The following is a 56768-nucleotide window of genomic DNA, read 5'->3' as shown; positions in this document are numbered from 1 at the left end:
TGGTCAACCACGGCGACGACATGATGGCGGTGCTGGACGAGGCGTCGGGCGGCAAGAAGGTGCAGAGCCTGTGGCGGTTCGACGACGCGTTCAAGCTCGTGTCCAACCGGGGCGGCCGGGTGGTGCTGAGTGACGGCAAGTTCAAGGTGACGCTGGTCCAGCTCTCCTCGTGCAAGCCGGTCGGCGGGCAGAAGGTGCAGCGCGGGGGCAAGCTGGGCTGGATGTCGCCCACCTACCTGGCGAAGCAGCGGACCAACGTGGTGGTGTCGCCGGCGGCCAGGTCGCTGCTGACGATCGTGGTGCCGGGCACCGACTCGCCCAAGGTGTCGTGCTCGGGGGGCAAGGTCACGGTCGACGGGGTGAGCTTCGCCGCCGACCTCTTCTGACGGAACATTGTTTCGTCATTGATTTCATCGCGAATATCCAGGTCACCGACAGTTCCCGGCGTTCTTCGGACGCCGGGAATTGACATTTCAACGACCGCACTACACCCTAATGGGAACTGCGCCAATGGGGTCGCGAAAACTTTACTCACCGGTTTTCCTATTTCCTGCATTCACCCCGCAGGAGCGGCATTCGGAAGGTGATCCCATGCACCCCCTAGACCGGTTCGCCCAGCCCGTGCTCGCCCTCTTCCGCATCGTCACCGGATTCCTCTTCAGCATTCACGGCGTTACATCGCTGTTCGGCGTGATGGGAGGCAATCGCGGAACCGGCCAGGCCGTCGCCTTCATGGCGTGGCCGAGCTGGTGGGCGGCGCTCATCGAGCTCGTCTGCGGCCTGCTGGTGATGAGCGGCCTGTTCAGCCGCGTCGCCGCCACGCTCGCCTCGGGCACGATGGCCTACGCGTACTTCATGGTCCACCAGCCCGCCGACCTGCTGCCGTTGCGCAACGGCGGCGAGCTGGCGGCGATGTACTGCTGGGCGTTCCTGCTCATCGCCGTCCTGGGCCCGGGAGCGTGGGCCCTGGACAACCTGCTCGGACGCCGCCGCCAGCACCTGATCGCGGTGCGGTCCTAGGCGGTCTCGTGGCCGGCCCTGAGCAGGCCGTACGTGACCGCCTGCTCCAGGGCCTGCCAGGAGGCGTCGATGATGTTCTCGGCCACGCCGACGGTCGCCCATTCGGCGGTGTCGTCGCTCGAGGTGATGAGCACCCGGGTGATGGCGCCCGTGCCGTGGGTGCCTTCGAGGATCCGCACCTTGTAGTCGACCAGCTCCAGCCTGGCCAGCTCGGGGTAGAGCTTCTCCAGGGCCTGGCGGACCGCCTTGTCCAGGGCGTTGACCGGGCCGTTGCCCTCGCCGGTGGCGACGATCCGCTCGCCCTTGGCGTGGAGCTTGACCGTGGCCTCGCTGACCAGCTCGCCACCCTTGGTGCGCTCGACGATCACCCGCCACGACTCGACCTCGAAGTGGCGGCGCCGCTCGCCGTGGACGGTGTCGCGCAGCAGCAGCTCGAAGGAGGCGTCGGCCGCCTCGAACGTGAACCCCTTGGACTCCAGGTCCTTGACCCGCTCGACGAGCGTCTTGGTGTCGGCCGCGCCGAGCTCGTAGCCCAGCTCGCGGCCCTTGAGCTCGACCGAGGCCCGCCCGGCCATGTCGGAGACCAGCATCCGCATGTCGTTGCCCACCTGGGCGGGGTCGATGTGCTGGTAGAGGTTGGGGTCGACCTTGATGGCGCTGGCGTGCAGCCCGGCCTTGTGCGCGAAGGCGGAGGCCCCGACGTAGGGGGCGTGGGAGTTGGGCGTGACGTTGGTGACCTCGGTGATCGCGTGGGCGATGCGGGTCATGTCGGCGAGCGCCTCCGGCGGCACCAGGTCGAAGCCGCGCTTGAGCTGGAGGTTGGCCACGACGGTGAACAGGTTGGCGTTGCCGGAGCGCTCGCCGTAGCCGTTGGCGCAGCCCTGCACGTGGGTGGCGCCGGCCCTGACGGCGGCCAGCGTGTTGGCGACGGCGCAGCCGGTGTCGTCGTGGCAGTGGATGCCGACGCGGGCGCTGGTCTGCACGGCGGCGTGCACGACCTCGGCGAGCTCGTCGGGCAGCATGCCGCCGTTGGTGTCGCACAGGGCGATGACGTCGGCGCCCGCCTCGGCGGCGGTGCGGATGACCTCCAGCGCGTAGGCTGGGTTGGACGTGTAGCCGTCGAAGAAGTGCTCGGCGTCGAGGAAGACTCGCTGTCCCTCCGCACGAAGGTGAGAGACCGTGTCGCGGATCATCGCGAGGTTCTCCTGGAGAGTCGTGCGGAGGGCCAGCTCCACGTGCCGGTCGTGACTCTTGGCGACAAGGGTCACGACCGGCGCGCCGGATTCGCGCAGAGCGGCCACCAACGGGTCGTCGGCTGCCTTCACCCCGGCTCGGCGGGTCGCACCGAACGCGGCGAGCTGCGCGTGCTTCAGGTCGAGCTCTGTTTGAGCGCGCCTGAAGAACTCTGTGTCCTTGGGGTTGGCGCCCGGCCAGCCCCCTTCGATGAAGCCGACGCCCAGGCCGTCCAGGTGCCGCGCGATGCTGATCTTGTCGGCGACGGTGAGGTTGAGCCCCTCCTGCTGTGCGCCGTCACGCAGCGTCGTGTCGTAGACGTGGAAGCGGTCGTCGGCCATGGTTCTTCTTTCTGATGGAGGTCTGGAAAACAAAAAGACCCCTCACGGACGTGAGAGGTCTGCGCGCTGGCGTTGTCCCTGTGTCAGCCAGCGCGCCTGCCGATAATGAGCAGACCGTAGAACATGGTGCTTGTGAGTGTGCCACACCCACTCACCATCTGGCACATCGATCTCATCCTGTGGGACGGTGTCGTCAGACGGTCACGCCGGTGCCGCCCGTGATGGCCTGCTCCAGCGCGGCCGGGTCGAACGCCTCGTTGCCCAGCACCCGGCCGTTCAGCACCACGGTGGGCGTGCCCTCGATGCGAATCTTGGCGCTCGCGGCCACGTGGGAGTCCGCGTACGCCTGCGAGGTCACGCACTCGCCGGCGGCCGTCGCCCCGGCCGTGCTCGCGGCCTTGGCCAGCTCCTCCACGGTGAACCCGGACGCGATGCCGTGCGGCGCCGGCTGCATGGCGTAGAGGGCGTCGCGGAAGGCCAGCCAGTTGGCCTCGGGCACGCAGCGGGCGGCCGCGGCGGCCCGGATGGAGTTGGAGCGCATCGGCTCCTGCTGGAAGATCGTCACCGGGTGGAAGACGACCTTGACCCGGCCCTCCCTGGCCAGCCGCTGGATGGTGGCGTCGACCCGGCTGTGCAGCTCCTTGCAGACGGGGCAGTCGAAGTCCTCGTACAGGTCGAGCACGGGGGCGTCGCCGCCCTTGTCGGCCAGCACCATGGAGCCGTCGGGCTGGCGCATCAGCCGCACCTCGCCGGAGGCCGACGACCGGCCGGGCCCCGACACGGTCACCACCGCGATCACGGCCAGCGTCACGCAGGCGACCACCACTGCCGCCACCCTCTTCATCATCCGCCCGACCCTACCTGACCCGGCCGGGAGCCCTGCCGGGTGGTAAACCAGATCCATGAAGGCATACGTCCTGACCTCGCAAGTCGCGCAGTACATCCTCGACCACTCCACCCCGCCCGACCCGCTGCTGCGTGAGCTGGCGGCCGAGACCGCGGAGCTGACGGGCGACGACGCGGGGATGCAGATCTCCGCCGACCAGGGCACGTTCCTGACGATGATCACCCAGCTCGTCGCGCCCCGGGTGGCGGTGGAGGTGGGGACGTTCACCGGCTACTCGTCGGTGTGCATCGCGCGCGGCCTGTCGGGCGGGCGGCTGCACTGCTTCGACGTGAGCGAGGAGTGGACCTCCGTCGCCCGCCGCTACTGGAAGCGGGCCGGGGTGGCCGACCGGGTGACGCTCACGCTGGGCCCGGCCGTGGAGACGCTGGCCGGCTTCGACGAGCCGATCGACCTGGCGTTCCTCGACGCGGACAAGCCCGGCTACCCCCGCTACTACGAGCTGCTGATCGACCGGCTGCGGCCGGGCGGGCTGCTGATGGTGGACAACACGCTGCGGCGCGGGCACGTGGCCGACCCGGCGCACGACGACGCCCCGACGGCGCTGATGCGCGAGTTCAACGACCTGGTCCGGGAGGACCCTCGGGTGACCGTGCTCATGCTGCCGGTCGCCGACGGCCTCACGCTGGTGCGAAAGCTCTGACGCAGGGCGGCTTCGTCATGATCGTGTACGAGGCGGCCGCGACGAGCAGGCCGATCCCCCACACCGTGTAGCCGGGGATCACGGTCAGCGTCCACCAGAGCGGCTGCCCCGTGCCCTCGGTCAGCATCACGCTGAACCCTGCTATCCCGAAATATCCGGCAAGTCCGCCGCCGACCAGGAACGCGGGCACCAGCACCACCCACCGAGGCACCTCCCGCCCGGCCACCCCCGGCACCCAGCCCGGCCAGATCCGCCCCCACCGGTGCACCAGCGCCATCGGCAGCAGCGTCCCGGCCAGCGCGTACAGCGTCAGGAAGATCGGCCCCGCCGGGTCGCCCGTCGCCCACGGCCAGTCGGCGAGCTGCCCGGCGATCCGCGCGACGGCCCCCGCCACCGCCGCGTACGCCGCCACGTACGCCCAGCGCGGGGACGGGTCCGTACGGGACTCCGGGCTGCTGCCGTGGGAGCGCCCGCAGGCCGGGCAGGCGCCGGCGACGAGCCGCCGGGCGGCGACCGCACGCAGCATGGTCAGCACCCCGGCCGCCACGCCCGCGCCCCGGACGAGGAAGCCGGGCACGTCCAGCGGCTCGCCGAACAGCAGGCCCACCAGGTCCAGCGCGAACAGGAAGCAGTAGCCGACCAGCCCCGCCCCGGCCGCCCAGCCGAGCGCCACGGCGGCCCGGCCCGCCGGGAGCAGGCAGGCCGTCGTGGCCAGCACGGCCAGCGCGATCGGCGGCCACTCCCCCGGGACGAACGACTCGCCGAACCTCCCGAACTCGGGAGCCCCGGCCACCAGCCACCACACGTGCACCGCACCGTAGGCGGCGGTCCAGGCCGCCGCGAGCCGCTTCGCCATGCCGTCGAGTCTGCGGGCCGGGGCCCCGCCGCCGACTCCCCCGCCGCGGGGAGCCGCCTCCCCCGCGCCGGGGACCGCTCAGACGTCGAGCAGCTTGCCGGTGTCGAGCGTGCAGTCCCACGGCGCGGGCAGGCGCAGGGCCACGCCCACCGGCTCCACCGTCACCTGCGTGTAGCCGCTCACCTCGGGCGCGCTGTGCAGCTTGACCATCCGCTGGAACGGGTCGACCACCAGGTAGAGCGGCACCCCCGCCGGGGCGTAGCTCATCGGCTTGACGACGTGGTCGTCGTAGGCGTTGCCCGCGGCCACCACGTCGACGAGCAGCATCGTGCTGTGGCCGTGGACCGCCTCGTCGGTCTCCATCACCGGGTTCGGCGGCACCACCGTCAGGTCGGGCACGTAGCGGTCGGCCTCGGGGCCGATGAACACGCTGATGTTGGGCCACACCTCCCAGCCGCGCTCGGCCACGGCCGGCAGCAGCTGGAAGAGCGCCTGGGCGATGATCGTGTTGTGCTGCCAGGTGCCGGGCTCGTTGACCACGATGCGACCGCCCACCATCTCGATGCGCAGCTCGGGGAACAGGTCGCGCACCGTGCGGTATCGCTCTTCGACCGGCCTGATCATGCCTTTTCCCTCACCTGAGTGTGATCGCTTCCTGGCAGAGCGTATTGCTCCCAGGCTGGGACAGTCTCGGGAAACGGTGAAGTACGTCTCACTCCCGGGCGGCCAGCGCCTCGGCCGGACGGGCCCGCAGCGCGAACCTGGCCGGGACCGCGGTGGCGGCCAGCGCCAGCGCGACGGTGGCGGCGACGACGCCCAGGTAGCCGAGCGGCTGCGGGTAGGGCGTGGCCGATCCCGTCATCCCGGCGCCGAACGCGGCCAGCGTCAGCAGCGAGATCCCGGTGCCGAGCGTCACGGCCAGCGCGGCGGCGACCGCCGTCTCCGTGCGCAGCATCCGCAGGATCTGCCGCCGCGTGGTGCCGACCATGCGGAGCAGCGCCAGCTCGCGGCTTCTGGCCGAGGTGGACATGGCCAGCGTGTTGACCACGGCGATGGCGCAGAATCCGATGATCAGACCCATCGCGACGTACGTGACGGCCGCGTTGGAGGTGCCGGCCTCCGCCGCCTCGGCCCGGTCGCGCACGGTCACGCCGGGCAGGGCGCGCTCCAGCGCGGCACGTTCGCCACCGGAGACCAGGACGGTGGCGCGGGGGTCGTCCACGTGGTCGGCGACCAGCTCGTGGGGCAGCGTCAGGTCGGCGAAGCCGAGGCCGCGCGCGTAGACGGCCGCGATCGTGACCGTGGCGGGGGTGCCGTCGCCGAGCGTCAGGGCGAGCCGGTCGCCGACGCCGACGCCGAGCCTGTCGGCCGCGGTGCGGCTGACCGCCGCCGACGTGCCGCCGAAGCCGTCCAGCGAGCCCGCCGTCACGCCCAGGTCCACGGTGCGGTCCAGGCCGTCGGGCGTGACCGCCTGCACGCCGTACTTCTCCAGCTCGATCCGGGCGGTGGTGCGCAGCACCTCCGTGGCCGCGCGCACGCCGGGCACCTGGCGGGCGGCCTCGGCGGACGCGCCGGGGTCGAGCACGTGGTCGGCGGTGATGCCGGCGTTCAGCTCCTGCTGCGCGGCATGCCCGAGCGTGGCGGGAGAGAACAGGATGGTGCTCGTCATCGCGGTCATGAGGGTGAGCGGCCCGATCACCGCGGCGAGCCGCCCGGTGCCGGCGCGCAGGTTGCGGTGCGCCAGGTAGCCGCCGGCGCCGGGCACGCGCAGCGGCAGCGCGGTGACCGCGCGGGCGAGCGCCGGGCCGAGCAGGATCACCGCGACCGTCCAGACCAGTGCGGTCAGCATGGAGACCGGGCTGGAGGCCGCCTCGACGGACAGGTTCGCCAGCAGGATCGTCAGCGCCACGGCGCCCGCGAGGACGAGCACGCCGGCGACCGTCCGCGCCCGGGGCAGCCCGGCGGCGGGCAGCGCGGCCTCGCTCAGCGCCTCCACCGGCCTGATCCTGGCGACGCGGCGGGCCGACACGCGGGCGGCGGTCCACGCGGCGGCCAGGGTGGCGAGCAGCGCGGCGAGCGCCGGGAACGGGCTGACGACGAGCGCCAGGTTCTCCGGCACGGCGCCGAGCGCGACGAAGCGCTCACGCAGCCAGAGCCCCAGCAGGATCCCGCCACCCGCGCCGATCGTCCCGGCGACCACGCTGATCGTCAGCGCCTCGCCGCCGATGAGCTTCCTGATCTGCCGGGGCGTGGCCGCGACGGCGCGCAGCATGGCCAGCTCGCGCCGGCGCTGCTGGATGGAGAGCGCGAACGTGCCGGCCACCACGAGGATCGCCACGAGCAGCGAGGTGCCACCGAGCGCGCCGCCGAGGCTGATCAGCTTGACCCTGGCGTTCTCCGCGTCGAGGAACTCCACGGTGCCGCGCGCGTCGCCGGTGTAGGCGAGCGCGCCGTCGACCTTGACGTCCACCCGGGGGAAGACGCCGATCGCGGTGACGAGGCCGTCGCGCCCGGCCAGGCGGCGGGCTTCGGCCGTGCTGAAGAAGATCGTGTCCTGGCTGGGCAGCGCCTGCGCGGTGACGCCGACGACCCGGTATCCGGGGATCTTCGCCGTACGGTGCCGGGCGTCCACGACGACCTCGCCGGCGGCGCGCGGCGGCCGGCCGCTCGCCAGCGTGAACGGGGTGAGCGCGGCCGACTCCCAGCCGTGCGCGGTGAACCCGGCGAACGGGAACGTCACCTCCGTCACGACCTTCGTCACGCCCGGCGCCCGCCTGACCTCGGCGGCGATCCTCTCGGGGATCCAGCGGCGCTCGGCGAGCGGCTTCGCCTTCGTCTTGCCGTTCGCCTTGGTGTGCCGGGCGTACTGGTCGCCGGCCAGGACGACGGGGGCGCCCGCGTAGCGCTCCGGCGCCACCGCGCCCCGCAGGCCCGTCTCCAGCAGCATGCCGCAGGCCGTCACCAGCGCCGCCGCGCACAGCAGCGCCACGAACGCGCCCGCGAACCCCGCCCTGCGGTGCCCGATGGTCCGCCACGCGAAGGAGATCATCACGTCCACGCCCCCAGCCTGGTCATCCGCTCGGCGACCTTGTCGGCGGCCGGGGCGCTCATCGAGTCCACGATCCGGCCGTCCGCCAGGAACAGCACGGTGTCGGCGTACGAGGCGGCCACCGGGTCGTGGGTGACCATCACCACGGTCTGGCCGAGCCCGGAGACGACCTCGCGCAGCAGGACCAGCACGTCGCGGGCGGTCATGGTGTCGAGCGCCCCCGTGGGCTCGTCACCGAACACCACCTCGGGCCTGGTGACCAGCGCCCTGGCGATCGCCACGCGCTGCTGCTGCCCGCCGGAGAGCTGGGCGGGACGGTGCCCGGCGCGCCCGTCGAGCCCGACCCGGCGCACGATCTCCGCCAGCCAGGCCGGGTCCGGCCTGACGCCCGCCAGGGTGAGCGGGAGCGTGATGTTCTCGGTCACGGTGAGGGAGGCGACCAGGTTGAACGCCTGGAAGACGAAGCCCACGCGCTTCCTGCGCAGCTCGGTCAGCTGGGTCTCGTTCATGCCGGCCAGCTCGGTGCCGCCGAGCCGGACCGACCCCGAGGTGGGCAGGTCCAGGCCGGCGGCACAGTGCAGGAACGTGCTCTTGCCCGAGCCGGACGGGCCCATGATCGCGGTGAACGTGCCCGCCGGGATGCCCACCGACACCTCGCGCAGGGCGGCCACCGCGCCGTGTCCCTTGCCGTACACCTTGCTCACGGCGTTCAGCCGCACGACTTCTGTCATGGGAACCAGCCTGCTGATCTGGGCTTTCCCGGACCAGAGAGCCGATCATCACCCGGGCATGACCTCATCATGATCCGGACATACTGGTAGACATACCCTCGTGATTCGCATACTCCTGGCCGAGGACCAGCACGTGATCCGGGAAGCGCTCGTGACGCTGCTGGGCCTGGAAGCCGACATCGACGTCGTCGCGGCGGTCGAGTCGGGCGAGGCGGCCGTCGCCGCCGCCGTCGAACACCGGCCGGACGTGGCCGTGCTCGACATCGACATGCCAGGGGCGATGGACGGCCTCGACGCCGCCGCCGAACTGCGCACCCGGGCGCCCGGCTGCCGCACGCTCATGCTCACCGCGCACGGCAAGCCGGGACACCTGCGCCGGGCGCTCGCCTCGCAGGTGGACGGGTTCGTGCTGAAGACGGCGCCGCCGGACGAGCTGACCGCGGCGATCAGGAAGGTGACGCGGGGGGAGCGCGTCCTGGACCCCTCGCTCGCCGTCACCGCCTGGAACCTGGCCGACAACCCGCTCACCCCGCGCGAGGCCGACGTGCTGCGGCTGGCCGCGGGCGGCGCCGAGGCCACGGAGATCGCCGCCGAGCTGTTCCTGAGCGCGGGGACGGTGCGCAACTACCTCACGGCGATCGTCACCAAGCTCAACGCCCGCAACCGCACCGACGCCGCCCGCATCGCCGCCGAAGCCGGCTGGATCTAGCGGGCGCCCTCCGGCGGGGGCGGCTCATCGAGCAGGGGCCGGGGTCAGGGCCGGGGCGGGGATCGTGGCGGTCAGTTCGAACCAGCCGCCCTCGCCGGAGACGGCCAGGCGCCCGTCCAGCTCGGACAGGCGGGTGGTGAGGTTGCCGATCCCGGCCGAACCACGCCGCCCCTCCGAGGCGCGCGTCCCGTCGTTGCGGACGCTCAGCCGTACGACGCCGTCGCCGGCCGCGGTGGTGATCGAGCAGCGGCTCGCCGCGCTGTGGCGCAGCACGTTGGTCACGGCCTCCCGCAGCACGGCGCCGAGCACGTGCTCCACCTCCGGGTCGAGGCCGGGATGGCGGAGGTCGAGCGTGGCGGCGACCCCCGCGGCGGCCAGCACCGAACGCGCCGACTCCGCCTCGGCGGCCAGCGAGAGCCGCCCGTGCTCGCCCGAGACGGTCGCGAGGTCCGCCATCGCCCGCTCGGTCATCGCCGCCACATCGGCGAGCTCCTTACGGGCGCGTTCGGGGGCGAGGCGGCGGGCGAGCTCGCACTTCAGCAGGATCGCGGCCAGCGTGTGGCCGAGCAGGTCATGCAGGTCGCGGGCGGCGCGCAGCCGTTCCTCGACCACGGCGGCGCGGGCCAGGCCGTCCCTGGACTCGCGCAGCTCCCTGGTCAGCCCGGCCAGCGTGAGCATCCCGTACATGACCAGACCGGTCACGACCGTGCTGATGGCGTAGTTCACGGTCAGCGGGACCGGCAGGCGGAGCAGGACGCCGGCGGCCGTGACGACCGCGACGATCACGGCGGTGAGCGGCAGCGCCACCGCCCACCGGAACGCCAGCAGGACCGGACCGGCCAGGAAGCCGGCCACGCCCAGCCACGCCTGCCCGAACAGCGGGATCGGCGCGAACGTCAGCACCGCCATGATCACCAGCGCCGTCCTGTGGCGTCCCTCGATCGAGCGGAGCTGCATGACGATGATGACCAGCAGCAGCGGCGCGGGCCAGAACGAGCCCGCGAGCAGCAGCGCCTTGGCCGAGAAGCCGACCATGACGGTCGCCAGCAGCGCCGTCGCCACCGGCGCGTCGGCGGCGGGCGGGGCGGGCGCGCGGGTGGCGGGCAGCGTGGCCTCGACGACCAGCTTGGAGTCCGGTGCGATGCCGACCGTGAGCGTGCCTCCGGCCGCCTCGACCTGCGCGGGCAGCTCGCCCAGCCGGTCGTCGCCCGCGGTGCGCGCGCCGTCGTCGCAGACGCGCAGCCGTACCGAGTCCGCGACGGCGACGGTCTCGATCAGGCAGGTCGTGGCCGAACGCCGGCGTACGACGTCGGTCACGGCCTCGCGCAGCACGGCCGCGAGCAGCGCGCCCGCCGGGCCGAGCGGTTCGGCGTGGCTCATGCGCACCTCGGGGACGATGCCGGCGGCGGCGAGCATGGCCTTGGCCGTGGTCACCTCCGGGGCCAGCGACATCGCCCGGTAGCCGGCCGCCGCGGCCCGCGCGTCGGCCAGCGCGCGCCGGGCCGTCTCCACGTCAGGGGCGCCGGCCGCGGCGCTGCGGGCGATCGCGGCCAGCGCCTCGCCCAGGCCGCGGCTGAGCTCGGCGGCGATGCGCAGCCGTTCCTCGGCCGCGGCGGTCAGGGCCAGGGACAGGCGGGCGGCGTTCACCTCGTCGATCCGGTCGACCATCGTGGTGAGGCCGCGGACGAGCAGGCAGATCAGCACCATGCTGATCAGCGGGTCGGCGGGGCCGATGAGGGCCGCGACCCCGACGACGCCCAGCGCGAGCGGCCACAGCCTGGTCAGGAGCAGCGACCCGCCGACGAAGCCGAGAATCCCGACCGACGTGCCGTACAGCAGCACCGAGCCGCAGGTCACCACGGTCTGCGCGGCGAGCACCCACCACGTCCGGCGCCTGACGAACGCCACCTGGAGGGGGAAGGCGAGCAGCGCCAGCGGCGAGCCGGCCACCACGTAGACGCTGGTGAGTCCCGCGAACACCACGGTGACGATGACCATTGCCCGCTTCTGCACCCACGCAGCCTACGAGACACGCGCCCGCCCGCCCGCGGCGGCCAGCACGAGCGCGCTGCGCACCCGGCCCGGCGTGATCTCATCACGAACCGGACAATTGACTCTCCAGCAGGGGGAGACGCGAAGGTGAGGGCATGGACGGCACGCTCTACTCGATCGGCGACCTGGCCCGGCGCACCGGGTTGACGGTCAAGACCATCAGGTTCTACTCCGACCAGGGCATCGTGCCGCCCGCCGACCGCGGCCCCACCGGCTACCGCCGCTACGACGCCGCCGCCGTCGCCCGCCTCGATCTCGTACGGACGCTGCGCGAGCTGGGTGTCGGCCTGGCGACCATCCGCAGGGTCGTGGACCGGGAGGTCACGCTCGCCGAGGTCGCCGCGGCCCACGCCGAGGCGCTGAGCGTGCAGATCCGCACGCTCAGGCAGCGCCGGGCGGTGCTCACGGCGGTGGCCAGGCGGGGCTCGACCCCTGAGGAGATGGATCTCATGCACAAGCTGGCCAGACTGTCCGAGGAGGAGCGCCGGGAGCTGATCGGCGGCTTCCTGGACGCGGTGTTCGACGGGCTGGTGGTCGACGGGCTGGAGCTCGACGGCCCCAGGCGCTCGATGACGCCCGAACTGCCCGACGACCCCACGGCCGAGCAGGTCGAGGCCTGGGTGCGGCTGGCCGAGCTGTCCCGCGACCCGGACTTCCGCGCCTCGATGCGCCGGCTGGCCGAGGACCACCGGGACGACGGTCTCGGCCTGCGTCCCGGCCCGGTCGAGGCGGCCCGCGCCCGCGCCGGGGCGCCTCCGTCGGCGGCCGACGTGGCGGCGGTGGCGGGCGAGTACGCGCGGGCGCTCGGCGTCCCCGACGACGCCGCGCTGCGGCGCCGCCTCCTCTCCCGCCTGGAGGCCGCCGCCGACCCTCGCCGCGAGCTCTACCTGGACCTGCTCGCCGTGATCAACGGCTGGCCGGCCCCGGAGCCGCTCGCCCCGGCTCTCACCCCGTTCGTCGAGGCGCTGCGCGGGCGGCCCGGCCCCTGAGGTGCGCCAGGATGGTGGGGTGAGAATCTCGTACGTCCTGGTCGTGGCGGCCCTGGCGGTGGCCGGGTGCGGCACGCGGACGGCCGGCGCGGCGGGGGCCCCGCCGGCTCCGTCTCGGCACACCGTCCAGGTCACGCCGATCCCGCCCCTGGACTCCGAGCGCGCGGCGCCGGCCAGGAGCCGGTGTCCCCGGTCGGGGCTGCGGCTCACCGCCGAGCCGGCGAACGCGGCGATGGGCCTGCGGGCGCAGACGCTGATCCTCACCAACTGCGGCAAGCGGGTGCGCCAGGTCAGCGGCTACCCGAAGGTGCGGCTGCTGGACGCGGCCGGCGACCCGCTGAAGGTGCGCCTCGACCGGGGCGCCCAGGAGATCACCACGGCCGTCGCGGACCCGGGGCCGGAGACGGTGACGTTGCGGCCCGGCCGATCGGCGCACTTCAGCCTGGCCTGGCGCAACACGTACACGGACACGAGCCGCCGGTCCGAGGTCGGGGCCACGGCCGGGGCGACGGTGGTCGTCACCGCCGCCGGAGCCCGCCTCACCGTGGACACGCCCGTGGACCTCGGCTCGACGGGCGTCCTCGGCGTCACCGCGTGGACCTCCCCCAAGAGGGGCTGACTCAGGCCAGCCAGCGGCCGTCGCGCATCAGGTCGCGGCCCTTCAGCTCGTTCACCTCGCGCCACGCCTGGATCCGCTGCGGGCGGACGCGGAAGAAGGGGTAGGGCTCGCCGATCTCGCGCGGGTCGAAGCCGGTCTTGGCGGCGAACGCGTCACCGACCTCGGCCGTGATCTCGGTGATCTCCACGGTGCCGTCGATCAGGACGACGTCCCGCGTCAGCCCCAGCCCCAGCCGGACCAGCCCGGTGGCCGCCAGGTTACGGCCGGTGGGGCTGGCGGCCGGGGTCGACAGCAGCAGGCTGGAGCCGTCCCACAGGAAGGACAGCGGCACCAGGAACGGCGCCCCCTTCTCCGGGTCGGCCGTCGCCACCCACGTGTCGACGTCGGACTCCAGCCGGCGCAGCGTGTCCTGCTTACGCTGCTCGAACGTGCGGGGGTCGGGCAGGGTCATGCGGTGTGCTCCTGGAGGATCGGGGTGGCGGCCACGGCTAGAGGATCTTGTGGACCCAGTCGTGCGTGTCGGGGCGGGCGCCGTACTGGATGCCCACGAGCTCCTCGCGGATGCGCATGGTCACCGGCCCCGGGGTCCCGTCGCCGACGGTCCAGGCGCGGTCGGCGCCCTTGACGGAGCCGACGGGCGTGACGACGGCGGCCGTGCCGCAGGCGAACACCTCGGTGAGCTCGCCGGACTCGCACCCGGCCTGCCACTCGTCGGTGCTGATCAGCCGCTCCTCGGCCTCCAGGCCGAGCTCGTCGGCCAGGCCGAGGATGGAGTCGCGGGTGATCCCGGGCAGGAGGGTGCCGGTGAGCGCGGGGGTGACGAGCTTGTCGCCGAAGACGAAGAACAGGTTCATCCCGCCCATCTCCTCCACGTAGCGGTGCTCGTGGGCGTCGAGCCAGACGACCTGGTCGCAGCCCTGCGCGACGGCCTCCCGCTGGGCCACGAACGCGGCCGCGTAGTTGCCGCCGCACTTGGCGAAGCCGGTGCCCCCGGGAGCGGCGCGGGTGTACTCGGTGGACAGCCACACCGAGACCGGCTTGATGCCCCCGGTGAAGTAGGAGGCCGCCGGCGAGGCGATCACCAGGTACTTGTACGTCTTGGACGGGTAGTTCACGCCGAGCCCGACCTGGGTGGCGATGATGAACGGCCGCAGGTAGAGGCTGTGCCCCTCGGTGGTGGGCACCCAGTCGCGGTCGGTCTGGACCAGGAGCTCCAGCGACTCGACGAACGTCTCCTCGGGCAGCTCGGGCATGGCCATGCGGGCGGCGGACCGGTTGAACCGGCTCGCGTTGGCGTAGGGCCGGAAGGTGACCACGGACCCGTTGACCTGCCGGTAGGCCTTGAGCCCCTCGAACAGCTCCTGCGCGTAGTGGAAGACGGACGTGGCCGGGTCGAGGCTGAGCGGCCCGTACGGCTGGAGGCGGGCGTCGTGCCAGCCGCGGCCCTCGGTGTAGTCGATCGAGATCATGTGGTCGGTGAAGACCTGGCCGAATCCCGGGTTCGCCAGTACCTGCTCGCGCTCGGCCGCGGTGCGAGCGTGGTCGGATAGCTGCACGTCGAAGCTGAGCTTCTGAGCGATGGTCATGACGCGGGTCCTTCTCTCTGCGATTCCTGCGGGTGCTGCCGCGAAACGGCAGTCCGTACTTCCTATTGTCTCGCTATTTGGGATGGCAAGGGGGTGACGCCCGTTTGGACATGAAAAAGCGCCTGGCGGGTCCTCGTTCGGGACCGCCAGGCGCTGCTGAGCAGGGGCGGCCCCTAGCTCGATACGCGCGCGGTGATGTCGTCACCGATCTCGTGCGTGGTGCGTCCGGCCCAGCCGGTCAGGCGCTCGACGATGTCGTCGGCGACGGCCTGCTCGATCCTGGCCGCCTCGGCGCTGAGGCCGAGGTGGTCGAGGAGCATGGCGACCGACAGGATCGTGGCGGTCGGGTCGGCCTTGCCCTGCCCGGCGATGTCGGGCGCGCTGCCGTGCACCGGCTCGAACATGCTGGGCGCGGTGCCCTCGGGGTTGATGTTGCCGCTGGCGGCCAGGCCGATGCCGCCCGCGACGGCCGCGCCGAGGTCGGTGATGATGTCGCCGAACAGGTTGTCGGTGACGATGACGTCGAACCGCTCCGGCTGGGTGACGAAGAACATCGAGGCCGCGTCGACGTGGCTGTAGTCGGTGGTGACGTCGGGGTACTCCTCGGCCACCCGGTTGACGGTGCGCTGCCAGAGGTCGCCGGCGAAGGTGAGCACGTTGGTCTTGTGGACGAGCGTGAGCTTCTTGCGCGGGCGCGAGCGCGCCTTCTCGAACGCGTAGCGCACGACGCGCTCGACGCCGTGGGCGGTGTTGAGCGACTCCTGGGTGGCGATCTCGTACGGGGTGCCGCGCCGCATGGTGCCGCCGGTGCCGGCGTAGAGGCCTTCGGTGCCCTCGCGGACCACGATCATGTCGATGTCCTCGGCCGGGGTGTCGGCCAGGGGCGTCTCGACGCCGGGGAAGAGCTTGACCGGGCGCAGGTTGACGTAGTGGTCGAACTCGAAGCGCAGGCGCAGCAGCAGCTCGCGCTCCAGGATGCCGGGGGGCACGCTGGGGTCGCCGATGGCGCCGAGCAGGATCGCGTCGTAGCCGCGCAGCTCCTGCATCACACTGTCGGGCAGGGTCTCACCGGTGCGGTGATAGCGGGCGGCGCCCAGGTCGTAATGGGTGGCTTCGATCTTGGTCCCGACCGCTTCGAGGACCTTCAGACCTTCGGCCACGACCTCGGTGCCGATGCCATCACCAGGGATGACGGCCAGACGAATGTTGCGCGACTCCATGGGCGTACCTTACCGGCTCGTCTCGGCTGCCGAACACATGATCTCAATGGCTGGGATGCGGCGCGCCGCCGTTGTCGCGGCGGTCCAGGGCCGTCTGCAGGGCCTCGGCGGCCTCGTTCTCGTGCTCGTCGGCGCTGTTCCAGGCATACATCTCGTACATGAGGTGACTCATCTCGTTTCGCGGGGCGTCGGATGTGTGAAGTCGGATCCCGGTCGCGAATCCGCCCGGGCCTGTGTTCGCGGTCCGGATCACGGACCGGCGAAGGAGGGACTTACCGGCCGACAGCAACGCCACTCACCGCGGCGAGTCGTCGACCTGCCCTAACAGGCCCCGCCGCGGCAGGTAATGAGTACGAGAACCTGGCGCATTACTCGTCAGACTACCAGCGCGTCTCGTTGGATGTCCTACTATCTCGCATCCTGAGACACGAAGGAGGGGCCACCGGTGCGGCGGCCCCTCCTGTCGGAAGTGCGTCAGAGGTCGACCGAGCGGCCGCTCTCCGCGCCGATCTCGGAGCCGATCTGCTCCAGCACGTCGGACGGGATCGCGGTGTCGACGGTCAGCGCGATGAGCGCCTTGCCGCCCTTGACGTCGCGGGCCACCTGCATCGAGGCGATGTTGATGCCCTGCTCGCCGAGGATGCGGCCGACGACGCCGACGACGCCGGGCCGGTCGGTGTAGGTGAAGAACGACAGATGCTCGGTCGGCTCGATCTCCATCTGGTAGCCGTTGACCTCGACGATCTTGGTGATCTGCCGGGGGCCGGAGAGCGTGCCGGACACCGAGACGTGGCGGCCGTCGGCCAGCACGCCGCGCACGGTGATCACGTTGCGCCAGTCGGGGCTGTCGGAGCTGGTGACCAGCTCGACGGCGATGCCCCGGTCCTTGGCCAGCAGCGGCGCGTTGACGTACGTGACCTGCTCCTCGATCACGTCGGCGAAGACGCCCTTGAGGGCGGCGAGCTCGATGACCCGCACGTCCTGGGCGGCGATCTCGCCGCGGACCTCGATGTCGAGCTTGGTGGCCACCTCGCCGGCCAGCGCGGTGAAGACCCGGCCCAGCTTCTCGGCGAGCGGCAGGCCCGGCTTGACGTCCTCGGCGACGGCGCCGCCCTGGACGTTGACCGCGTCGGGCACGAACTCGCCGGCCAGGGCCAGCTTGACGCTGCGCGCGACCTGGGTGCCGGCCTTCTCCTGGGCCTCGTGCGTGGAGGCGCCCAGGTGCGGCGTGACGACGACCTGGTCGAGCTCGAACAGCGGGCTGTCGGTGCACGGCTCCTTGGCGAACACGTCGAGACCGGCGCCGGCGACGCGGCCCTCCTTGATCGCCGAGTAGAGGGCGGCCTCGTCGACGATGCCGCCGCGGGCCACGTTGATGATCCGCACCGACGGCTTGACCTCGTGCAGCTCGCGGTCGCCGATGAGACCCAGGGTCTCCTTGGACTTGGGCAGGTGGACGGTGATGAAGTCGGCCTGCTTGAGCACCTCGTCGAGGCTGAGCAGCTTGACGCCCATCTGCGCGGCGCGGGCCGGCGGCAGGTAGGGGTCGTAGGCGATCAGCTCGACGCCGAACGGCTGCAGCCGCTGGGCCACGAGCTGGCCGATCTTGCCGAGGCCGAGGATGGCGACGACCTTCTCGTCGAGCTCGACGCCGGTGTACTTGGACCGCTTCCACTCGCCGTTCTTCAGCGCGGCGTGGGCCTGCGCGGTGTTGCGGGCGCTGGCCAGGATGAGCGCCACGGTCTGCTCGGCGGCGCTGGTGATGTTGGAGGTGGGCGCGTTGACCACCATCACGCCGGCCTTGGTGGCCGCCTCGACGTCGACGTTGTCGAGGCCGACGCCGGCGCGCGCGACCACGCGCAGCTTGGGCGCGGCGGCGATGGCCTCAGCGTCGACCTGGGTGGCGGAGCGGACGATGAGCGCGTCCACGTCGGCCAGGGCGGGCAGCAGCTGGGAACGGTCGGCGCCGTCGGTGTGGCGGACCTCGAAATCGGCGCCGAGGACGGCGAGACCGGCCTCGGACAGCTCCTCTGCTACCAGAACGACGGGCTTGTTCACGAGTGTTGGATCCTTAGGCGAGCGGCGGGCGGGAGGGACACGTCCCTGGGTCCCTCGGAGCCCTCAGAGTCTATCCACCGCTTGTGAACGCGTTCACGAGAGACCCAGCATTCGAGACGCCTCCCGCGGTACCCAGCACCCGGAAACTCATCCACACTGCACCCATCTTTGTCTTGATCGGGAGATTTATTGGCCATTAGCCTGATAAGCCGTGGCCTACTACCTATGGTTCGTCATATGAGCATCGGGAATCCTGCGCTTGCCGACGTGCTCGCCCAGCATGGTGGTCCGCACCGCCTGCTGGCGGCTCTCGCTGACTGTGGAGTCCTGGTGGCCGTGCGACCAGATCGATCCGTCGTCCTCGGGACGACCCAGGCCGGTGACCGGGTCCTGCTCGGCTACACCAGCGCGGTGACCTATGCCCGGCACCGCGGCGGCCATTCCCTGTCGGCGTGCGACGCCGACACCATCCTCGACATCCAGCGCGTCACCGGCGTGCGGGAGATCGTGATCGACGCCGCAGGCCCCGCCGCCGCCGCCGTCCCCATCGACGACCTGGCGCGCTTCCTCACCTCCACCCGTACGGGCCCGACGCCGGTCCTGTCGGGAGCCGCGCCGGCCGCCTACGCGACGGGCGCGATGGCCACGGTGTCGCGCGGGACCGTGATGGCGCAGGCGGCCCCCGCCTCGCCCGAGGCGCCCCCGATGCCGTGGATCCCGGCGCCGCGCCCGCACCTGTCGGGCCCGATGCAGCAGGTCGACCCCGGCTACCGGCGCTGCACGCACCCGATCCTGCCCGCGCTGCGCCAGGCGATCGCCCAGCTCCTCCAGGACTTCCCGCTGGTGCACCACGTGTGGATCTCCGAGGCCCGTACGGCGTCCGGCGCGACCGGGATCATGCTGCACGTCAAGGTGCACATGTCGGCCGCCGAGGACGTCGTGCGCGACCTGCACCGGGGCGCCAGGGCCCGGCTGCCGCAGTTCGCGGCCAGCGGGGCGCCGATCCTGATGGCCCGGGTCGCGGACTCGCGCAGCGAGCGCCGGATGATCGAGATCGGGGCGCACGTGGTCTGCGCGAACGTCCACGAATAGCGAAACTGGGCCCTACCGAACAAGCCTCTGCTCGGCTTCAATGAGGCCATGATCGCACCCGGCGTGGCCGCCCCCACGGTCTCCAGAGGCGTGCGCCTGGGCTACGGCGTCGGGTCGTTCTGCACCGCGACCTTCACCGCCGTGCCCGGGCTGCTGCTGCTGTACTACATGACCAACTTCCTGGCGGTGCCCGCGTGGCTGGCCGGGGTCGTGGTGACGGCGCCCAAGGTGTGGGACCTGCTGATCAACCCGATGGTCGGCCGCTGGTCCGACCGCACCGCCTCACGGCTCGGCCCGCGCCGCCCGTGGCTGCTGGCGGGCGCGTGCACGCTGCCCGTCGCGTTCTTCCTGGTGTTCGCCGGCCCGCCGCTGACCGGCGTCCCCGCCGCGCTGTACGTGGGCGCCTGCTTCCTGGCGGCGGCCACGGCCTACGCCCTGTTCGAGGTGCCGTACAAGGCGATGCCCGCCGAGATGACCGACGACTACCACGAGCGGACGTCGCTGCTGCAGTGGCGGATGGTGTTCGTCGGCGCGGGCACCGCGATCGCCGGCATCGCCGCCCCGGCCATCGTCAACAGCCAGGGCGTCAGCGGCACGCTGGACAGCTACCGGCTGATGGGCGTGGTGATCGCCGTCGTGCTGCTCGCCGCCATGCTGGGCTCGTTCCTCGGCACGGCCCGCGCCCCCATGACGGGCGCCCCCGAGGCCGACACCGGCAGCCTGATCAGGCAGTTCGCCGTGGTCAGGGGCAACGCGTCGTTCCTGTGGCTGACGGTGCTGAGCTGCACCCAGCAGCTCGCGGTGGCCATCATGCTGGCCGCCGCGCCGTACTTCGCCGCGTACACGATCGGCGACCCGAAGGCCACGACCTCGCTGTTCGCGGCGCTGGTGGGGCCGATGATGCTGACCATGCCGCTGTGGTCGTGGCTGTCCAGGCGCTTCGACAAGCGGGGCGCGATGATCCTGGCCGCGCTGACGTTCGCGACCGGCACCGCGCTGGCCCTGGCCACCCCGATCTTCGGCGGCTGGTACGCGCACGCGATGATCCTGCTGGTGGGCACCGGGGTGGCGGGGGTGACGCTGCTGCAGTTCTCGATGCTGGCCGACGTGATCGCGCAGGACGCCGCGGACACGGGCAAGCGGCGGGCGGGCGTGTTCACCGGGCTGTGGACGGCGGTCGAGAGCGGCGTGAGCGCGTTCGGGGCGCTGATCTTCGGCGTGATCCTGTCGATCGGCGGCTTCCTGTCCTCGGAGCCGAGCAGGCCGGTCGAACAGCCGGACAGCGCGGTGACCGCGGTGCTCGTCGGGCAGACCGCGGTCCCCGCGCTGATCATCCTGCTGTCGGTGGCGATGACGCTCGGCTACCGGATCAAGGACCCTATGCGAGCCGCCGCGCCGGCGCCGGACGGGTCCGGGTGACGAGCCCGGCCACCGCCGCGGCCAGCAGTGGCAGGCCGAGCACGACCACGGCGCAGAACAGCCAGGGCACCGCGATGTGGGGCGTGCCGATCTCGAACTGGAAGTCCCCCGGAGCGCCCGGCCGCGGGACGCGCGACCTCGTCAACAGCCAGGCCAGCGTTATGCCCGTGACCGACCCAGCGACGGCGCCGACCAGCGCGCCGAGCCCGGCGATGTAGCCGGCCTGGGCCGCCACGATGAGCCTGCGCACCCGGGGCGGCGCGCCGACGGCCGACACGGTGTCGAGGTCGCGCCGCATGTCGGCCACCGCGAGCCCGGTGGCCGCGAACGTGCCGCCGAGCACCAGCACCACGGCGAGCCCCAGGGCCAGCCAGAGCACCCCCGCCGGGTAGTCGTCGTAGCCGTTCTCCACTTTGACGTACGCGTCGCGGTGGGCCGCCCCGATCTGCGCCGCCAGCGTCGCCGGATCGGCCGGCCGGTGCGCCGCGTACAGCGTGCGCTCGCTGATCTTCAGGCCGGCCGCCCGCAACGCGGTGGCCGGGATCAGGGCGCCGGCCTGCTTCGGCTGCGCCGGGCGGGCCTCGACCGCCGGGATCTCGAGGTCGCGGTGCTCCAGGGAGAGCCCGACGCGCACCTTGCCGTCGCGCACCGCTCCGGGCTGGAACACGATCGCCTTGCCCTCGGCCAGGGCCACCGCGGCCACCGGGTCCACCCGGCCCTGCAGGAGCGCGAGCAGCCGGGCGTCCCCCACGGGCAGGTTGAACACCGCGAGGTGGCAGAAATCCCTGCACGCCTCGAACGGGGCTTGCAAATGGAGCGAGGCCTCCTCGCCCTTCTCGGTGACGGCCCGATGCCCGCTCACCAGCGGCACCCCCGGGAGCGCCTTCCCGGCGGCGGCGCGCACCCGCGCCCACTCCTCGTCGTCCAGGCCGTTGCCCCTGATCACGAGCGTGCCCGTCGGCTCGACGGCCCACGTGTTCTCCTTGCGGACCGCGAACTGGCTCTCGGCCCCGATGCCCAGCGTGATCGCCCCCATGGTGGCGGCCATGACCGCCGCCACGGCGGAGGCCGTACGGACCCGGTGCCGGGAGGCGTCGCGCACGGACAGCCGGAGCGGGAGCGGCAGCCGCGCGGCGAGCCGTCCGGTGGCGCGCACCAGCCACGGCGTGACGGCGACCAGCCCCAGCACGAACGGGACCACGCCGATCATGATCAGCCGTCGTTCGCTCATGAGCCCGAGCACGCATCCGGCCAGCCCGGCCGCGATCAGCAGGAGGCCGAGGACCGGGTGGCCGGCGCGGTCGCGGGCCATGACCCGGGCCTCCCGTCCGGCGAGGACCCGCGCCGGGCTCTGCCGGGCGGCCTGCACGGCCGGGACGAGGGCGGCGATCACCCCGGTGGCCGTGCCGAGCAGGACGACGCCGAGGATCTGGAGCCAGGGCACGTCGGGCGGGCCGTAGCCGCCGATCATCTCGCGCACCAGCGGCGCCGGGGCGATCGCGGCGGCGATGCCGAGCGCCGCCCCGGCCGGCGTCGCGATCCCGCCGAGCACCAGCCCGTCCGCCAGCACGATCAGCTTCAGGTGGGCCGGGGAGCCGCCGTGGGCGGCGATCACGGCCAGCTCCCGGCGCCGCCGGCGCAGCCCGACCGCGAAGGCCGGCCCGGCGAGCAGGACGGTCTCCACGATGACGAGCACGCCGGCCACGGCGGCGGCGATCACCAGGTCGGTGTCCCTCGGGGAGTACGCCGGGTACAGGCGCGGAACCGCGGGCGGGTCCTCGATGACCGCGCGGGACTCGACGCGGAGCCCCGAGGCGTTCAGCCGGCGCACCTGGTCCCAGCCGACCGGAGCGGGCGCGTCGGCGAGCCAGCCGGTGCCGTGCCCGTCCCCCTTGTCGCGCAGCAGCGTGCCCGGCAGGCTCACGACCTCGCGCTGCAGCGCGTGGTACGGGTACGCGACGACGCCGACCACCCGCACCTGGCGGCGCTCGGCCAGCACGCTCATCGGCCCGCCCAGGCGCACGTCGGCGCCGAGCATCGCGGGCGTCACCGCGACCTCGTCCGGCGCGGCCGGGAAGCGGCCCTGGAGCAGCGGGCGCATCCCGCGCGTCATGGGATCGCGCAGATCCACCTCCGTGACGCCGGCCACGTCCTCGCCGTTCGGCAGGTTCACCATCACCGAGCCGTGGTTCAAGGGGATGAGCCGGGCGTCGAGCAGCGCGCCGACCTCGGCCTGTGTCCACGGCCGCGTGGACTTCGGCGTTCCTTTCGCCTCCTTGAAGACGCCGGAGACGTCCTGCCTGATCGGCCCGCGGAACTCGGTCGTGGCGATCTGCGCGTCGGCCGTGCCCAGGGTCCTGGTCAGGCCCTCCCGCCTGGAGACGTCGCCGGTGGCGAGCCCGGTCAGCAGGGTGGAGATCACCAGCACCGGCAGGCCGATCATCACCATGATCAGGGCGCTGCGGCCCTTCGCGCGCAGGGCGTCCCTGCGGGAGAGGCGTAGAGCCGCGCGGAAGGCGCTCATCGGGCGCTCTCCAGCCGCACGGCCGCCGCGTCCGCGATCGCGCCGTCGCGCAGGTAGACGACCCGGTCGGCCCAGGCGGCGTAGCGGGGCTCGTGGGTGACGAGCAGCACGGCGGCGCCCGCGTCGCAGCGCTCGCGCAGCAGCCGCAGGATGCCGTCGCCGGTCGCGGTGTCGAGCGCGCCGGTGGGCTCGTCGGCCAGCAGCAGCCGCCGCTCCCCCGCCAGCGCCCTGGCGATGGCCACCCGCTGGCGCTGGCCGCCCGACAGCTCCTCGGGGAAGCGGTCGGCGACCTGGCCGGCGCCCACCTCCTCCAGCGCGACCTCCGCCTCCTCACGGGCCCGGCCCGCGGCCACGCCGTCGAGCTCGCGGGGCAGCATCACGTTCTCGGCGGCCGTCAGGGACGGGATCAGGTTGAGGTCCTGGAACACGTACCCGACGCTCCTGCGGCGTAAGGCGGCCAGGTCCTTGACGGCGGCCAGGTCGGCGCCCTCGATCACGACGCTGCCGGAGGTGGGCCGGTCGAGGCCGCCCGCCACGTTGAGCAGGGTGGACTTGCCGGAGCCCGACGGGCCCATCACCGCGACCAGCTCGCCGCGCGCGACGTCGAGGCTCACGCCCTTGAGCGCGTGCACGTCCCCGTGGGTCCGGGTCACCTCACGCAGGCTCACCACAGTCATGCGTTCTTCTCCTTGAGTACGGCCTCGCAGTGGTCCAGCCAGCGCTGTTCCGCCTCGGCCTTGAAGATCATCGAGTCGATCACGAGCCGTTGCGCCGGTCCGCCCGTCCCTCGGTGCTTGGCCCTGGTCAGCTCCTGGAGCATGCGCATGGTGGCCATGCGCTGGGCCAGGATCACCGCGGCCACGTCCACGTCGGCGGCGGCCACGGCCATCGCGATCTTGATGACCAGCTCGTCGCGGGGCCGGTCGGTCTGGCCGACGGGGGTGGCGAACCACTCCGCCAGCTCCCGCCGGCCGGATTCGGTTATCTCGTAGACCGCGCGCCCCTGCTCGTCGGTGCCGCCGGGCGTGACGAGGCCGTCACGTTCCATACGGGAGAGCGTCGTGTAGACCTGGCCGATGTTCAGCGGCCAGGTCGCCCCCGTCGACGCCTCGAACTCCACCCTGAGCTGGTAGCCGTAACGCGGCCCGCTGCTCAGCAACGCGAGCAGCCCGTGCCTGATCGACATAAATACTCAGTATGCATACCGAGTATGCCCGCCGCAACAGATCCGCGTATTCTGGACAGCGAACACGGTTCAGGCCGATACTCAGGGCATGAGCTCGACGCACCCGCCGTTCCGCGCATCCGACGGTGAGCGTGACCGCGCGATCGGCGAGCTGCGTGACCGCGCGGTCGAAGGGCGGATCTCCCACGACACCTTCGTGGGCCGCGTCGACCAGGCGCTGCGGGCGCGCAACCAGGAGGAGCTCGACGCGCTCGTCGCCGACCTGCCCAGGCGGCCGACGTTCCGGGGGCGGGTGACCAACCTGGTGACCAGGGTGGTCGGCGCGGCCTCCGACTTCACCACCAGCCTGCAGTCCGCCTGGCGACGGCCCCGGCTGCCCCGCCTGGCACTGCCCGACGACGACCGGGTCCGCTACGTGGTCGGGCGCGGATCGGCGTGCGACCTGGTGCTGTCGGACCTGACGGTGTCGCGCGTCCACGCCGAGCTGCGGCGCGACGACGACGGCGGGTGGATGCTGGTCGACCTCGGGTCGCTCAACGGCACCCGGCTCAACGGCTGGCGGCTGGTGGGCCCGGCCAAGGTGCGCTCGGGGGACGAGATCTCGTTCGGCGACTGCGGCTTCCTGGTGAGCTCCGCCCTCCCGTAGCGGCCGGCCGCCGGTAAAGATACGGATATTTGCGGATTACAGCCCGCAGGCGCTCCTCGATGATCCGAAGGCGAGACCCCCAAGTCGCAGCCCCTTTGGAGACCCCCATGCGGCGCACCTCTGCATCCCTCGTCGCGGGCGCGCTCGTCGCGGCCCTCGCGTGGGCGTCAGGCCCCTCCTCCCCCGCGATCGCCCTCGAACCGTCACCCGGCCTGGCCGACCTGGCCCAGGACATCAACCAGATCCTCGGCGACTCGCGGCTGACCATCGCCCAGGCGGGCGTGCTCGTCAAGAGCGCCACCACCGGCGAGGAGCTGTACGCGACCGACGCCGGCAAGCTGCTGCTCCCGGCGTCCAACACCAAGCTGTTCACCTCGGCCGCGGCGGCCGAGACGCTCGGCCTCGACTACCGCTTCCCCACCACCGTGCTCAACGGCGGCCGCAAGCACGGCTCGGTGCTCCGCGGCGACCTGGTGCTGCGCGGCACCGGCGACCCGACGATGCTGGCCGAGGACTACGACGCGCTGGCCAAGAAGGTGGCCGACGCGGGCGTCAAGGTCGTCACCGGCAAGCTGGTGGCCGACGACACCTGGTTCGACGACGTACGGCTCGGCACGGACTGGGCGTGGGACGACGAGACGGCCTACTACGCGGCGCCGATCTCCGCCCTGACCACGTCGCCGGACCGCGACTACGACGCCGGCTCGGTGATCGTGGGCGTGGCGGTGGACGGCGGCCAGGTCAAGGTGACGACCACCCCGGAGACCGGCTACCTGAAGATCGTGAACAAGGCGACGGTCGGCGCCGAGACGGACGTGCTGATCCAGCGCCTGCACGGCACCCGTACCGTGGAGATCACCGGCACGGTGGCCGGGTCCTACCAGGAGTGGGTGTCCGTCGACGACCCCACGGCCTACACCGCCTCCCTGTTCCGCGACGCGCTGGCCAAGCACGGCGTGCGGGTGCTGGGCAAGACCGTGTCCGGCGCCGCGCCGTCGGGCGCCGGGGAGCTGGCCAGGCACGAGTCGATGCCGCTGAGCGAGCTGCTGGTGCCGTTCATGAAGCTGAGCAACAACATCCACGCCGAGATCCTCGTCAAGGCCATGGGCCGCAAGGTCGCCGGCCAGGGCACCTGGGCGGCGGGGCTCAAGGTCGCCACGGACTTCGCCAAGGCCAACGGCGTGCAGGTGCTGAACATGCGGGACGGCTCCGGGCTGTCGCGGCGCGACGGGTTCACGCCCGCCTCGATCGTGCAGCTGCTGACGGCCGTGCGGGGCAAGCCGTGGTTCGAGAGCTGGTACGCGTCGCTGCCGGTCGCCGGCAACCCGGACCGCTTCGTCGGCGGCACGCTGCGCAGCCGGATGCGCGGCACGCCCGCGGCCGACAACGTGCGGGCCAAGACCGGCTCGCTCACCGGCGTGACCGCCCTGTCCGGGTACGTCACCAGCGCCGACGGCGAGCCGCTGGTGTTCGCCATCATGCTCAACCAGTATCTGTCGGGCTCGCCGAAGGACATCGAGGACAAGATCGCCATCCGGCTGGCGCAGTTCAAGCGCGGCGCGGCGGTGGACGGGACGCCCGCCCAGCTCCGCACCGCCGCCGAGACGGCCGGGGACCTGGAGTGCTCCTGGCTGAAGCCGGTGATGTGCTAGCCCCGGAGCGGGTGGAGCTCCAGGTATAGCGCCGATTTTCATGACATAGCCGACGGGTGGCGGCCAGAATTCAGGGTCAAGCCAGGGAGCGCCGGGCACGACCGGCCCCACCCGCCGGTCTCCCACCGCACGCCCGCCGCGCTCCCCTCCGGCGGGCCCGGCCGCCATTCCCCCGCATCGGACCGCGGCCGGGCCCGCACCACCCGGCCCAGCGGAGCCGGAGAGACGCGCCGGGACGTCAGCGGGTGTCGGAGAAACGCGCCAGGACGAGCGACTCGACGACGCCCACCGCCGCGTACGCCACGATCGACACGCTGGTGACGACCACGATGTCCGCCCACACCTCGTCGTAGCGGAAGCCGCCGATCGCCCGCAGGATCTCGGCCCCGATCCCCTGCCCGGTGGCCAGCCACTCGGCGATGAGCGCGCCGATGATCGACGACGGCACCGAGATGCGCGCCGAGGCGAACACCGACGGCATCGCCGTGGGCACCGCCACCTTGCGCAGCACCGTCGTCCGCGTCCCGCCATAGGCCATGACCAGGTCGGTGGCCTGCGGAGACGCCGAGCGCAGCCCGAAGGCGATGTTCACCAGCGCCGGGAAGAACACCACGATCCCGCCGATGACGGCCACGCCGAGCAGGTCGCGCCCGAACACCAGCGTGATCAGCGGCGTCATGACCACCAGCGGCACCGACCGCAGCAGCATCGCGACCGGCATGAACGTCTGCTCGACCGTACGGAACAGCACGAACGTCATGGCGACGACCACGGCCGCGACCATGCCGGTGGTGAACCCGATGGCCGCGTCCCTGATCGTGATGCCTAGCGCGCCGAACACGGCGTCGCGGTGCGCGGCGGCCTCCGGCGCGGTGAACAGGTACTCCCACACCTGGTGAGGCCGCTTGCCGACGAGCGGGCTGATGCCGAACGCCTCCAGGAACAGCCACCAGGCGGCCACCACGATGAGCACGGAGGGCAGCAGCGGGCCGACGACCCGCAGCACGGTACGGCCGATCACAGCGCGGACCCCGTTTCGGCTCTGCCGGTCGACCAGGGCGTCACCAGCCGGGCGACGAGCGCGACGACCCCGTACCCGAGACCGGCGATCAGCCCCGCGACGAGGGCCAGCCCCCACGTGCGCGGCACCTGGAACTGCTGCTGGGAGATCATCAGCGAGACGCCGAGCCCCTGGTCGTTGCTGCCGAGGTACTCGCCGATGATGGCGCCGAGCAGCGCGGACGGGGCGGAGATCTTCAGCCCGGCGAACGTGCTCGGCAGCGCCGAGATGATCTGCACGTGGCGCAGCTTGGCCAGCTTGCCGCCCCCGTAGACGGTGATGAGGTCGAGGCTGGCGCGGTCGGCCGAGCGGAGCCCGAGCAGGGCGCCGATGAGCGTGGTGAAGAACACCGAGATCGCCGCCAGGAACACCACCGTCGCCTCGCCGCCGAACACGACGAGGATGATCGGCCCGATGGCCAGCAGCGGGATGCAGTAGCTGATCACCGCGAGCTGGGTGGCGACGGCTTCGAGCCTGGGGACGAGCAGGACGAGCACCGCGACGCCGATCGCCAGCCCGTTGCCCCACAGGAATCCCTGGAGCGCCGCCGTCAGCGTGGCCGACACGTTCGGCCCGTAGAAGCCCCAGCCGTCGGCGGCCATCCCGCCGAGCACCGCCCACGGCGTGGGCACGGCGCCGTCGCCGGCGAACACCGTGGCGGCGAGCAGCCACCAGAGCCCGACCAGGGCGACGACGCCGAGCAGGCCGTGCAGCCGCCTCATGAGCCGTGCCCGAACAGCAGGTCGCTGAGGTGGTCGTGGTAGGCGTGGAACTCCGGGGTGCGCATCATGTCGGGCGTGCGCGGGCGCGGCAGGTCGATCGGGACCAGCTCCACGACGCGGCCGGGACGCGGGCTCATCACGGCGACCACGTCCGACAGGAACACCGCCTCGCCGATGCCGTGGGTGACCATGAGCGTGGTGGCGGGCTTCTCGGTCCAGATGCGCAGCAGCTCCAGGTTGAGCCGCTGCCTGGTCATGTCGTCCAGCGCGCCGAACGGCTCGTCGAGCAGCAGCACGCTGGGCTTGACGACGAGCGCGCGGGCGATGGACACGCGCTGGCGCATGCCGCCCGACAGCTCGGCGGGCCGGGCCTTCTCGAAGCCCTCCAGGCCGACGAGCTTGATCAGGTCCTCGATCACGCCGGGCTCCGGCTTGAGCCCGGCGACCTCCAGCGGCAGCCGGATGTTGGCGTGCACGCTGCGCCAGGGCAGCAGCGCCGAGTCCTGGAAGGCGATGCCGAGGTGGTGGCTCCTGCGCAGCTCCTCGGGCGACTCGCCGTTGACGCGGATCTCGCCGGACGTCGGCTCCTCCAGCCCGGCCAGGATGCGCAGCACGGTCGACTTGCCGCAGCCCGACGGGCCGAGCAGCGACAGGAACGAGCCCTTGGGGGTCTCCAGGTCGACGCCCTCGACGGCCGTGACGCCCTTGCCGAAGGTCTTGCTCAGCCCGGTGATCGAGATGCCGCTCATGCGAGCTTCAGGCTCGGGTCGGCCTGGTAGACCTCGTCCAGGACCGACAGGTCGAACAGCTGCTCGGCCTTGACGGCGAGACCGGCCTTGCCCAGCGACTCGACGTTCTGCGCGATCAGCTCGGGCGTCATCGTGAACAGCCCGTTGGCCTTGGCGTCCGGGGTGACGACGAGCTCGTTCTGCATCTTGGCCTCCTCGGTCTGTTCCTTGACGTCGAGGTTGAGGTCCTTGCCGTAGGTGTTGGCGGCCATCTCGGCGGACTTGGCCGGATCGGCGACGGCGTCCTTCCAGCCCTTGATCTCGGCGGTCAGGAACGCCTTGAGCTTGTCGCGCTCGTTGTCGATCGTCTCCTGGCGGACCGTGAACGTCTCGGCGGCCAGCGGCAGGCCGTGGTCGGCGAACAGCAGGTAGGTGGCGTCCACGCCCTGCATCTTCAGCCGGACCGGGCCGCTGGTGACGAAGCCGACGTAGCCGTCGAGCTGGCCGGAGGTGAGCATGGACGGGTCCGACTGGAACGGCACCCGCGTCACGCTCGCCGGGTCGATCTCGTTGGCCTTGAGCAGCGCGTTCCACACCAGCTCGTTGGAGTCCTGGACGCCGATGCGCTTGCCGACCAGGGCCTTGGGGTCCTCGATCGGGTTCTTGCCGAGAGAGATGATGGCGAACGGGTTCTTCTGGAACGTCGCGCCGACGATCTTGAGCTGGGCGCCCTGGAGGACGGCGGGCGCGGTGATCGTGGGCGCCGACAGGCCGATCCAGCAGCGGCCGGTGGCCAGGCCCGACTCGACCGAGGTGCCGGAGCCGCCGCCGGACAGCAGCTCGACCTGGGAGAACCCGGCGGCCTTGTAGTAGCCCTTGCTGTCGGCGAAGTACTCGCCGGCGAACTCGACGTTCTTCTTCCACGACAGCTGCAGCTTCACGGCGCCGAACCCGCCGCCTTCGCCACCGCCGCCGGTGGACGTGCCGCCGCCACCGCAGGCGGCCAGCCCGAGCGCCAGCCCGGCCAGACCAGACGTCCGCAGGAACGCACGACGGTCGAGGGAAGCCATGATTCTCCTTGGGCTGAGCGATGAACGTGCAGGTCAGGAAGCTATACATCGATTATTACCATCGTGTGACAGAGTTTCGGCCACCTCGTCCGCCCGCACCCCGGTTTCCGCGCACGCAGGCAAAACACGGGGCCGATTCTGTAGCTCCCTACGAGCGCGCCACGCGAGGTCCGTAGATCCCTCCAGGTCGGGAGCGGGTCAGGTACCGTCGGGTGGAATGAGACTGGACGGAATCCCGCTTTGGGACGGCACTGAACCACGCGGCCCGGTGGACCTCACCTGGGAGCCGGACCGGATCACCGGCGTGACCCCGGCGGCGCCGCGCGACGACGACCTGTGCGTCATCCCCGGCCTGGTGGACACGCACGTCCACCTGATCGGCTACGCGGGCGACGGCTCGGCCGACTTCACCACCTGGCCGCTGGTCACCACCCGCGACGAGCAGGTGCTGCACGGCGTCGCGCACGCCCAGCGGGCCATGCGCCACGGCGTCACGACCCTGCGCGACCTGGCCGGGGACGAGGCGCAGGTGGCCATCCGCCGGGCCTTCGACGCCGGCATCCTGCCCGGCCCGCGCATCCAGGTGCACGGCGTGGTGGGGATGACCGCCGGGCACAACGACCTGTTCGTGCCGCCCGCGTTCCCGCTGCGCAAGCCCACCGCCGACGGCCCGGACGAGTGCCGCAAGCTGGTGCGCGCCTGGGCCCGCGCCGGCATGGACGGCATCAAGCTCACGACCAGCGGCGGCGTGCTGTCCATCGGCGACAAGAGCGTCTGGCGCAACTACACCCGCGAGGAGATCCGGGCCGTCGTCGACGAGGCGCACGCGCTCGGCATGCTCGTCGCCTCCCACGCCCACACCGAGGACGGCATCCGGGTGGCCGTCGAGGAGGGCGTCGACTCCATCGAGCACGGCACGCTGATGAGCCGCGACCTGGCCGAGAAGCTGGCCGCCCAGCGCACCCCGGTCGCGCCGACGCTGCTGATCAACGAGGCCATCACCGAGGGCCGCGTCCCGGTCCCCGAGGACGCCCGCATCAAGGCCGGCGAGCTGGTGGTCCAGCGTGACGCGCTGTTCGCGGAGGCGGCCAGGCTCGGCGTCCGGTTCGTGCTGGGCACCGACGCCAACGGCCACCACGTGCAGTTCGGCGACCAGCTCGCCGAGATCGTGCACATGACCCGGGTGTTCGGCATGGACGCGGGCGCGGCGCTGCGCGCGGCCACCTCCGACGCCGCCGACGCGATCCGCATGCCCGTCGGCCGGATCGCCCCCGGCCTCGGCGCCGACCTGCTCGTGATGCGCGGGCGGCCGTGGGAGCGCATCGAGGACCTGACCGTGGACAACATCGTCGCCGTGGTGTCACGGGGTCACGTCGTCGCCGGCCGCCTCCCCTGACCTGTGCTGTCCTGACCCGAGCTGCCCTGCCCTGAGGGCCAGGTAGAGGTCCGTCCGGTCGCGCATCGACGACATGCGGCGGCCGGTCAGCTCCTCGACCCGCTGCATCCGGTAGCGCAACGTGTTGACGTGCACGTACAGCTCGTCGGCGGCGCGCTGCCAGGAGCCGCACGTCTCCAGGAACACGTCCAGCGTGCGCAGCAGCTCCGAGCCGTGGCGCGCGTCGTACTCCTCGACCGGCCCCAGCAGGTGGTCGCGGAAGGAGCGGCGCACGCCCATCGGCAGCGCGGCCAGCAGCAGGTCGTAGCTGTCGATGTCGGCCACCGACATGATCGACACCGGGCCCTCGCCGTCGCGGGCCGACTCCATGCCCCGGCGCGCGGTCTCCAGCGCCTCGCCGAGCTGCGACACGCTGGCCGTCGCGTCGCTGATGCCGGCCGCGAGCCGCAGCCCCGGCTGGTCGGCCGCCAGGGCGCGCAGCTCCTCGCTCAGCGCCTTGCGCGTCGCCCTGCCGTTGACCAGCACGATCGCCTCGTCGGCCCGGCCGCCGACGATCAGGTGGCGGCCCTTCCTGGCCAGCGCCTCGTGCAGCATCGCGGGCAGGTCGTGCCCGCCCGGCCCGCTGACCACCATCGCGGTCGTCGGCAGGCCCGGATCGGCGCCGAGCAGCCGCAGGTGCGCCGACACCTCGCCGGGCGCGATCTGCTGGGAGGCGAGCACGTCCAGCAGCGTCTGCGCGCGGCCCCGCTCGGCCCGGCGCCGCTCGGCGGCGAACGCCTCCGCAACCACCGCCTCGGTGATCGCGCCGAACGACTGGTCGGGCGCGGCCAGGATCAGCGGCACCCTGCGCCGCTCGCACGCCGTCACCAGCGCCTGCGGCAGCTCGCCCAGCACGATCAGGCCCACGACCAGCCCGGCGACGTCGCTCGCCCACAGGGCGTCGGCGAACCTCTCGCAGTCGGCCGGCTCGCCGTACCAGACCCCGCTGGTCAGCACCAGGTCACCGGGCCGCAGGTAGCGGCGGGGATCGGGCAGGTCCGTCGGGTACGCGCGGCGTACCTCCCGGTCGAGCGTCCCGGTGCCGGTGACGAGCGTCAGCCGGAGGTCGTCACGCGCCAACAGCTCCGCCAACCTCATGAAATCTCATGTTATGCCAGGTCAAACAGCGAAGGTTCGGAGGTTCGCACGATACCTCGGCCGGTCATGGTCGGGTTTACTCGATCCATGCGCGCCAAAGCCGAACTCCACCTGCACATCGAAGGCACCCTCGAACCGGAGCTCGTCGTCGAGCTGGCCCGGCGCAACGGGGTCGCGCTGCCGACCTTCGACGTGGACGCCATCCGGGCGCGCTACGACTTCACGAACCTCCAGTCGTTCCTGGACGTCTACTACGAGAACATGGCGGTCCTGCGCACCGACCGCGACTTCTACGACCTGACCGCCGCCTACCTGCGACGGGCCGAGGCGCAGGGCGTGCGGCACGCGGAGATCTTCTTCGACCCGCAGGCCCACCTGGCGCGCGGGGTGCCGCTGGAGGCGGTGTTCGCCGGGCTGACGGGCGCCATCAAGGACGGGCCGTTCTCCGCGTCGCTGATCCTGTGCTTCCTGCGCGACCAGGGCCCGGAGGAGGCCGAGCGGGTGCTGCGGGCGGCGCTGCCGTTCCGGGACCAGTTCATCGGGGTCGGGCTGGACTCGGCCGAGGTCGGCCATCCGCCGTCGCTGTTCCGCCGGGTCTTCGAGCTGGCCGCCGCCGAGGGGCTGCGCCGGGTGGCGCACGCCGGCGAGGAGGGCGGTCCCGACTACGTGTGGGAGGCGCTGGACATCCTGCGCGTGGAGCGGATCGACCACGGCATCCGCGCCATGGAGGACCCGGAGCTGGTGGCGCGCCTGCGCGACGAGCGCATCCCGCTGACCGTGTGCCCGCTGTCGAACGTGCGGCTGCGCGCGGTGCCGTCGCTGCGTGACCACATCCTGCCCGCGATGCTCGACGAGGGCCTGGTCGTGACCGTGAACTCCGACGACCCGGCCTACTTCGGCGGCTACGTCGAGGACAACTACCGTGCCCTGCGCGACGAGCTCGGCCTGACGGAGGCGCAGCTCGACCGCATCGCCCGCGACTCGTTCGCCGCCTCGTTCAGCTACGAGGGCTGACACAGCGACGGGGCCCGCCTCCGGAGAGGCGGGCCCCGTAACGGTGCTTGGGACGACTAGTCCTTCGCGGTCAGGATGTCCGAGAGGACCTGGTTGAGAATGTCCAGGTCAAGGACGTCGTCGTCCGACCCGTTGTTGTTCCACTGCCCCTCGACTTCGTCGTCGTTGTCCTCGCCGAAGTTGTTCCGCTCGCCGTACGCGCGGATGTCGTTGTCGTTGTTGTCGTCGTCCCCATGCGTGGGCCACGCGACCACCGAGGCGGTGTTCATCGCGTAACCTTCGGCGAGCGCGGGACCGCCGCCCAGCATGACCATCCCGCCGACCAGACCGGCCAGGATGAGCCCCGTCTTGTACATACGAATCCCCTTTGTTACCTATCGACTACTCTCCGTCGGTAGCGGGAGGAGATCTTCCCGGTGATCGTCAGCGGCAAACGCCGCTAATCTGCTTTTGACGTGCGGAAACGGTCCTTTTGCGAAGACGGGGGTTAACGCGGTCACGCATTGCGGATCATTGACGAGACACGCGGCGACACCAGGCCCAAAGCAACGGGCGGGGGCGCATCAGCGCCCCCGCCCGTCCGCCGCGAACGCGCGAACTCAGCCCTTCAGCCAGCTCATCATCGGGCGCAGCTTGGCGCCGGTCTTCTCGATCGGGTCCTCCGCCAGCTCCTCACGGTGACGGGCGAACTCCTTCTGGCCGCCGTCGAACTCCTCGACGAGCTGCCGGGCGAAGGTGCCGTCCTTGATCTCACCCAGGATGCGGCGCATCTCCTCACGGGTCTCGTCGGTGATGACGCGCGGGCCGCGGGTGTAGCCGCCGTACTCGGCGGTGTCGGACACCGACCAGTACATCTTCGAGATGCCGCCCTCGTACATGAGGTCGACGATGAGCTTCATCTCGTGCAGGCACTCGAAGTAGGCCACCTCCGGCTGGTAGCCGGCCTCGATGAGCGTCTCGAAGCCCGCCTTGATCAGCTCGGAGACGCCGCCGCACAGCACGGCCTGCTCGCCGAACAGGTCGGTCTCGGTCTCCTCGGTGAACGTGGTCTTCAGCGCCCCGGCGCGGGTGCCGCCGATGCCCTTGGCGTAGGAGAGCGCCAGGTCGAGGGCCTTGCCGGAGGCGTCCTTCTCCACCGCGACGAGACACGGGACGCCTCGCCCCGCCTCGAACTGGCGGCGGACGAGGTGGCCGGGGCCCTTGGGGGCGACCATGCACACGTCGACGCCCTCGGGCGCCTCGATGAGGCCGTAGCGGATGTTGAGGCCGTGGCCGAAGAAGAGCGCGTCGCCCTCCTTGAGGTTGGGCGCGACGTGCTCGGCGTAGAGGTGGCGCTGGATGTGGTCCGGCGCCAGGATCATCGTGACGTCGGCCTCCTTCACCGCCTCACCCGGCGTGAGCACGCGCAGGCCGTCGTTCTCGGCCTTCTCGCGGCTCTTGGAGCCCTCCGGCAGGCCGACGCGCACGTCGACACCGGAGTCACGCAGGGAGAGCGCGTGGGCGTGGCCCTGGCTGCCGTACCCCAGCACGGCCACACGGCGCCCCTGGATGATCGACAGGTCGGCCTGGTCGTCGTAGAAAATCTCGGTCACTTGCTGAAAACCTTTCAGGCGGTACGGTCCAGTGCCCTGAGGGACCGGTCAGTGATGGAACGGGCGCCGCGGCCGATGGCCACCATGCCCGACTGGACGAGCTCTTTGATCCCGAACGGCTCCAGGACCTTGACGAAGGCCTCGAGCTTGTCGGGAGTGCCGGTGACCTCGATGGTCACCGCGTCGGCCGCCACGTCCACGCAGCGCGCACGGAAGAGCTGGACGAGCTCCAGCACGTGCGAGCGGCTGTCGGCGTCGGCCTTGACCTTGATCAGCATGAGCTCGCGCTGAACGGACTGCGAGGTGTCGAGCTCCACTATCTTCAGCACGTTCACCAGCTTGTTGAGCTGTTTGGTGACCTGCTCAAGCGGCAGCTCCTCGACGCTGACCACGATCGTCATACGGGAGATGTCGTCGTGCTCGGTGGGCCCGACGGCCAGCGAGTCGATGTTGAAGCCCCGCCTGCTGAACAGCGCGGACACCCGGGCGAGCACACCCGGCTTGTTCTCCACGAGCACAGAAAGCGTGTGTCTACTCATCGTCGCTCTCCCACTTCGGCGCCATGTCACGGGCGATCTTGATGTCGTCGTTGCTCGTGCCGGCCGCGACCATGGGCCAGACCATGGCGTCCTGGTGGACGACGAAGTCCACCACCACGGGCACGTCGTTGATCTCCATGGCCTTCTTGATGGTCGCGTCGACGTCTTCGGGACGCTCGCACCGCAGGCCAACACAACCATAGGCCTCCGCCAGCTTGACGAAGTCGGGGATGCGGCGGGTCGCCTGGAGGTCGGTGTTGGAGTAGCGCTGGTCGTAGAAGAGGGTCTGCCACTGGCGGACCATGCCCAGGTTGCCGTTGTTGATGACGGCGATCTTGACGGGCACGCCTTCCAGCGCGCAGGTGGCGAGCTCCTGGTTGGTCATCTGGAAGCAGCCGTCGCCGTCGATGGCCCACACGACGTCGTCCGGGCGGCCCATCTTGGCGCCCATCGCCGCCGGCACCGCGAAGCCCATCGTGCCGGCGCCGCCGGAGTTGATGAACCGGCCCGGCCTCTCGTAGCGGACGAACTGCGAGGCCCACATCTGGTGCTGGCCGACGCCCGCAACGTAGTAGGCGTCGGGACCGACGATGGCGCTCAGCCGCTCCATGACGTACTGCGGGGCCAGCGAGCCGTCCTCGAACTCCTCGTAGCCCAGCGGGTAGGTCTGCTTGTAGCCGTTGAGGATCGTCCACCACTCGTCGTAGTCGCCCTGGGCCCCGGCGGCCTCGACGGCGGCGATCAGGTCGCCGATGACCTCCTTGCAGTCGCCCACGATCGGCACGTCCGCGTGGCGGTTCTTGGAGATCTCCGCCGGGTCGATGTCCGCGTGGACGACCTTGGCGTAGGGCGCGAACGTGGACAACTGCCCGGTGACGCGGTCGTCGAAGCGGACGCCCAGCCCGATGAGCAGGTCGGCCTGCTGGAGCGCGCCCACGGCCGAGACGCTGCCGTGCATGCCCGGCATGCCCATGTGCTGCGGGTGACTGTCGGGGAACGTGCCGCGCGCCATCAGCGTCGTCACGACCGGGATGCGCGTCAGCTCGGCCAGCCGGATCAGCTCCTCGGAGGCGCGGGCCTTGTGCACGCCGCCGCCCACGTAGAGCACCGGGCGGCGGGCCTCGGCGATCAGCTTGGCCGCCTCGCGGATCTGCTTGGAGTGCGGCCGGGTCACCGGCCGGTAGCCGGGCAGCTGCATCGTCGGCGGCCAGCTGAACGTGGTCTCCGCCTGCAGGGCGTCCTTGGCGATGTCGACCAGCACCGGGCCGGGACGGCCGGTGGAGGCGATGTGGAACGCCTCCATGATCGTGCGGGCGATGTCGGCCGGGTCGGTGACCAGGAAGTTGTGCTTGGTGATCGGCATGGTGATGCCGGAGATGTCGGCTTCCTGGAAGGCGTCCGTGCCGATCGACTTGCTCGCCACCTGCCCGGTGATCGCCACGATCGGCACCGAGTCCATGTACGCGTCGGCGATGGGCGTCACCAGGTTGGTCGCCCCCGGGCCGCTGGTCGCCATGCACACGCCGACCTTGCCGGTGGCCTGCGCGTAACCCTCGGCCGCGTGGCCGGCGCCCTGCTCGTGCCGTACGAGCACGTGCCGGACCTTGGTCGAGTCGTAGAGGGGATCGTAAGCCGGGAGGATGGCGCCGCCCGGGATCCCGAACACGGTGTCGACTCCCACGTGCTCCAGCGCCCTGACCAGGGCCTGTGCACCTGTCATCCGTTCGGTCATCGGCTCGTTCCTTGCGTGGTCACACGTTCAGGACATAAAAAATGCCCCTCCCCGCCGGACGAACGGCGGGGCTGGGGCGGCGCGCAGGTCGGAGTGCTTCGCTAACGGCCTGCGCGCCGGCGAAGTACTACGAGAATCCCACTGCGAAGCATGTCTAACACCATAGCTGGTCGGAAGCACCAGGTGTCAACTTGGTGAGAAACACGTCTCACACGGTGAGACTCGTCCTCATCAGCGAGTCGACGCCCCTGGCCGCCATGGGCCGCGCGACCAGGAAGCCCTGGCCCTTCATGCAGCCCATCTCACGCAGCAGCTCAAGCTGCTCCGGGCGTTCGATGCCCTCGGCGACCACGGTCAGGCCCAGGTCGTGGCCGAGCCGCACGATCGTGCGGGTGAGCAGCGTCAGCGTGTCGTCGCGGCCCAGCCCGGACACGAACGACGGGTCGATCTTGATCATGTCGACCGGGAGCTGCCTGAGGAACGCCAGCGAGGCGTAGCCGGTGCCGAAGTCGTCGATCGCCAGCCGCACGCCGAGAGCGCGCAGCTCCGACAACCGCTTGACCGTCTCCTCGGCGTCCTCGACGAGCATCTCCTCGATCACTTCGAGGGTCAGCGCGGAGGCGGGCAGCCCGCTCTCCTCCAGCGCCTCCCGCACGGTCTCGACGAAGCGGGGCGCGGTGATCTGCCGGGCCGACAGGTTGAGCGACAGCCCGATGTCCCAGGACGAGGCCCGCCAGGCGGCCACCTCACGGCACGCCTCGCGCAGGATCCACTCGCCCAGCGGCACGATCAGCCCGGTGTCCTCGGCCGGGCCGAGGAACTGGTCGGGCGGCACGAACACCGAGCCGCGCCACCAGCGCACCAGCGCCTCGACCGCGGTCACCCGCGAGGTCGCCAGGTCGACCACCGGCTGGTACTCGATCGCGAACTGCTGCTCGATCAGCGCCCGCTGCAGGTCGGCGGCCAGCTCCAGGCGGCGCAGCACGTCGGCGTGCATCTGCGCGGCGAACACCTCGACCCGGCGCCCGCCCAGCTCCTTGGCCCGCGCCATGGCCACATCGGCGTTGCGGATCAGGTCGCCGGCGGGCAGGTCGTCCTCGGCGAAGGCCACGCCGACGCTGGCGGTCAGCGCCACGTCACGGTCGGCCACCCGGAACGGCTCCTGCGAGACCGCCCGCACCAGCCGCTCGGCGAGGTCGACGGCGAGCTGCGCCTCCCCGCCGGTCTCCAGCAGCACGGCGAACTCGTCGCCGCCCCACCGGGCCAGCGTGTCGTCGTGGCGCACCGCGCCGCGCAGCCGGCGCGCGGCCTGGCCGAGCAGGTAGTCGCCGCTGGCGTGGCCCACCGAGTCGTTGACCGAGGTGAACCCGTCGAGGTCGAGGAAGATGACGGCGACCTGGCCGACGCTGCGGCCGGTCAGCACCTCGCGGGTGCGCTCCTCGAAGTAGGAGCGGTTGGGCAGCCCGGTGATGCCGTCGTGGAAGGTCAGGTGGGCGACCTGGTTGCGCAGGGCCTCCTCGTCGCTGATGTCGCGGGTGGTGACCAGGACCTGGTCCTCGCCGCCCGCGTGGCGGGTGGCGACCGACTCGGTGGGCCGCCAGGTGCCGTCGGCGGCCCGCACCCGGCAGGCGATCAGGCAGGCGCCGGGGCTGGCCTCCTCGTCGTCGCCGTCGGGGCCCATGCCGTGCAGCGCCGACTGGATGTGCGGCACGTCCTCGGGGTGGATGTAGTCGAAGATCGACCCGCCGATCACGTCCTCGGGGCGGTAGCCGTAGGTGACCTCGATGCCGTCGCCGATCTCGTGCACCATGCCGTCGTAGTCGCAGATGAGCACCACGTCGCCGGTGCTCTCGGCCAGCTCGCGCAGCTGCGTGTCGCCGAGCGAGACGAGCGTGCGCAGCCGCGCGTTGGCCCCCGACAGCACGAACACGCGCAGCAGCAGGAGCAGCACGACGGAGGCGGCGACCGCCACGACGCCGGTGGCGGGGGGCTGGCGCATGCCGCCGGCCAGGTGCGCGAGCATCGTGACGGTGGCGACGGCGACCAGCGCCAGCGGCAGCGCGTCCACCAGGTTGTCAGGCGCCTGCGCGGCGGTGACCTGGCGCGGGCGCAGCCAGGGCACGGCGGCCAGCAGCAGGAAGGCCACCGGCGTGATGACCATGCTCCACACGGGCGGCGCGCCGCCGTCGAGCCGGGCCACGGCGGTCGCCATGCCGGCCACGGTCGTGGTGGCGAGCACGCCCACGCTCGCCAGGCCGAGCGGCCACGCGGCGGAGCGCACCGCGGCCACGGACGGCGCCACGGCGCAGGTCGCCACCAGTGCGAGCATCGGCGGCAGCATGGCGAAGGCGAACAGCGCGGGGTCGGCGGTCGCCTCGTAGACGTGGCGCAGCGCCACCACCCAGCCGATCAGGAACAGCGAGGCGGCGCACAGGTAGGCGTCGATGAGCTGTCTCAGCACCAGGGCGGCAGGCGGCCTGCGCCCGGCCGCGACGAGCGCGCCGCCTCCGGTCAGCACGGTGCCGAGCAGCACGAGCAGCTCGGCGAAGCTCACCATGAACGTGGAGCTGTCGGTGAACGGCCGCAGCGCCACGCCGGCGGCCCAGATGGCGGCGCCACCGGCCATCCAGCGGATGCCGAGTGCCGCCGAGGGGTGCTCGGCCGGCCGCACCGAGGCGGCCAGCAGTGACACGGTGGCCAGCAGCGCGGCGAGGCAGCCGGCGACCGCGCCGATGACGAGGGCCGGGCCGCCCGCAAGGAGCGCAGCCGCGAACCCCGCGGCACCGATCGCCGCCGCGGCGGTCAGCGGTGCCCGTGGATCACGCCAGCGGATCACAGTCGTCGCCCATCCCGTCTCGAACCCTGCTCCCGTGAACCGCCGGTCGGCGGTGCACATCGCCAGTGTGTGCGGTCGGTGGTGCGCGGGTGGTGACAACGCCGATGTCGTCACCGATCTGATAACCACACGGACCTGATTGCCGCCAGGATTTCCTTGACAGGAAGTCAGGAAACCTTGGTTAGACGCCACCGTACGCACCGCAGGTCACGGACCAGCCACGGTCCGGATTCCTCTCAATACGCGTCGGTGATGACGTTGTCGAGCGGCTCGCCCGCGAGATAGCGCGTCAATTGCGCGCGCATGAGCCGGAGCATGCGGCGGTCGGAGGCGGGCGTGCTGCCCGCCACGTGCGGCGTGATGAAGACGCCCGGCGCGCTCCACAGGGGGTGGCCGGCCGGCAGCGGCTCGGGCGCGGTCACGTCGAGCGCGGCCCGCAGCCTGCCGCTCTTGAGCTCGGCGAGCAGGGCGTCGGTGTCGACGACGCCGCCCCTGGCCGCGTTGACCAGCACCGCGCCGTCCTTCATCCGCGACAGGAACGCGGCGTCGGCCAGGCCGGCGGTGTCGGGCGTGGCGGGCACGAGCAGCACCACGACGTCGGCCCCGGGCAGCAGGGCGGGCAGCTCGGCCAGGCCGTGGACGCCCTCGCGGGCGCTCCTGGCGACCCGGACGACCTCGACCTCGAAGCCGTCGAGGCGGCGTTCGAGCGCCTGGCCGATGGAGCCGTAGCCGACGATCAGCACGGTGGAGTCGGCCAGCACGCCGGTGTGGCGGTAGGTCCACTCGCCGCGGCGCTGGGCGTCGGTGAAGCCGGGGAACTCGCGCAGCACCGCGATCATCGCGCCGACGGCCCACTCGGCGGTGCCCGCGTCGTGCACGCCGCGCGCGTTGCACAGCACCGCGCCCTCCGGCAGGTGCGGCCGGTAGGCGTCCACGCCCGCGGTGACGGTCTGGACCAGGCGCAGCGACCGCATCCGCGCCAGCGTGCCCGGCACGTCCGGCACGGTGACCAGGGGCGGGATCCACACTTCGACGTCCTCGATCCCGTCGGGCTCCGGCCCGGTGCCGTCGTACACGGTGCACGCCACACCCGGCAGATCGGACAGGACTTCGGCGACCGACTCGTACGGGACCCAGATCTTCATGCGGGAAACTTTATGGCTCGGGGGCAAGTATGGGAGACATGAGGGCACTCTGGCTGACCATGCTCGCGGTGGCGCTCGCCGCCTGTTCCGGCGCGGGCGGGGTGCCGCCGGCCGCCTCTGACCAGGGCGGGGGGCCGCCGGCCGCCTCTGAGCAGGGTGGAGGGCCGCCGGCCGCCTCGGCGTCCGGCGGGCCGTCGCCCGGCGAGCCGCGCGTGGTGGCGCGCGACCTGGCCGTGCCGTGGGCGATCGCGTTCCTGCCGGGCGGCGACGCGCTGGTGACCGAGCGCGACTCGGCCAGGCTGCTGCGGGTCACCCCGGCGGGCCAGGCGCGGGAGCTGGCCGTGATCGAGGGCGTGACGCCCGGCGGCGAGGGCGGCCTGATGGGCGTGGCGGTCAGGGGCGAGCAGGTGTTCGTGTACTGCTCGGCCGCCTCCGACAACCGGATCGTCCGCTACCGGCTGACCGGCGACACGCTGTCGGAGCCGCGGGTGATCGTCCAGGGCATCCCGAAGGGGACCGTCCACAACGGCGGGCGGCTGGCGTTCGGCCCCGACGGCCACCTGTACGCCACCACCGGCGAGACCGGCGACCGGTCCCTGTCGCAGGACCGCGACTCGCTCGCGGGCAAGATCCTGCGCATGACGGCCGACGGGCGGCCGGCTCCCGGCAACCCGTTCGGCACGCTCGTCTACAGTTTGGGCCACCGCAACGTGCAGGGCCTGGCCTGGGACGGCTCGGGCCGGCTGTACGCCTCCGAGTTCGGCGCCGACGCCCACGACGAGCTCAACCTGATCGAGGCGGGCGGCAACTACGGCTGGCCGGAGGTGGAGGGCCGGGGCGGCGCCCCGGAGTTCACCGATCCGGTCGTCACCTGGGACACCTCCGAGGCGTCACCGTCCGGTCTGGCGTTCGCCGGCGGCTCGCTGTGGATGGGCGCGCTGCGCGGCGAACGGCTGTGGCAGATCCCGCTGGCCGCCGACGGCTCGCCGGGCACGCCGGTCGCGCACTACGGCGGCACGTACGGCAGGCTCCGCGCGGTGACCGCCGCCCCCGGCGGCGGGCTGTGGGTGGGCACCAGCAACAGGGACGGCCGGGGCGAGCCGCGCGCGGGCGACGACCGGATCCTCGCGGTCACGCCCTAGCCGGTGCACACCACCTGGGCCTGGGGGCGGTACTTCGTGGTGACCTTCTTGTCCCGCTTGATCTCTTCGCCGTCGCGGATGAAGACCCGGGTGACGTCGACGGTGAAGCCCTGCTGGCCGGTGGTGGGCCGGCAGCCGGCGGCGTCGCTGGTCTCACGGCGGAACGGGGTGAACTCCCGCCGGTCGGACTCGACGGCCTTGATCTCGTCGTAGCGCCTGGTGCTCCACAGCACGACGGACACCGACGTGGCCGTGGACGAGGTCTTGATCAGCACCCCGTGGTCGGAGTCGTTGCGCCACTTCAGGTCCAGGTCGGGGTAGAGCAGCGCGGCGTCGCGGCCCGCCGGGTAGCGGGCGGAGAAGTAGTCCATCGGCGTGTGCTCGACGTCCTCGAAGCCGCCGTAGTAGGCGGCGTTGTAGAGCGCGGTGGCGAACTGGGAGGCCCCGCCGCCCATGATCGTGAGCGTCCGGCCGCCGACGATCTGGTCGGCCGGCACGTAGCCGCCCTCGGCGGTGCGCTCCCCCACCAGCTCGTTGAGCGAGAACGTCTCGCCGGGCTTGACCAGGACCCCGTCGACCTGCTCGGCCATCCGGCGGATGTTGGTCACGCGCGGCAGGCAGCAGTCGAAGGTCGTGGTGAACGACGACACCGTCTCCTTGATGCCGAGGTCGGCCACCTGCTCGGTGGTGACCTCGGGCGGGGCGTCGGCCAGCGTCACGGGGACGACCCGGTTCCCGCCGCTCCGCACCAGCTTGACCACGTCGCGGGCGAGCGCCTTGGCGCTGACGCCCCGGCCCTCGCGCGAGGGCACGAGCACGGGCTTGCCGTTCACGATCTCGTACGTGGCGTCGCGCGGCACCTGGGTCGCGTCCACCAGGCTGCTCTCGACGGTGGCCAGCGCTCCCTTGGCGTCGAAGTCGGGCCGCAGCCCCCCGTCGCCGTCGGGCACGAAGGTGAGGTTGGCGGCGATCGTGGCCGGGGTGAGCTGCGCCTGCTTGCCGCCGAGGGTCAGCGTGATGGGCGCGGACACCGCCCGCCTGGCCTGCGCGGTGGCCTTCTGGACGGCGCGGGCGCTGGTGGCGGGCTCGGCAGGCACCAGGCTGACGATCGCGGTGCCGGTGCCGTTCAGGAAGGCCTCGCTGATCACGCGGACGGCCTCGCCGCGGTCGAGCAGCGCGCCCGAGCGCGGCTGCGTCGCCACCGGGCGCAGCCCCTTGTACGTGACGCGGCCCTCGTGCGGCCGCCGGTCGACGGTCTCGGCCAGCGCCTCGACGGTCCTGGTGAGCTGGGAGGGGTCGACGGTGACCTTCGGCTCGATGTCGGTCGTGGTGGTGAGCGCCCGCCACACCTCGATCGGGCTGGGGAAGCCGCTGGGCGCCTGGCCGATCGTGGCCACCACGTCGAGCTCCAGCCCGGCCTCGTCGGGCTGGATGGTGTCCTTGCGCCCGCCGAGGTCGACGACGACGGGCTTGTTGAGCTTGACGGCGAGCTCGCTGCGCAGCTTGTCGGCCGCCTGGGTGACGGTCATGCCGCCGATGTCGACGCCGCCCACGCGGGTCCCGCGCAGCACGGCGTCGGACATGAGCACGGCCGGGACCAGGTAGGCCAGGGCGAGGGCGAGCAGCACGAGCACGGCGATGCCGGGCAGCAGGCGGCGCTTGCGGGGCGGGTCGGCGTCGGGCGCCGGGGGCCGCTCCAGCGGCGTGCGCATGCCGAACGGCGGCGGCTCGGACCCGTTGCCGTTGACCGGCCAGGGCTGCGACGCGGTCGGCACCGGGGGCAGGGTGCCGCTCTTGGGCGGCTCCTGCGGGCGGGGCTCCTGCGGCGGCTGCTCCTGCGGGCCGAAGATGTCGCGGGAGACGCCCGGGGGCAGGCCCTCGATCTTCGGCTTCCTGCTGGTGCCGCGCGAGGGCAGGGGCACCGAGGCGAACGGGTCGGTCGGTGATTCGATCGGTCCGGCGTTACGCACGCCTCAATCTCCTCCCGTTCCGCAGCCAAGTCTCAGGCAACAGTAAGGCACGAGGGTCGGCATATGTCACGAGAAAAGACTACGGAACTGTGTCAGCCGAGCCAGCGGTACCGGTGCTCCGGACGCCCGGCCGTGCCGTAGCGGGGCCGCAGCTCCGCCCGCCCTCCCGCGCACAGGTGTTCGAGGTAGCGGCGGGCGCTGACCCGCGACAGGCCCGCGAGCTGCGCCGTCTCGGCCGCCGACAGGTCGCGGCCGGCGTCGCGGAGGGTGTCGGCGACCAGCGCGCAGGTGGCGGGGGACAGCCCCTTGGGCAGCGGCGCGGCGGCGGCCGGCGTGCCGAACAGGCGGTCCACGTCGTCCTGGCGGGCCTCGGGGCCGATGGCGTGGAGCCGCCGCCGGGTGTCGGCGTAGTGGCGCAGCCGCTCGGTCAGCGCGTCGGCGGTGAACGGCTTGATGAGGTAGTTGATCGCGCCGCCGCGCATCGCCGCGCGGACCGTGGGCACGTCGCGGGCGGCGCTGATCACGAGCACGTCGACGCCGCTCAGCGCCTGCAGCACCGCCAGGCCCGACATGTCGGGCAGGTAGATGTCGAGCAGCACCAGGTCCGGCCGGTGCTCGGTCACCGCCGCGAGCGCCCCGGCGCCGTTGCCGACCGTCGCGACGACCTCGAAGCCGGGCACCCGCGCCACATAGGCGCCGTGCACGCGCGCCACCATGAAGTCGTCGTCCACCACCAGCACGCGGATGCTCACACCGTCACCTCCTCGGCGGGCAGGTGGGCGGTGAACACCGCGCCGCCCGAGTTGCGCACCTTGACCCAGCCGCCCCGGCGCAGGCACGCCTGCCGGGTCAGCGCCAGGCCGAGACCGCGCGGCCCGGAGTGGGCCGCCTTCGTGGTGAACCCCTCCCGGAACACCTCCTCGACCAGGTCGGGCATGATGCCGGGCCCGGAGTCGCCGACCCGTACGCGCAGCCCGGCCGCGTCGGCCACGACCGAGACCTCGATCGTGCCGGCGGCGCCGTCGAGCGCGTCGATCGCGTTGGCAACCAGGTTGCCGACCACCAGGACCGCGTCCTGCGGATCGCCGAGCACGTCCGCCGGCACCCGGGAGTCGCCGGAGAGCACCAGGCGGGCGCCGCGCTCGGCGGCCTCGGCCGACTTGGCCAGCAGCAGCGCGGCCAGCGTCGGGTCCTCGACCTTCTCGCGCAGGTCGCCGAGGTAGGCGGCCGGGGTGCCGCTGGTGATGAACGCGATCGCCGCCTCGTGCTCGCCCAGCTCCAGCAGCCCGACGACGGTGTGCATGCGGTTGGCGAACTCGTGCGCCTGGGCCCGCAGCGCTCCCGTGGCGCTGCTGGTGTCGTCCAGCTCGCGCGCCAGCCGTACGAGCTCGGTGCGGTCGCGCAGCGTGACCACCCACCCTCGCTGCTGGCCGCGCACGGACACCGGGGTGCGGTTGAGCACCAGCACCCGGTCGCCGTGCAGGACGATCCGGTCCTCGCCCGGGTCGGCGCCGCCCAGCACGTCGCGCATCCGGTCGGAGACCGGCATCCGGGTCAGGTCGTCGCCGACGTCGCCGAGCAGCTCGCGGGCGGCGTCGTTGACCAGCGTCACCCGGCCTTCGAGGTCGAGCGCGAGCACGCCCTCCTTGACGCCGTGCAGCACGCCCTCGCGCTGCTCCAGCAGGGCGGCGATCTCGCCCGGCTCCAGGCCGAACGTCTGCCGGCGCACCCGCGCGGTGATCAGCGCGGCCGCCGCGAGCCCGGCCAGCAGCACCGCCGTCGCCGTCCACAGCAGCGGCGGCAGCGCCTCGGCGACCTCGCCCGTGACGGTCGTCTCCAGCACGCCGACCGAGACCAGGCCGATGACGTCGCCGTACTCGTCCAGGACCGGCGTCTTGCCGCGCACGGTGACGCCGATCGTGCCCTTCTCGGTGCCGACCCAGTCGCGGCCGGTGGTGAGCACGTAGGTGCCGTCGGTCGACAGCTGCTTGCGGATGAGCGAGGCGTTGGGGTGGGCGTAGCGGATCTGGTCGTCGTTGGCGATCACCACGTAGTCGGCGCCGGTGGTCTGCTGCACGCTGAGCGCCAGCGGCTGGAGCACGGACTCCGGCCGGCGCAGCTCGAACGCCTCGCGCACCTGCGGCAGCCCGGCCACGGACTGCGCGATGGCCAGCGCCCGCTGCTGGTAGCGGCCGTCGAGCTGGCTGCGCGTGTGCTGCGCCCACACGCCGGCGGTGCTCCCCACGGCGAGCAGCACGATCGCCATCTGGAGCACGAACAGCTGGGTGCCGAGGGAGGCGTCACGGACCCACTTCACGGTCCACATGCAAACACTCCGAGGTCACGGCGGTGTTGCGACCAATACGACCATTACGACGCCTACCGGCAAAGGCTCGACTCCGGCGGGGTACGGGCTCACCATGCGGTTCCCAAGAAGGTGAAATCCCCCCTTGGAGTGATCAATGCGTCTGCGCATACTCGCCGCCCTCGCGGCGCTCTCGGTCGCCGCGCTCACCGGCTGCGGCGACACCGGCACGGGCGGCGGCACCAGCGCGCTGCGGATCATGGCACCGGCCTCGCCCGGCGGCGGCTGGGACCAGACCTCCCGCACGGCCGAGCAGGCGATCAAGGCCGCCGCGCCCGACCGCAAGGTCGAGGTGTTCAACGTGCCCGGCGCGGGAGGCACCATCGGCCTGGCCCAGCTCGCCGGTGAGAAGGGCAACGGCAACCTGCTGATGACGATGGGCCTGGTCATGGTCGGCGCCATCGAGCAGAACAAGTCCCAGGTCACGCTGGACGAGACCACGCCGATCGCCAAGCTGACCGAGGAGTACGAGATCGTCGTGGTCCCGGCCGAGTCGCCGCTGAAGACGCTGGCCGACCTGGTCGCGGCCTGGAAGGCGGACCCGGCCAAGGTCTCGGTCGCGGGCGGCTCGGCCGGCGGCACCGACCACATCGTGGCCGGTCTCATGGCCAAGGCCGCGGGCGTGGACCCCAAGCAGGTCAACTACATCGCGCACTCCGGCGGCGGCGAGGCGCTCAACGCGCTGCTCGGCAACAAGGTGACGATCGGCATCTCGGGCGTCGGCGAGTTCGCCGAGCACGTGAAGTCCGGCAAGCTGCGCGCGCTCGGCGTGACCTCCGGCGAGCGGCTGCCCGACCTCGACACCCCCACCCTGAAGGAGGGCGGCCTGGACGTGGAGCTGGCCAACTGGCGCGGCATGGTGGCGCCCGGCGGGCTCAGCGACGCCGACAAGAAGGCGCTGACCGACCTGGTCACCAAGATGCACGACTCCCAGGCGTGGAAGGACGCGGTGGCCAAGAACGGCTGGATCGACTCCTTCCAGACCGGCCAGGAGTTCGCCGACTACCTGGCGGCCGAGCAGACCCGGGTCAAGGCGATCATCGCCGAGCTGGGCGTCGTCTCCTGATGCCCTCCGCTGATTCCGGCAAGCGCCCGCGCTGGTGGCGGCCCGAGCTCGGGCTGGCACTGGTGGTGCTGGGGCTGGGCGTGTTCGTCGTCGTGGGCACGCTGGACGTGTCCGCGGCGGCCTCCCAGCTCGGCCTCGGCCCCCGCTTCTTCCCCATGCTCGTGGGCGGCGCCATGGTCCTCATCGGCCTGTTCTACGTGGCCGACGTGCTGCGCGGCGGGCGCGGCGACCCGGAGGAGAGCGAGGACGTCGACCCCGACGCGCCCGCCGACTGGCGCAGCGTCGGCCTGGTCAGCGGCGTCTTCCTGGGCTTCGCCGCGGTGCTCGACCTGCTCGGCTGGATCATCTCGGCGAGCCTGCTGTTCTTCGGCCTGTCGGTGGTGCTCGGCGCCGCCCACCGGCTGCGTGCCGCGGGCATCGCCGTGATCCTGGCCGTCACCACGTACCTGCTGTTCGTCAAGGGGCTGGGCGTCACGCTGCCCGCCGGGGTGCTGCGGGGGGTGATCTGAGTGGAGTCGGTGCAGCTCCTGCTCGACGGGTTCGCCGCCGCGCTCACCCCGGTCAACCTCATGTACGCGCTCATCGGCGTCACCCTGGGCACGCTGGTCGGCGTGCTGCCGGGGATCGGGCCGGCGATGACCGTGGCGCTGCTGCTACCGATCACCTTCACGGTGCCGCCGGCCAGCGCGTTCATCATGTTCGCCGGCATCTACTACGGCGGCATGTACGGCGGCTCGACCACCTCCATCCTGCTCAACACGCCGGGCGAGTCGTCGTCGATGATCACGGCGCTGGAGGGCAACAAGATGGCCCGGCGCGGGCGGGCGGCGCAGGCGCTGGCCACGGCCGCCATCGGCTCGTTCGTGGCCGGGACCATCGCCACCGCGCTGCTCGTGGTGGCCGCGCCCGCCGTGGTGAGCTTCGCGATCTCGTTCGGCCCCGCCGACTACTTCGCGCTGGCGATCCTGGCGTTCACCGCCGTGTCGTCGGTGCTGTCGCGCTCGGTCGTGCGCGGCCTGGCCTCGCTCGGGTTCGGCCTGGTGATCGGGCTGATCGGCATCGACCAGCAGACCGGGCAGGCGCGGCTCACGCTGGGCCTGCGGCAGCTTCTCGACGGCGTGGACGTGGTGATCGTCGCCGTCGGGCTGTTCGCGCTCGGCGAGGCCCTGTACGTGGCGTCGCGGCTGCGGCACGCCGCGCCCGAGGTGGTGCCCGTCGGGCGGGCCTGGATGGGCCGCTCCGACTGGGGCCGCTCGTGGCGGCCGTGGCTGCGCGGGACCGCGCTCGGCTTCCCGTTCGGCGCGCTGCCCGGCGGCGGCGCCGAGATCCCCACCTTCCTGTCGTACGCGGCCGAGAAGCGCCTGGCGCGCGGCGTCGCCCGCGAGGAGTACGGCAAGGGCGCCATCGAGGGCGTCGCCGGGCCGGAGGCGGCCAACAACGCCTCCGCCGCCGGCACCCTCGTCCCGCTGCTGACGCTGGGCCTGCCCACGTCCGCGACCGCCGCCATCATGCTCGCCGCCTTCCAGCAGTACGGGCTGCAGCCCGGGCCGCAGCTGTTCGACCACAACCCGGCCCTGGTGTGGGGCATGATCGCGTCGCTGTTCATCGGCAACGCCATGCTGCTCGTGCTCAACCTGCCGCTGGCGCCGCTGTGGGCACGACTGCTGCTGATCCCGCGCCCGTACCTGTATGCCGGGATCGTGGTGTTCGCGGCGCTCGGCGTCTACGCGCTGAAGGCCAGCGTCGTGGACCTGGTCGTGCTGTTCGTGCTCGGGCTGCTCGGGTTCGCGATGCGGCGCTTCGGGCTCCCGGTCGCCCCCGCGGTGATCGGGATGATCCTCGGGCCGATGGCGGAGATCCAGCTCCGCCGCGCCCTGGCCATCGGCGCGGGCGACGTGAGCGTGCTGGTGGAGAGCTGGGTGTCGGTGGTGCTGCTGCTCCTGTCGGGCGCGGCGCTGCTGACGCCGCTGTTCAGGAGGCTCTGGGCGCGGCGCGCCGGGTGACGCCCGCGGGCCCGGGACCGTCCCCGGGCCCGCGGGTCACGCCGACGCGGTGGCGGCGGGCACGGCCGAGCGGACCGCGCGGGGCGCGATCGCCAGGCCCGCCAGCGCCATCACCAGCGTGGCCGCGAACACCGCCCAGTAGGCGGAGCCGACGGCGGTGAACAGCGCGCTGGTGATGGCGACCGCCACCACCGAGAACACCGACTCCCCCACCTGCAGCGCCGAGCTGTTGACGCCCTCCTCGCCCGGAGCCGACAGCTCCAGCGTGAGCACCGACAGCGTCGGATAGATCAGCCCCATGCCGAACCCGGCCAGGATCCACGACGGGTAGGCCACCGCGACCGGCACCCCGTCGAACGTCACCGCGCCCATGAGCAGGATGCCGCCCGCCAGCGCGGCCGAGCCGAGCACCAGGTTCGTCATCCGGCCGAACACCTCGCGCCCCTGCAGCCACGAGGCGAACGACCAGGTCACCGCGCCGCCGGTGATCGCGATCCCGGCCAGGAACGGCGACAGCCCGCGCTCCTGCACCAGCATGAGCGGCACGATCACCTCGGCCGCGAACAGCGCCCCGGTCGCCAGCCCGCGCAGCCCGACCACCGCCGGAAGCCCGCGGGCGGCCCGCAGCGTCCCGGCGGGCAGCAGCCTGGGCAGCGCCACGGCCAGGATGACCAGCCCGGCGACCAGCAGGATCGGCGAACCGCCGCTCCCGTACTGCATGAGCCCGGCCGCCACCGCCGTCACGGCCGCCCAGGCGACCTTGGCCGCCAGCCCCGGCGCGGGCGTGCCCTGGCCGCCGCGCACCGGCTGCCCGGCGACCCCGCGCGCCAGCACCAGCCCGCTCACCACGGTCAGGATCGGCACCAGCAGGAACACCCACCGCCAGCCCAGCGTGTCGACCACCAGGCCGACGATCGCCGGCCCCACCATCGACGGCACCACCCAGGCCGTGGCGAACAGGGAGAAGATCTTCGGATGCAGCTCCTCCGGGTACGCCCGCGCCACCACCACGTAGAGGGCCACGCTCACCAGCGCGCCGCCGAAGCCCTGCACCAGCCGCCCGGCGATCAGCGCCTCCATCGTGGGCGCCAGCCCCGCCAGCAACAGGCCGCCGATGAAACCGGCCACCCCGGTCCACAACGGCGCCAGCGGCCCGCGCAGGTCGGCCCACCGACCGCCGAGCACCGTGCCCACCACGGCGGCGGCCATCGCCCCGCTGAACGCCAGGCCGTAAAGTCCCACACCGTCCAGATCCGCCGCCACGACGGGCATGGCCACCGCGACGGCGACGTACTCGAAGGCCACCAGTGACACCATCGCCACCAGGCCGGCTGTCAACGCAGTTCGTCTCATGGAACCCGACGTTAGGCCGTCGCGCGCGCGGGCACCTCCCGCCGCGGTCCTAGGTCCACCCGGTCAGATGGACCTAGGCCGCGTACGGACGTGCGGAGCCGCTAGGCGGAGACGCCCAGCTTCTCCAGGATCAGCTCGCGCGCCCGAGCCGCGTCGGCCTTGCCCCGGCTGGCCTTCATCACGCCGCCCACCAGCGCGCCGACCGCCGCGATCTTGCCGGACCGCACCTTGTCGGCCGCGTCGGCGTTGGCCGCCAGCACCTCGTCGATGATCGCCGACAGCTCGCCCTCGTCGTTGACGATCTTGAGCCCGCGCTTCTCCACGACGTCGTCCGGCGTGCCCTCACCAGCGAGCACGCCCTCCAGCACCTCGCGGGCCAGCTTGTCGTTGAGCGCCCCGGACGCCACCAGCTCGGTCACCCGGGCGATCTGCTCCGGCGTGATCGGCAGGTCGGCCAGCGGCGTCGCCGTCTCGTTCGCGCGGCGGGCCAGCTCGCCCATCCACCACTTGCGCGCGTCGGCGGCCGGCGCGCCCGCCTTGACCGTCGCCTCGACCAACTCGATCGCGTCGGCGTTGTGCATCGCCTGCATGTCGAGGTCGGACAGGCCCCACTCGGCCTGCAGCCGCTTGCGCCGGACCGACGGCAGCTCCGGCAGCGCCGCCTTCAGCTCCGCCACCCACGCCGGGTCCGGCGCGATCGGCACCAGGTCGGGCTCGGGGAAGTAGCGGTAGTCCTGCGCCTCCTCCTTGGACCTGCCGGGCGTGGTGGTGCCGGTGTCCTCGTGGAAGTGGCGCGTCTCCTGCACGATCCGGCCGCCGCCGGCCAGCACGCCCGCCTGCCGCTCGATCTCGCTGCGCACCGCCCGCTCGACGCTGCGCAGCGAGTTGACGTTCTTGGTCTCCGTACGGGTGCCCCACTCGGAGGCGCCGCGCTCCATGAGCGAGACGTTCACGTCGCAGCGCAGCGAGCCCTCCTCCATGCGCACGTCGGAGACGCCCAGCGAGCGCATGATCTCGCGCAGCTCCGTCACGTACGCCCTGGCCACCTCCGGCGCGAGCCGGTCGGTGCCCGGGATCGGCTTGGTGACGATCTCGACCAGCGGGATGCCCGCCCGGTTATAGTCGACGATCGAGTAATCGGCCCCGTGGATGCGGCCCGTCGCGCCGCCCACGTGGGTCGACTTGCCGGTGTCCTCCTCCAGGTGCACACGCTCGATCTCGATCCGCACCGTCTCGCCGTAGACCTCGACGTCGATGTAGCCGTCGAAGCAGAGCGGCTCGTCGTACTGGGAGATCTGGTAGTTCTTCGGCATGTCCGGGTAGAAGTAGTTCTTCCTGGCCATGCGGCACCACTCGGCGATCGAGCAGTTGAGCGCCAGCCCGATCCGGATCGTCGACTCGATCGCGGCGGCGTTGGCCACCGGCAGCGCGCCGGGCAGCGCCAGGCACGTCGGGCACACCTGCGTGTTGGCCGGCGCGCCGAACGCGGTGCGGCAGCCGCAGAACATCTTGGAGTTGGTGCCCAGCTCGACGTGCGTCTCCAGCCCGAGCACCGGCTCGAACCGTTCGAGCGCTTCGTCATAGACCATGGTCATAGCGACGGGGCCTCCTTCAGCAACGGGCCGCCCCAGCGGCTCTCCAGGGCCTTCTCGACGGCGGCGCCGACCCGGTAGCAGCGGTCGTCGCCCAGGACCGGGGCCATGATCTGCAGGCCGACCGGCAGACCGTCCTCGTCCGCCAGGCCGCACGGCACCGAGATGGCCGCGTTGCCCGTCAGGTTGGACGGGATGGTGTAGAGGTCGGCCAGGTACATGGCCATGGGGTCGTCGGCGCGCTCGCCGATCGGGAACGCCGTCGTCGGCGTCGTCGGCGAGATCAGCACGTCCACCTGCTGGTAGGCGGCCTCGAACTCGCGGGCGATGACCGTGCGGACCTTCTGCGCCTGGCCGTAGTAGGCGTCGTAGTAGCCGCTCGACAGCGCGTAGGTGCCGAGCATGATGCGCCGCTTGACCTCGGGGCCGAACCCGGCCGCCCGGGTCAGCGCCATGACCTCCTCGGCGCTGCGCGTGCCGTCGTCGCCGACGCGCAGGCCGTAGCGCATGGCGTCGAAGCGGGCCAGGTTGGAGCTGCACTCCGACGGCGCGATCAGGTAGTAGGCCGGCAGCGCGCTCGCGAACGACGGGCAGGAGACCTCGACGACCTTGGCGCCGAGCGACTCCAGGAGCTGGACTGCCTCGTTGAAGCGGGCCAGCACGCCCGGCTGGACGCCGTCGCCGCCGGCGAACTCGCGCACGACGCCGATGCGCATCCCGGCCACGTCACCGTTGCGGGCGGCCTCGACGACGGACGGGACCGGGGCGTCGATGGAGGTCGAGTCCATCGGGTCGTGCCCGGAGAACGCCTCCTGCAGCAGCGCGGCGTCGAGCACGTTGCGGGCGAACGGGCCCGGCGTGTCGAGCGAGCTGGCGAAGGCGATCAGGCCGTAGCGGGACGAGCCGCCGTAGGTCGGCTTCATGCCCACGATGCCGGTCACCGCGGCCGGCTGGCGGATCGAGCCGCCCGTGTCGGTGCCCGTCGACAGCGGCGCCTCGTAGGCGGCCACGGCCGCGCTGGAGCCGCCCGACGAGCCGCCGGGCACCCTGGTCAGGTCCCACGGGTTGTGCGTGAGCTGGTAGGCGGAGTTCTCCGTGGAGGAGCCCATGGCGAACTCGTCCAGATTGGTCTTGCCCAGGATGACCAGCCCGGCCTCGCGCAGCCGGCGCGTCACGGTCGCGTCGTAGGGCGGGCGCCAGCCCTGCAGGATCTTGGACGCGGCCGTGGTCGGCATGTCGCGGGTGGTGAAGATGTCCTTGTGCGCGATCGGCACCCCGGCCAGCGGCCCGAGCTTCTCCCCCGCCTTCAGCCGGGCGTCGACGGCCCTGGCCTGCTCCAGCGTGGTCTCGCGGTCGACGTGCAGGAACGCCTTGACCTTGGGCTCGACCTCGGCCATCCGGTCGAGGTGCGCCTCGGCCACCTCGGCGGCCGACACCTCACCGGCGGCGATCATCGCGCCCAGCTCGGCGGCCGTCTTGCGGATCAGGCTCATGCCTCCTCCCCGAGGATGCGCGGCACCCGGAAGCGGTCGTCCTCGACGGCGGGAGCGCCCGAAAGGGCCTGCTCGGGCGTCAGGGACTGTCGCACCTCGTCGGGACGGAAAACGTTGGTCAGCGGGAGAGCGTGCGACGAAGGCGGCACGTCCTCGGCGGCGACCTCTGCCACCTTCGCGACCGACTCGATGATGGCATCGAGTTGCGTGGCGTAGTGGTCGAGCTCGTCGTCGGTGAGCGCCAGCCTGGACAACCGGGCCAGATGCGCGACCTCGTCGCGGGTTATGGCGGACATGAGTCGTTGAACCCGTTTCGTGGATGGAGTTTGGACACTCACATCCTAGGGGCGTCGGCCGATCGCCTCCGAACCATTACCCGTGCGCCGGTCCGCTGGTCAGGCGGTCTGGGTGACCTCGGAGCGAAGGTCGTAGGGGGCGTCGGCGCGGCGCAGCAGCCAGGCGGTGGCGTCGGCGGCGGGCATGGGCTGGCCGAACAGCCATCCCTGGCCGACGTCGCAGCCCATCTCGGCCAGCCGCAGGGCGACCTCGTCGGACTCTACGCCCTCGGCGACCGAGCGCAGGCCGAGGGAGCGGACCAGGTCGACGATGGAGCGGACGATGCGGTCGTCGTCCTCGGACTCGGCGATGCGGCGCACGAACGAGGCGTCGATCTTCACCTCGGAGACCGCCAGCCGCTGGAGCCGGATGAGCGAGGAGTAGCCGGTGCCGAAGTCGTCGAGCGCCAGGGGGACGCCGAGGGTGGCCAGGGCCTTGATGGTCTCGTGGGTGTAGGCCTGCTCGCCGGTCAGGATGCGCTCGGTGACCTCCAGCTGGATGGCGGCGGGCGGCAGCCGGAGCTTGGCCAGGCCGGCTTCGAGCTGTTCGGGCAGCGCGGAGCCGAGCAGGTCGCGGGCGGAGATGTTGACCGAGATCGGGATCTGCAGCCCGGTGTGCCACCAGCGGGCGGCCTGCTCCAGCGCCTCGTGGATGACGTACTCGGTGAGCTGGCGCATGAGGTAGGACTGCTCGGCGAGCGGGATGTAGTCGGACGGGGCGATCGGCCCGTGCACGGGGTGGTGCCAGCGCAGCAGCGCCTCGACGCCGTGGATGGCGCCGCCGGTGAGGCCGACCTTGGGCTGGTAGTGCAGCTTGAGGTCGGCGTTGTCGATGGCGCGGCGCAGGTCGCCGAGCAGGTTGAGCCGTTCGGGCGAGTTGCGGTCCTTGTCCGGCTGGTAGAGCTCCACCCCGGTGCGGCCTTCCTTGGCCAGGTACATGGCGACGTCGGCGCGCTGGAGCAGCAGCTCGAAGTCGGGGGCGTGGTCAGGGTAGAGGGCGATGCCGACGGAGCCGTCGAGGTCGAAGGACATGCCTTCGAGCCGTACGGGCTCGGTCAGCGCGGCCCGCAGCCGGGCGGCGACCTCACGGGCCGCGTGGGCGTCGCGGATGGACGGCAGCAGCACCGCGAACTCGTCGCCGCCCAGCCGGGCCACGACGTCGCCGGGCCGGACGGAGTGGGTGAGGCGGTGGGCGACCAGTTGCAGCAGCCGGTCGCCGACCGGGTGCCCCATCGTGTCGTTGACCTCCTTGAACCGGTCGAGGTCGAGGAGGAAGAGGCCGACCCGCTCGTCCTGGCGGGCCTCGGCGAGCGCCTCCTCGGTGGAGACGATGAGCATCTTGCGGTTGGGCAGCCCGGTCAGCTCGTCGTGCAGCGCCTGGTGGTCGCGGCGCATGGAGAGCGTGGCGGTGAAGTAAACGGCCGCGAGCGGCGCCACGAACAGCGGCACCAGCCCCGGCGAATGGCTCATGACGACGACGACCAGCGGGGCCAGGCCGAGGAGCGCGGCGTACACGAGGCTCTGCGGGCCGGCGGTGACCCGCAGGACGCGCACGATCGAGCGGCGCTCGTGCAGGGCGACCGCGCCGCTGACGAGCATGGCGCGGGCGGCGAAGTAGGCGACGCCGGACAGCGCGATGGCGAGCAGGTCGGGACCCGAGGGCACCCACGGCAGGGCGGCGCTGGGCACGATGCGGAACACGCCGAGCACCACGGCGGCGGTGGTCAGCGCGAGCGTCGACTGGGCGATGTTGAACATCACCCGGTGCCAGGCCTTGCGCGTGGCCACGCCGTTGACGACGACGGCGACGGCCTGCATGAGCGCGGCGACCGGCAGCCCGAAGTGGAGCAGCACGGCGAAGGTGAACATCGTCGACGGGTAGGTGCCGCCCACGGCGGTGGCGGACGACACCATGACGGGCCGCAGCTCACCGAGGACGACCAGGACCG

Annotated in this window: 49 protein-coding genes (2 of these 49 running past the window's edge); 16 read left to right on the top strand and 33 right to left on the bottom strand. The window is 72.2% G+C overall.

Annotated features, from left to right (window positions below):
• Positions 1-386, top strand: partial view of a heparinase II/III family protein gene (locus AB0J53_RS24410; protein ID WP_364176058.1) — the 3' end only. 1246 nt of this gene lie to the left of the window's left edge; 386 of the gene's 1632 nt are visible here — the last part of the coding sequence; its start codon lies beyond the left edge, outside the window; its stop codon occupies positions 384-386.
• Positions 387-591: 205 nt separating this feature from the next.
• Positions 592-1020: a DoxX family protein gene (locus AB0J53_RS24405; protein WP_219517272.1), complete on the top strand. Its 429-nt coding sequence runs from the start codon at positions 592-594 to the stop codon at positions 1018-1020.
• Here AB0J53_RS24405 and cimA read toward each other — a convergent pair.
• Together cimA and AB0J53_RS24395 are read right to left on the bottom strand one after the other, a co-directional pair.
• Positions 1017-2594, bottom strand: coding sequence for a citramalate synthase (gene cimA, locus AB0J53_RS24400; protein WP_219517274.1), 1578 nt, complete (start codon positions 2592-2594; stop codon positions 1017-1019). The two genes, AB0J53_RS24405 and cimA, sit on opposite strands and share 4 nt — an antisense overlap.
• Positions 2595-2787: 193 nt before the next feature.
• The gene (locus AB0J53_RS24395; protein ID WP_364176054.1) at positions 2788-3441 is read right to left on the bottom strand and encodes a thioredoxin domain-containing protein; all 654 of its coding nucleotides are present in this window, start codon (positions 3439-3441) and stop codon (positions 2788-2790) included.
• A 55-nt stretch (positions 3442-3496) separates the two neighbouring features.
• Here AB0J53_RS24395 and AB0J53_RS24390 point away from each other — a divergent pair, with 55 nt between their 5' ends.
• A complete protein-coding gene (locus tag AB0J53_RS24390) occupies positions 3497-4141 on the top strand; it encodes an O-methyltransferase (protein ID WP_364176051.1) in 645 nt (214 codons plus the stop codon).
• Here AB0J53_RS24390 and AB0J53_RS24385 read toward each other — a convergent pair.
• The 4 genes from AB0J53_RS24385 to AB0J53_RS24370 form a co-directional block, all read right to left on the bottom strand.
• Positions 4119-4997: a hypothetical protein gene (locus AB0J53_RS24385; protein WP_364176048.1), complete on the bottom strand. Its 879-nt coding sequence runs from the start codon at positions 4995-4997 to the stop codon at positions 4119-4121. The genes AB0J53_RS24390 and AB0J53_RS24385 overlap by 23 nt on opposite strands.
• A 78-nt stretch (positions 4998-5075) precedes the next feature.
• Complete coding sequence (locus tag AB0J53_RS24380) at positions 5076-5621, bottom strand: Uma2 family endonuclease (protein WP_219517281.1); 546 nt, start codon at positions 5619-5621, stop codon at positions 5076-5078.
• A gap of 88 nt (positions 5622-5709) precedes the next feature.
• Positions 5710-8046, bottom strand: a complete 2337-nt coding sequence (locus AB0J53_RS24375) for an FtsX-like permease family protein (protein ID WP_364176466.1) — start codon at positions 8044-8046, stop codon at positions 5710-5712.
• Positions 8046-8777 carry an ABC transporter ATP-binding protein gene (locus tag AB0J53_RS24370; RefSeq protein WP_357586905.1) on the bottom strand — a complete coding sequence of 244 codons (732 nt, stop codon included), beginning with the start codon at positions 8775-8777 and terminating at the stop codon, positions 8046-8048. The genes AB0J53_RS24375 and AB0J53_RS24370 overlap by 1 nt, the downstream gene beginning before the upstream one ends.
• A 100-nt stretch (positions 8778-8877) precedes the next feature.
• On the opposite strand from AB0J53_RS24370, the gene AB0J53_RS24365 reads away from it, so the two are divergent.
• On the top strand, positions 8878-9486 hold the full coding sequence (locus tag AB0J53_RS24365) for a response regulator transcription factor (protein WP_357586903.1): 609 nt from the start codon (positions 8878-8880) through the stop codon (positions 9484-9486).
• Between the two features lie 24 nt (positions 9487-9510).
• On the opposite strand, the gene AB0J53_RS24360 is transcribed toward AB0J53_RS24365, so the two are convergent.
• Positions 9511-11499, bottom strand: coding sequence for a histidine kinase (locus tag AB0J53_RS24360; protein WP_364176043.1), 1989 nt, complete (start codon positions 11497-11499; stop codon positions 9511-9513).
• A 134-nt stretch (positions 11500-11633) separates the two neighbouring features.
• Between AB0J53_RS24360 and AB0J53_RS24355 the strand changes: the two genes are divergently transcribed.
• Together AB0J53_RS24355 and AB0J53_RS24350 are read left to right on the top strand one after the other, a co-directional pair.
• Positions 11634-12527 carry a MerR family transcriptional regulator gene (locus tag AB0J53_RS24355; RefSeq protein ID WP_364176040.1) on the top strand — a complete coding sequence of 298 codons (894 nt, stop codon included), beginning with the start codon at positions 11634-11636 and terminating at the stop codon, positions 12525-12527.
• Between the two features lie 19 nt (positions 12528-12546).
• Positions 12547-13146 carry a DUF4232 domain-containing protein gene (locus tag AB0J53_RS24350; protein WP_364176037.1) on the top strand — a complete coding sequence of 200 codons (600 nt, stop codon included), beginning with the start codon at positions 12547-12549 and terminating at the stop codon, positions 13144-13146.
• A gap of 1 nt (position 13147) precedes the next feature.
• On the opposite strand, the gene AB0J53_RS24345 is transcribed toward AB0J53_RS24350, so the two are convergent.
• The 4 genes from AB0J53_RS24345 to serA form a co-directional block, all read right to left on the bottom strand.
• The gene (locus AB0J53_RS24345; protein ID WP_357586895.1) at positions 13148-13597 is read right to left on the bottom strand and encodes a pyridoxamine 5'-phosphate oxidase family protein; all 450 of its coding nucleotides are present in this window, start codon (positions 13595-13597) and stop codon (positions 13148-13150) included.
• Between the two features lie 37 nt (positions 13598-13634).
• A complete protein-coding gene (locus tag AB0J53_RS24340) occupies positions 13635-14732 on the bottom strand; it encodes a branched-chain amino acid aminotransferase (RefSeq protein WP_364176034.1) in 1098 nt (365 codons plus the stop codon).
• 173 nt (positions 14733-14905) lie between these two features.
• The gene (locus AB0J53_RS24335) at positions 14906-15952 is read right to left on the bottom strand and encodes a 3-isopropylmalate dehydrogenase (RefSeq protein ID WP_364176031.1); all 1047 of its coding nucleotides are present in this window, start codon (positions 15950-15952) and stop codon (positions 14906-14908) included.
• Positions 15953-16426: 474 nt separating this feature from the next.
• Positions 16427-18010, bottom strand: a complete 1584-nt coding sequence (gene serA, locus AB0J53_RS24330) for a phosphoglycerate dehydrogenase (protein WP_219501156.1) — start codon at positions 18008-18010, stop codon at positions 16427-16429.
• 237 nt (positions 18011-18247) lie between these two features.
• On the opposite strand from serA, the gene AB0J53_RS24325 reads away from it, so the two are divergent.
• Both AB0J53_RS24325 and AB0J53_RS24320 read left to right on the top strand, forming a co-directional pair.
• Positions 18248-19102, top strand: coding sequence for a hypothetical protein (locus AB0J53_RS24325; protein ID WP_219501153.1), 855 nt, complete (start codon positions 18248-18250; stop codon positions 19100-19102).
• Positions 19103-19150: 48 nt separating this feature from the next.
• Positions 19151-20521 carry an MFS transporter gene (locus AB0J53_RS24320; RefSeq protein ID WP_364176027.1) on the top strand — a complete coding sequence of 457 codons (1371 nt, stop codon included), beginning with the start codon at positions 19151-19153 and terminating at the stop codon, positions 20519-20521.
• On the opposite strand, the gene AB0J53_RS24315 is transcribed toward AB0J53_RS24320, so the two are convergent.
• The 3 genes from AB0J53_RS24315 to AB0J53_RS24305 are packed head-to-tail and all read right to left on the bottom strand — an operon-like array spanning position 20481 to position 24231.
• A complete protein-coding gene (locus AB0J53_RS24315; RefSeq protein WP_364176025.1) occupies positions 20481-23045 on the bottom strand; it encodes an FtsX-like permease family protein in 2565 nt (854 codons plus the stop codon). The two genes, AB0J53_RS24320 and AB0J53_RS24315, sit on opposite strands and share 41 nt — an antisense overlap.
• Positions 23042-23722 (bottom strand): ABC transporter ATP-binding protein, encoded by a 681-nt coding sequence (locus AB0J53_RS24310; RefSeq protein WP_364176022.1) that lies wholly within the window; start codon positions 23720-23722, stop codon positions 23042-23044. The genes AB0J53_RS24315 and AB0J53_RS24310 overlap by 4 nt, the downstream gene beginning before the upstream one ends.
• Positions 23719-24231 (bottom strand): PadR family transcriptional regulator, encoded by a 513-nt coding sequence (locus AB0J53_RS24305; protein WP_219501126.1) that lies wholly within the window; start codon positions 24229-24231, stop codon positions 23719-23721. The genes AB0J53_RS24310 and AB0J53_RS24305 overlap by 4 nt, the downstream gene beginning before the upstream one ends.
• Positions 24232-24319: 88 nt before the next feature.
• On the opposite strand from AB0J53_RS24305, the gene AB0J53_RS24300 reads away from it, so the two are divergent.
• Both AB0J53_RS24300 and dacB read left to right on the top strand, forming a co-directional pair.
• Complete coding sequence (locus AB0J53_RS24300; RefSeq protein ID WP_364176019.1) at positions 24320-24877, top strand: DUF1707 and FHA domain-containing protein; 558 nt, start codon at positions 24320-24322, stop codon at positions 24875-24877.
• A gap of 107 nt (positions 24878-24984) precedes the next feature.
• Entirely contained in the window at positions 24985-26529 is a 1545-nt protein-coding gene (dacB, locus tag AB0J53_RS24295; protein WP_219501119.1) for a D-alanyl-D-alanine carboxypeptidase/D-alanyl-D-alanine-endopeptidase, read from the top strand.
• Between the two features lie 238 nt (positions 26530-26767).
• Here the strand turns inward: dacB and AB0J53_RS24290 are convergent, their stop codons facing one another.
• Genes AB0J53_RS24290 through AB0J53_RS24275 form a run of 4 tightly spaced genes read right to left on the bottom strand, consistent with a single transcriptional unit; the run spans position 26768 to position 30109 of the window.
• Positions 26768-27550 carry an ABC transporter permease subunit gene (locus tag AB0J53_RS24290; RefSeq protein WP_357586885.1) on the bottom strand — a complete coding sequence of 261 codons (783 nt, stop codon included), beginning with the start codon at positions 27548-27550 and terminating at the stop codon, positions 26768-26770.
• Positions 27547-28311: an ABC transporter permease subunit gene (locus tag AB0J53_RS24285; RefSeq protein ID WP_364176015.1), complete on the bottom strand. Its 765-nt coding sequence runs from the start codon at positions 28309-28311 to the stop codon at positions 27547-27549. Before AB0J53_RS24285 ends, AB0J53_RS24290 begins: the two co-directional genes overlap by 4 nt.
• Positions 28308-29060 (bottom strand): ABC transporter ATP-binding protein, encoded by a 753-nt coding sequence (locus AB0J53_RS24280; RefSeq protein WP_219501113.1) that lies wholly within the window; start codon positions 29058-29060, stop codon positions 28308-28310. Before AB0J53_RS24280 ends, AB0J53_RS24285 begins: the two co-directional genes overlap by 4 nt.
• Positions 29057-30109 carry an ABC transporter substrate-binding protein gene (locus AB0J53_RS24275; protein WP_219501110.1) on the bottom strand — a complete coding sequence of 351 codons (1053 nt, stop codon included), beginning with the start codon at positions 30107-30109 and terminating at the stop codon, positions 29057-29059. The genes AB0J53_RS24280 and AB0J53_RS24275 overlap by 4 nt, the downstream gene beginning before the upstream one ends.
• 217 nt (positions 30110-30326) lie before the next feature.
• Here AB0J53_RS24275 and AB0J53_RS24270 point away from each other — a divergent pair, with 217 nt between their 5' ends.
• Positions 30327-31505 carry an amidohydrolase family protein gene (locus AB0J53_RS24270; RefSeq protein ID WP_219501107.1) on the top strand — a complete coding sequence of 393 codons (1179 nt, stop codon included), beginning with the start codon at positions 30327-30329 and terminating at the stop codon, positions 31503-31505.
• On the opposite strand, the gene AB0J53_RS24265 is transcribed toward AB0J53_RS24270, so the two are convergent.
• Positions 31470-32642 carry a helix-turn-helix domain-containing protein gene (locus AB0J53_RS24265; protein WP_364176011.1) on the bottom strand — a complete coding sequence of 391 codons (1173 nt, stop codon included), beginning with the start codon at positions 32640-32642 and terminating at the stop codon, positions 31470-31472. The genes AB0J53_RS24270 and AB0J53_RS24265 overlap by 36 nt on opposite strands.
• An 87-nt stretch (positions 32643-32729) precedes the next feature.
• Here AB0J53_RS24265 and AB0J53_RS24260 point away from each other — a divergent pair, with 87 nt between their 5' ends.
• Complete coding sequence (locus tag AB0J53_RS24260; RefSeq protein WP_364176008.1) at positions 32730-33656, top strand: adenosine deaminase; 927 nt, start codon at positions 32730-32732, stop codon at positions 33654-33656.
• A 56-nt stretch (positions 33657-33712) separates the two neighbouring features.
• Here the strand turns inward: AB0J53_RS24260 and AB0J53_RS24255 are convergent, their stop codons facing one another.
• The 6 genes from AB0J53_RS24255 to AB0J53_RS24230 all read right to left on the bottom strand — a co-directional run bounded on the left by AB0J53_RS24255 (position 33713) and on the right by AB0J53_RS24230 (position 41500).
• Entirely contained in the window at positions 33713-34012 is a 300-nt protein-coding gene (locus AB0J53_RS24255) for a hypothetical protein (RefSeq protein ID WP_049556833.1), read from the bottom strand.
• A gap of 243 nt (positions 34013-34255) precedes the next feature.
• Positions 34256-35239 carry a ketol-acid reductoisomerase gene (ilvC, locus tag AB0J53_RS24250; RefSeq protein WP_219501234.1) on the bottom strand — a complete coding sequence of 328 codons (984 nt, stop codon included), beginning with the start codon at positions 35237-35239 and terminating at the stop codon, positions 34256-34258.
• Between the two features lie 23 nt (positions 35240-35262).
• Complete coding sequence (ilvN, locus tag AB0J53_RS24245) at positions 35263-35787, bottom strand: acetolactate synthase small subunit (protein WP_219501098.1); 525 nt, start codon at positions 35785-35787, stop codon at positions 35263-35265.
• Entirely contained in the window at positions 35780-37519 is a 1740-nt protein-coding gene (locus AB0J53_RS24240) for an acetolactate synthase large subunit (protein ID WP_364176004.1), read from the bottom strand. The genes ilvN and AB0J53_RS24240 overlap by 8 nt, the downstream gene beginning before the upstream one ends.
• 208 nt (positions 37520-37727) lie before the next feature.
• The gene (locus AB0J53_RS24235) at positions 37728-40355 is read right to left on the bottom strand and encodes an EAL domain-containing protein (RefSeq protein ID WP_308125625.1); all 2628 of its coding nucleotides are present in this window, start codon (positions 40353-40355) and stop codon (positions 37728-37730) included.
• A gap of 236 nt (positions 40356-40591) precedes the next feature.
• On the bottom strand, positions 40592-41500 hold the full coding sequence (locus AB0J53_RS24230) for a 2-hydroxyacid dehydrogenase (protein WP_364176001.1): 909 nt from the start codon (positions 41498-41500) through the stop codon (positions 40592-40594).
• A 38-nt stretch (positions 41501-41538) separates the two neighbouring features.
• Between AB0J53_RS24230 and AB0J53_RS24225 the strand changes: the two genes are divergently transcribed.
• Positions 41539-42642, top strand: coding sequence for a PQQ-dependent sugar dehydrogenase (locus AB0J53_RS24225; RefSeq protein ID WP_364175998.1), 1104 nt, complete (start codon positions 41539-41541; stop codon positions 42640-42642).
• On the opposite strand, the gene AB0J53_RS24220 is transcribed toward AB0J53_RS24225, so the two are convergent.
• The 3 genes from AB0J53_RS24220 to AB0J53_RS24210 all read right to left on the bottom strand — a co-directional run bounded on the left by AB0J53_RS24220 (position 42639) and on the right by AB0J53_RS24210 (position 46938).
• Positions 42639-44612 (bottom strand): VanW family protein, encoded by a 1974-nt coding sequence (locus tag AB0J53_RS24220; RefSeq protein WP_364175996.1) that lies wholly within the window; start codon positions 44610-44612, stop codon positions 42639-42641. The genes AB0J53_RS24225 and AB0J53_RS24220 overlap by 4 nt on opposite strands.
• A 92-nt stretch (positions 44613-44704) precedes the next feature.
• A complete protein-coding gene (locus AB0J53_RS24215; RefSeq protein ID WP_246644193.1) occupies positions 44705-45328 on the bottom strand; it encodes a response regulator in 624 nt (207 codons plus the stop codon).
• A gap of 32 nt (positions 45329-45360) precedes the next feature.
• The gene (locus AB0J53_RS24210; RefSeq protein ID WP_364175993.1) at positions 45361-46938 is read right to left on the bottom strand and encodes a sensor histidine kinase; all 1578 of its coding nucleotides are present in this window, start codon (positions 46936-46938) and stop codon (positions 45361-45363) included.
• 136 nt (positions 46939-47074) lie between these two features.
• Here AB0J53_RS24210 and AB0J53_RS24205 point away from each other — a divergent pair, with 136 nt between their 5' ends.
• The 3 genes from AB0J53_RS24205 to AB0J53_RS24195 are packed head-to-tail and all read left to right on the top strand — an operon-like array spanning position 47075 to position 50046.
• On the top strand, positions 47075-48043 hold the full coding sequence (locus AB0J53_RS24205; RefSeq protein ID WP_364175990.1) for a tripartite tricarboxylate transporter substrate binding protein: 969 nt from the start codon (positions 47075-47077) through the stop codon (positions 48041-48043).
• Complete coding sequence (locus AB0J53_RS24200) at positions 48043-48552, top strand: tripartite tricarboxylate transporter TctB family protein (protein ID WP_219501057.1); 510 nt, start codon at positions 48043-48045, stop codon at positions 48550-48552. Before AB0J53_RS24205 ends, AB0J53_RS24200 begins: the two co-directional genes overlap by 1 nt.
• On the top strand, positions 48553-50046 hold the full coding sequence (locus AB0J53_RS24195; protein ID WP_364175987.1) for a tripartite tricarboxylate transporter permease: 1494 nt from the start codon (positions 48553-48555) through the stop codon (positions 50044-50046). It begins immediately after the preceding gene.
• Positions 50047-50082: 36 nt separating this feature from the next.
• Here the strand turns inward: AB0J53_RS24195 and AB0J53_RS24190 are convergent, their stop codons facing one another.
• The 5 genes from AB0J53_RS24190 to AB0J53_RS24170 form a co-directional block, all read right to left on the bottom strand.
• A complete protein-coding gene (locus tag AB0J53_RS24190; RefSeq protein ID WP_364175984.1) occupies positions 50083-51399 on the bottom strand; it encodes an MFS transporter in 1317 nt (438 codons plus the stop codon).
• Between the two features lie 101 nt (positions 51400-51500).
• Complete coding sequence (gene gatB / locus AB0J53_RS24185; RefSeq protein ID WP_219501228.1) at positions 51501-52988, bottom strand: Asp-tRNA(Asn)/Glu-tRNA(Gln) amidotransferase subunit GatB; 1488 nt, start codon at positions 52986-52988, stop codon at positions 51501-51503.
• A 2-nt stretch (positions 52989-52990) separates the two neighbouring features.
• Positions 52991-54484 carry an Asp-tRNA(Asn)/Glu-tRNA(Gln) amidotransferase subunit GatA gene (gene gatA, locus AB0J53_RS24180; RefSeq protein ID WP_219501052.1) on the bottom strand — a complete coding sequence of 498 codons (1494 nt, stop codon included), beginning with the start codon at positions 54482-54484 and terminating at the stop codon, positions 52991-52993.
• Entirely contained in the window at positions 54481-54780 is a 300-nt protein-coding gene (gene gatC / locus AB0J53_RS24175) for an Asp-tRNA(Asn)/Glu-tRNA(Gln) amidotransferase subunit GatC (protein ID WP_049556801.1), read from the bottom strand. The genes gatA and gatC overlap by 4 nt, the downstream gene beginning before the upstream one ends.
• A 99-nt stretch (positions 54781-54879) precedes the next feature.
• Positions 54880-56768 carry the 3' portion of an EAL domain-containing protein gene (locus tag AB0J53_RS24170; protein WP_364175980.1) on the bottom strand. It continues 172 nt past the right edge of the window, so the window shows 1889 of its 2061 coding nt (coding positions 173-2061); the start codon falls outside the window, past its right edge — the gene reads right to left on this strand; it ends in the stop codon at positions 54880-54882.

The sequence above is a fragment of the Nonomuraea sp. NPDC049725 genome (assembly GCF_040674795.1).
Lineage (GTDB): Bacteria > Actinomycetota > Actinomycetes > Streptosporangiales > Streptosporangiaceae > Nonomuraea > Nonomuraea ceibae.
The sequence above is the reverse complement of the archived record's forward strand: the minus strand, read 5'-3'. Positions and strand labels throughout refer to the sequence as shown.

Coding starts and splice junctions, on each gene's coding strand:
- AB0J53_RS24255 (WP_049556833.1), bottom strand. CDS start 34,012: ATGTACAAGACGGGGCTCATCCTGGCCGGTCTGGTCGGCGGGATGGTC.
- AB0J53_RS24265 (WP_364176011.1), bottom strand. CDS start 32,642: ATGAGGTTGGCGGAGCTGTTGGCGCGTGACGACCTCCGGCTGACGCTC.
- AB0J53_RS24310 (WP_364176022.1), bottom strand. CDS start 23,722: ATGACTGTGGTGAGCCTGCGTGAGGTGACCCGGACCCACGGGGACGTG.
- AB0J53_RS24395 (WP_364176054.1), bottom strand. CDS start 3,441: ATGATGAAGAGGGTGGCGGCAGTGGTGGTCGCCTGCGTGACGCTGGCC.
- AB0J53_RS24340 (WP_364176034.1), bottom strand. CDS start 14,732: ATGACCATCGCTCAGAAGCTCAGCTTCGACGTGCAGCTATCCGACCAC.
- ilvN (WP_219501098.1), bottom strand. CDS start 35,787: ATGAGTAGACACACGCTTTCTGTGCTCGTGGAGAACAAGCCGGGTGTG.
- AB0J53_RS24240 (WP_364176004.1), bottom strand. CDS start 37,519: ATGACCGAACGGATGACAGGTGCACAGGCCCTGGTCAGGGCGCTGGAG.
- AB0J53_RS24205 (WP_364175990.1), top strand. CDS start 47,075: ATGCGTCTGCGCATACTCGCCGCCCTCGCGGCGCTCTCGGTCGCCGCG.
- AB0J53_RS24305 (WP_219501126.1), bottom strand. CDS start 24,231: ATGTCGATCAGGCACGGGCTGCTCGCGTTGCTGAGCAGCGGGCCGCGT.
- AB0J53_RS24190 (WP_364175984.1), bottom strand. CDS start 51,399: ATGAGACGAACTGCGTTGACAGCCGGCCTGGTGGCGATGGTGTCACTG.
- AB0J53_RS24345 (WP_357586895.1), bottom strand. CDS start 13,597: ATGACCCTGCCCGACCCCCGCACGTTCGAGCAGCGTAAGCAGGACACG.
- AB0J53_RS24285 (WP_364176015.1), bottom strand. CDS start 28,311: ATGAGGCGGCTGCACGGCCTGCTCGGCGTCGTCGCCCTGGTCGGGCTC.
- AB0J53_RS24355 (WP_364176040.1), top strand. CDS start 11,634: ATGGACGGCACGCTCTACTCGATCGGCGACCTGGCCCGGCGCACCGGG.
- AB0J53_RS24405 (WP_219517272.1), top strand. CDS start 592: ATGCACCCCCTAGACCGGTTCGCCCAGCCCGTGCTCGCCCTCTTCCGC.
- AB0J53_RS24215 (WP_246644193.1), bottom strand. CDS start 45,328: ATGGTGGCGCGCGTGCACGGCGCCTATGTGGCGCGGGTGCCCGGCTTC.
- AB0J53_RS24280 (WP_219501113.1), bottom strand. CDS start 29,060: ATGAGCGGCATCTCGATCACCGGGCTGAGCAAGACCTTCGGCAAGGGC.
- AB0J53_RS24335 (WP_364176031.1), bottom strand. CDS start 15,952: ATGGAGTCGCGCAACATTCGTCTGGCCGTCATCCCTGGTGATGGCATC.
- AB0J53_RS24370 (WP_357586905.1), bottom strand. CDS start 8,777: ATGACAGAAGTCGTGCGGCTGAACGCCGTGAGCAAGGTGTACGGCAAG.
- AB0J53_RS24230 (WP_364176001.1), bottom strand. CDS start 41,500: ATGAAGATCTGGGTCCCGTACGAGTCGGTCGCCGAAGTCCTGTCCGAT.
- AB0J53_RS24385 (WP_364176048.1), bottom strand. CDS start 4,997: ATGGCGAAGCGGCTCGCGGCGGCCTGGACCGCCGCCTACGGTGCGGTG.
- AB0J53_RS24320 (WP_364176027.1), top strand. CDS start 19,151: ATGATCGCACCCGGCGTGGCCGCCCCCACGGTCTCCAGAGGCGTGCGC.
- AB0J53_RS24325 (WP_219501153.1), top strand. CDS start 18,248: ATGAGCATCGGGAATCCTGCGCTTGCCGACGTGCTCGCCCAGCATGGT.
- gatC (WP_049556801.1), bottom strand. CDS start 54,780: ATGTCCGCCATAACCCGCGACGAGGTCGCGCATCTGGCCCGGTTGTCC.
- gatB (WP_219501228.1), bottom strand. CDS start 52,988: ATGGTCTATGACGAAGCGCTCGAACGGTTCGAGCCGGTGCTCGGGCTG.
- AB0J53_RS24375 (WP_364176466.1), bottom strand. CDS start 8,046: ATGATCTCCTTCGCGTGGCGGACCATCGGGCACCGCAGGGCGGGGTTC.
- AB0J53_RS24300 (WP_364176019.1), top strand. CDS start 24,320: ATGAGCTCGACGCACCCGCCGTTCCGCGCATCCGACGGTGAGCGTGAC.
- dacB (WP_219501119.1), top strand. CDS start 24,985: ATGCGGCGCACCTCTGCATCCCTCGTCGCGGGCGCGCTCGTCGCGGCC.
- gatA (WP_219501052.1), bottom strand. CDS start 54,484: ATGAGCCTGATCCGCAAGACGGCCGCCGAGCTGGGCGCGATGATCGCC.
- AB0J53_RS24270 (WP_219501107.1), top strand. CDS start 30,327: ATGAGACTGGACGGAATCCCGCTTTGGGACGGCACTGAACCACGCGGC.
- AB0J53_RS24390 (WP_364176051.1), top strand. CDS start 3,497: ATGAAGGCATACGTCCTGACCTCGCAAGTCGCGCAGTACATCCTCGAC.
- AB0J53_RS24260 (WP_364176008.1), top strand. CDS start 32,730: ATGCGCGCCAAAGCCGAACTCCACCTGCACATCGAAGGCACCCTCGAA.
- cimA (WP_219517274.1), bottom strand. CDS start 2,594: ATGGCCGACGACCGCTTCCACGTCTACGACACGACGCTGCGTGACGGC.
- AB0J53_RS24200 (WP_219501057.1), top strand. CDS start 48,043: ATGCCCTCCGCTGATTCCGGCAAGCGCCCGCGCTGGTGGCGGCCCGAG.
- AB0J53_RS24380 (WP_219517281.1), bottom strand. CDS start 5,621: ATGATCAGGCCGGTCGAAGAGCGATACCGCACGGTGCGCGACCTGTTC.
- AB0J53_RS24315 (WP_364176025.1), bottom strand. CDS start 23,045: ATGAGCGCCTTCCGCGCGGCTCTACGCCTCTCCCGCAGGGACGCCCTG.
- AB0J53_RS24210 (WP_364175993.1), bottom strand. CDS start 46,938: ATGTGGACCGTGAAGTGGGTCCGTGACGCCTCCCTCGGCACCCAGCTG.
- AB0J53_RS24275 (WP_219501110.1), bottom strand. CDS start 30,109: ATGGCTTCCCTCGACCGTCGTGCGTTCCTGCGGACGTCTGGTCTGGCC.
- AB0J53_RS24225 (WP_364175998.1), top strand. CDS start 41,539: ATGAGGGCACTCTGGCTGACCATGCTCGCGGTGGCGCTCGCCGCCTGT.